Source organism: Archangium violaceum Cb vi76 (assembly GCF_000733295.1).
GTDB lineage: Bacteria > Myxococcota > Myxococcia > Myxococcales > Myxococcaceae > Archangium > Archangium violaceum.
Genome location: NZ_JPMI01000142.1, coordinates 1 through 56,299 on the forward strand (window position 1 = coordinate 1; position 56,299 = coordinate 56,299).

Below are 56,299 nucleotides of genomic sequence, written 5' to 3' on the forward strand. Positions count from 1 at the left end.
CGTTACACGGGCGAGGGAAGACCCTCACCCTGGCCCTCTCCCAAAGGGAGAGGGGACATCACCGTGACACCTGGAGGACCGCGAGGGCCGTCTGGAAGGGCTCCGAGTCGAGCGCCGTGACATCCGGCGGGCGCACCCACGCGGCCAGCGCTCCGAAGGGCGCGTACGCCGCGTCCTCGACGCTCGGGTTGGTGCGCGTGTAGCCGTGCACCTCGTTGACCAGCACCGCGAGCGAGACCACCTCACTCCCCCGCCCCACCGGCACCTCCGCCACGGGCTCCCCGGCCCGCAGGGAGCCTTCGACGGGCCCCCCTACCACCGGCTCCGTCTCGATGGGCACCGGCGTCCGCACCCTCGGCGAGACGAGCAACACCAGGGCCACCAGGGCGGCCGTGACGGCGCCGCTGGCCACCACGCGGCGGCGGTACTGGCGGCGGCGCACCTCGCCCAGAATGGCCTCGCGCGGGATGCGAGCGGGGACCGGAGCGTCCGGCAGACGCAGTGAAGAGGCGGAGGCGTGAAGGCCGGCGAGCGCGCGGCACGCGGCGCACTGCTCCAGGTGGGCCTGGAAACCGGGAGGCCTGGGCAGGCGCTCGTCCACGAGGGCCTCGGCGAAGTCCTGGCAGCTCATGGGGTGTCTCCTTCGAGTTGGAGCGCGTCAGCGGCCTTGAGCTTCCGCAGCGCGCGGTAGAGGTGGATGCGGACGGTGCCCCGGCCAATGTTCATGGCATCGGCGATGGCATCGAGGTCGAGCCCCTCCAGGTAGCGGAGGGAGAAGGCCGTGGCCTGTTGGGCCGGGAGCGTGCGCAGGGCCCGGCCGAAGGCGCGCCAGCGCTCGGCACCGGCGAAGCACTCCTCCGGAGAGGGCTGCGGGGCGGGGCCCAGGTCCAACACCTCGCGCACCACGTTCCACACCCGGCGCCGGCGCAGGTGTCCCATGGCGCGCGACACCAGGATGCGCCGCAACCAAGCCGGGCCCGCCTTCGCGTCCCTCAGCGTGTGGCGCTGCTCGTAGGCATCGGCCAGGGCGGACTGGACCAGGTCCCTCGCCTCCTCCCCGTCCCAGACGAGCCGCCGCGCCAGGCGCAGGAGGGCCGCCTGCTCCCCCTCCACGAGCGCGTCGAAGTCGAGGGGGCTGCCCCTCGCTTCCATCGGCGTCTCGTCCATGACGGCGGTGCCCTTCAAGGTTGGACCTCGTTGCCCGGTTTCCAGAAAGGAGGACGCACGAGGCGCCCGGGCGGCATACCGCTGAATTTTCCCCCTATTTTCCGGCCCCTCCGGGAGAATCCCCCGCGCCATGGCCCCGTACGAGCTCCAACTCATCCCCGCCGCCGAGACCCGCTACCTCCGCCACGTCGTGCTGCGCCCCCACCAGCGGCCCGAGGAGCTCGTCTACCCGGGGGATGAAGCCCCGGACACCGTCCACTTCGGGCTGTACGTGGACGAGGAGCAGCATGGGGTGGCCTCGCTCTACCGCGAGCCCCGGCCGGGTACGAAATCCACCACCGAGTGGCGTCTGCGGGGCATGGCGGTGCTCGCCTCCAACCAGGGCAGGGGCTACGGCGCGGCCCTGCTCCAGGCCTGCATCGATCACGCGGCGCGTCAGGGCGGCACCCGGTTGTGGTGCAACGCGCGCACGACGGCGTCCGGCTTCTACAAACGGCTGGGCTTCGCCGTGGAGGGGGCCGAGTTCGAGCTGCCCGGCATCGGCCCGCACTACCTCATGTGGCGTCCGCTTTGAGCGGAGAAGCAGCTCAGACCGCGGAGGCGCGCAGCAGCCGGCCGGCGAGCTGCGTGTACTGATCGCGCTTCTCGGTGTCGCCCAGGTGCGCCCAGACGTCCGCGAGGCACCTGGCCGCATCCGTCAGCGCCGGGTACAGCTCCAGCGCCATCTCCAACACGTGGCGCGCGTGCCGGTAGCGCGCCTTGCCCGTCAGCCCGATGCCCCGGGTGCGGTGCTTGCCCGACTCCGTCAGCAGCGCCTCGCCCAGGTTGGCGATCTCCACCGCCGTCGCCTCACGCCAGGCCAGCTCGGTGTTGAGCTGCAGGGCCTCGTCCAGCAGGGCCCTCGCCGCCTCCGGCTCGTCCAGCTCCAACTGGCAGATGGCCGCGTTGCGGTAGTGCTCGGCCGTCTCGGGGTCCAGGTCGATGGCGCGCTCGAAACACTTCAGCGCCTCGCGCGGACGGCCCAGGCTCGTGAGCGAGGAGCCCTTCGCGCTCATCGCCAACACGTGGCTGGGATCCTGGGACAGCACGCGGTCGAACACCTTGATCGCGGCCTCGTGGTTGCCGGACATCGAGTGGCTGACGCCCTCGTTGAATGCCGCTAACAGCGTGGACATATGGCCCCTTCTCGCCGGCCCACATGCCGGCCCGAGTTCCCGGTCCTTCAGTGTACAGCCAGGGACCCCGAGCGTGACAGGCCGGGGGGCTCGCCGAGAACCCGGAAACGAGAGGCTTTTCTCCACCTGTGGCCCGGCCCACACCGCTCACGGGCTCCTGGCTTCTCCGGGCGGAAAGCGGATCTTCTGCACGGGCGTACCGCGCGGTGCGTCAGGCCCGAGGCCCCTTCTCCAGCACGAGCGAGGTCTGCGAGAGCGACGGGGGCAGGGGCAACGGCTCACGGCGGGCGCGCTCGGGCTCACGGGCCAGCTCGCGGGCCGATTCCATCAGCGCGTTCAGCTCGAAGGGCTCGTCACTGGTGACGAAGAAGAAGCGCTCGAAGGCGGGGGCGTCGTCCAGCGCGTAGGCGCTCGGCAACGGCACGGTGCCTCCCTTCAGCTCGAGCGGGCCGGTGGGCGACTCCGGGGCATGGAGCGTGACGGAGCCACGGCCATCCACGGACAGCACCGCGCCGTAGGGCCTGCCTCCGGACACATAGCTGAGCTGCAACACGTCCCCCGCCTGCACCCGGGCGGAGTCCGCGAGCGGCTCGGGTGCCCCCGCCGTCTGGCGGTGGATGAGCAGCTTCGGCTCCAGGCCCTTGGTGCGCGTCGTCTCCAGCAACACCGCCTGCTGGGGCCGGGGCTCCTCGGGCAGCTCCCGCTGGGAGACGAACATCAGCAACGCGAGCCCCGCTACCACGGGCATGCCCAGCGCGACGGCCGGCAGCCAGCGGCGCGGAGGCGTGGAGGCGGACGGGGAGCGGGAGGCATCCACGACGCGGCGGCGGCGCTCGATCTCGGCGGCGACCTGGGACGGCGGGAGCTTCGCGAGCGTGGCGCCATCATCGGCCTCCAGCCTCGCGAGCCGCTCGAGTCCACCAGGCTCCGTGGCCAGCCGCGCGCGGGCGGCGGCGAGCTCCTCGGGGGGCAGCTCTCCCAGGGCGATGCGCTCCAACAACCAATCGGGCGTGCGGTGGGACATGTCAGGCGGCCTCCAGTTCCTGCAGGTGGGCGCGCAACGTGCGCAGACGCTTGCGGACCCCCGAGACGGAGAGGCCCACCTCGCGAGCCACCTCCTCGTACGTCATGCCGTCCACCAGGTGCAGCACGGCGATGGTGCGCGTGGACACCTGCTCCCTGCCGAAAAGCCTGTCCAGCACCGCCGCCGCCCCCGTGCGGGCCTCCATGTCCTCCAGCGAGGCGATGCGCACCAACAATTCCTCGTCCGAGTCCGCCGGGCGCCGGCGCTCGGAGCGCAGCCGGTTGAGGCACACGTTCGTCGCCATGCGGTGGAGCAGGCTGGAGGGGGCCGTCTGTCGCAGCGCGTCCTGATGGTCGAGCAGCTGGACGAAGACGTCGTGCATGGCGTCCACCGCCCGCTCCTCGTCGCGCAGGAGGAAGCGGCAGCGCCGGAGCACCATCGGTCCATACCGGCGGTAGCAGGCTTCCACATCGATGGCCAACGTCGTTCCTCCCTGCCTTCCGCACCTCAACACCGGAGCGGGCGCGAACTGTTACCGCGCACCGCATCCGCCGGGTGTGACAGGTGGAGGGGCACTGTAAGTAGGCGGAATCGCGACTGTCAGCTCGAGGCCCCGGCGTCCAGGAGGGCCGAGAAACCCGCGATGAAATCCGGGTAGCGGGGCCGCCAGCCCAGGGCCTTCAGCCGGGCATTGGAGATGGCCCGGTCGCCCTGGAGGGACTCGTGCAGTGAAGCCAGGGGCACCGTGGGTGGAAGGGGCAACCCCAACCGGGCACACAGCCACACGGCCGTCTCGGCCTGGGTCGCCGGACGGTCATCGGCCACACAGTAGGTTGCCCCCGGCTCGCCCCGTTCCAGCACCACACGGATGGCGTCCACCAGGTCGTCCACGTGCACCCGGGAGATGCGGCCTCCACCGCTCTCGGGGATGCGGAGCGTGCCGGCGCGGATGCGCTCGTGCAGGCCCCGGCCGGGACCGTAGATGCCCGCGATGCGCAGGCTGATTCCACCGAGCGGGCGGTACTTCGCTTCCGCTTCGAGGCGGCCCTGGGCCCTGGGGGAGGCGGAGTCGACGGGCGTGTCCTCGTCCACGTGCCCCCGGGCACCGCCGTAGACCCCCGTGGAGGAGAGATAGACGAGACGGGCGGGACCGGTGCGCGCCAGGGATTCGGACAGGGAGGTGTCGAGCCCGGCTTCCGGGGGAATGGAGATCACCACGTGGGCGCCCTTCGATGACGCCACGGCTTCGTCCAACGAGAGGAGCCGGACGCCTTCGCGGGACAGTTCCTCCCGGCGAGCCTCATCGCGCGTCACCGCCCTCACGGGACGTCCCCGCCGGGCCTCCTCGCACGCCAGCCGCGTCAACGTATAGCCACATCCCAGCAGGTAGAGAGGAACCATGTCCGTGCGATGACCGGGTGTCACTCTACACCTCCTCGAGCTGATGGAGCGGCGGTGTCCTAAATCGGATGTTTTTGGGGGCGCGTTCGGGGTGTCACCGTGCCGCTGGCGCATCGCGACGTGGCAGCGTTCGGAGTGATGCTCGCAGATGACACCGCGATCCAGGCCCAGCTCCGAGTCAAGCGGAGGATCTTCTTCGTCTCCGCGTGCATGATCCTGGCGCTTCCCCTCGTGCGTCTCCTGATCACAGGCGCAGTGATCCCCTCGCTGGCGCTCGTGCAGGTGCTCTGGAGTCTGAGCTACGTGCTGCTCGGCGTGTGCATGGGCAAGGGAGTGCTGGCCCCGTGGCTCGCGGGCACCCTGGCCGCGGTGGTGTGCGTTCCCGCGGTCACGGCGATCATCCACATCACCGGCGGACCGGCGAGCCCCTACTTCGTGACGATCGTCTGCGCCCCCCTCATCATCGCGCTGTTCGCCCCGGACTCCCGCTTACCGACGCGGGTGGCCTTCGTGGGCATGCTGGGCGCGGTGGTGGTGTTGAACGTCCTGGCGGGAGTCCCTCCACGAGCCTTCCTGCAGCAAACCTTCGTATTTGGCTGCGTCGGGGCGTTCGGCCTCTACGGCGGGCGCACCTACCGGCGGCTCCGGGACGCGGAGAAGGTGGCACAGGAGCAGCGGCTGAATGCACTGGAGCAACTGGCCGAGAGCGAGCGTCTCCGGCTCCGCGCAGAGCGCGAGCGCGCCGAGGTGGAGCGGTTGGTGCTGGTGGGTCAGCTCGCCTCCGGAGTGGCCCATGAGGTGAACAATCCCCTCGCCTTCGTGAAATCCAACCTGCACTACCTCGAGCGGGAGCTGTTGGACGCGGACGGCGCCGAAAACAAGGCGGAGCTGCGCGAGTTGCTGGACGAGACACGACAGGGCGTCCTGCGCATCCAGCAGATCGTCACGGATCTCCGGCGCTTCGCCCGGGAGGGCCACGCGTCCACGGAGCCCAGCTCGCCGTCGGAAGCCATTGAGGAGGCCCGGCGGCTGGCATCGGTCCGCCTGCGCAGCCTGGGCGAGGTGACGTTGGACATCACGCCGGGACTGCCCGAGGTGAGTCTGGGGCAGCGGCATCTGGTGCAAGTACTGGTGAACCTGCTGCTGAACGCGGCGGATGCGGTGGAGGAAGCGGTGCCTCCACGCAAGGCCCGCATCGCGGTACGAGCCCGGCAGGTGGAGGAGGGCGTGCGGCTGGAGGTAGAAGACAACGGCACGGGAATCCCACTCGAGGCGCTGCCGCGGCTCTTCGAGCCCTTCTTCACCACCAAGCCACCCGGAAAGGGCACCGGGCTGGGGCTGGCGCTCTGCCACGAGTACGTCGGCCGAGCAGGAGGGACACTTACCGCCGAGAACCGGCCCGAGGGCGGCGCGCGCTTCGTGCTCACGCTGAAGGAAGTGGCCGAGACCGCCTCGGCGGCGTGAGCGCCCAGAGACGACCTAACGCAACCGTACCTTCAGATGCTCCTCAGCGGCATTGGGCCGACCCAGGAGAGTGTCGAGCAAGCGTTCCTCGATGGAATCCTGTTCCCAGACAGCCGCCCGCTCGAGACCCACACATTCCTGGGGCTCGGCGGCCCTGCTATTGCCAGCCGTGTCGAAGATCGTGCAGCGACGGAAGTCTCCCACGTCCTGCATGAACCGGACGAGCGGCTGATGCAGGTGCTCCTCGAGTTCTCTCCATCCAATGAGTTCCCACGCATCCACGGCCAGGTGGCGTACAGCCGTCTTGAAGAGCACGGGTCTGGCGCCGAGCCCATCCAGATCAGAATCCGGACTCATTGTTCTGTGTTGATAGAAGGCAACATAGGGGGATTCGAGCAACCTTCCATAGCCGAAGGAACCATCAGCGAGGGCAATTCTCACGAAAGACCCTGGCTTGTGTCTTTGCTTTGGCATTCCTCATTCCCCAGTGTAGGGGTAGAGCTGACCCCATGATTTCGTAGCGGCATCATGAAACAGCCTGCCCAGCGGATTATCTTTCGCCACGCCGCGATTGACGTTCTCGGTTCGATGCGGTTCTCGAGTATCAGACCAGGCACCCCCGAAGGAATCGATCAACTGCTGCTCTCTTCCACGGATCCGCCAGTAAGCGACGTCGCTGTATCTCTTCGCGTAGTCGACCGCAGTCCCTACATCGAACTTGTCCAGCACGGCCGGTAGGAATCCAGGACCTTTGGGTTCATCGGTCTCATCAATGTGATGGTTCGAATCGCGCGCATCCACAGCTTGTTCGGCTTGCGCCTCCAAAGGTTTGTTCAGGTCGATGACCATGCTCGTTCGACCCGAGTAGTACCAGCCGGTCTTCAGGTTGAGCTTCGTATAGGTCGCGTAGAGTCGGCCCCAACCCTTTTTGTCTCTGTCGCTCCCGGCTTCTGAAGTGGATCTTGGAGCGGGGGAGGTATGAGGCTCGGACACTCGATTCACTTCTGGCCGGCGGGCGGGTGTTCCCGGGCGCACCGTGGCCTTGGGCGCATAGCAACCCTGAACCCATCCCTGAAGGTCTCCGAAGTGAGTGCCGTAGAACGTGTCCGCGATGTCGACCGGGGTCCGTACCCCGTCCAGGCCGGCTTTGACGGTCAGGCAGACCAGGACAACGCTGCCCCCTGCCGCCAGCACCGCGCCACCCCTCAGAAGGGCTTTTCCCGTCGCGGCAACGGCCCCTGCGTCCGCCACGGCCGCGGCTCCCTGGGGCACGAGCCGGAGCACGGCACGTGGAATGCCATTCCCCAGGCCCTCCCCTGTAACGCCCTGGAGCGGTCTCGGCGGGGACTGGGCAATGGGAGCCGCTGGCAGCCCCAGCCCGAGCGTGTCCCGGCCAGTGCCGGAACGAACGCCTCGTATCGTGCCGCTACATCCCACGAGGAATACGAAAAGAAGTAGTGCCACCCTGCGTGGCATGAGGGGCCTCCTCGACTCGAAGCTACAGGTAGCTCGAGGGGACCGTCGAGACCGATGGCGGCGAAGTCCAGGTGCTGAGTGCCCGTCCAGCCTCGGCGGCGTGAGCGCCCGTCTGGTACCCGGGTCTGAGTCACCGCTCCGACATCCCCAGCACGTCACGGGAGACCTCGGGCCACAGGGGTGGTACAAGCCCGCTCCATCGTGAGCACCCCTTCCGAGAACATTCCGACTTTCGAACAACTGGGCCTCGGGCCCGCCCTCGTGGAGGCTCTCAGCGGCCTTGGTTACGAGGAGCCCACCCCCATCCAGCGCGCCGCCCTCCCTCCTCTGCTCGAGGGCAAGGATCTGCTCGGCATCGCCGCCACCGGCACCGGCAAGACCGCCGCCTTCTCCCTCCCCCTCCTCCAGAACCTCACCCCCGGCAAGCTCGCGCCGTTCTCCACCTCCGCGCTCGTGCTCGTCCCCACCCGTGAGCTCGCCATGCAGGTGGCCGAGGCCATCCACCGCTACGGCCAGAAGCTCGGCGTCACCGTGCTCCCCCTCTACGGCGGCCAGCCCATCGCGCAGCAGCTGCGCGTGCTCAAGCGCGGCGTGGACGTCATCGTCGCCACCCCCGGCCGCGCGTTGGATCACCTCAAGCGCCAGTCCCTCCTGCTCGACTCCGTGCGCACCGTCGTGCTCGACGAGGCCGACGAGATGCTGGACATGGGCTTCGCCGAGGACCTGGAGGCCATCCTCGAGGCCACCCCCGACGAGCATCAGACCGCCCTCTTCTCCGCCACCCTGCCCCCTCGCATCGCCTCCATCGCCGAGCGCCACCTGCACAAGCCCGTGCACGTGCGCATCGCCAAGGAGAAGATGGCCCCCGGCACCGGGCCCCGCGTGCGCCAGACCGCCTACATCGTCCCGCGCGCCTTCAAGGCCGCCACGCTCGGGCGCGTGCTGGACGTGGAGGCCCCCACCGCCGCCATCGTCTTCTGCCGCACCCGCACCGAGGTGGATGAGCTCACCGTCTCCCTCAACGGCCACGGCTGGCGCGCCCAGGCGCTCCACGGCGGCATGGATCAGGCCCAGCGCGACCGCGTCCTCAAGCAGTTCAAGACGCACGCCGTGGAGCTGCTGATCGCCACCGACGTGGCCGCGCGCGGTCTGGACATCGAGAAGCTCTCCCACGTCGTCAACTACGACGTGCCCAACGCCCCCGAGGCCTATGTCCACCGCATCGGCCGCACCGGCCGTGCCGGGCGCGAGGGCGTCGCCATCACCCTCGCCGAGCCGCGTGAGCACCGGCTGCTGCGCAACATCGAGAAGCTCACCGGCCAGAAGATCGAGATCTCCACCGTGCCCACCGTGGCCGATCTGCGCGCCCGCCGGCTCGAGCTGGTGCGCGCCTCCCTGCGCGAGGCCCTCGTGGCCGGCGATCTCGACTCCTACCGCTCCGTGGTGGAGAGCCTCGGCGCCGAGTTCGATCTGGTGGATGTGGCCGCCGCCGCGGTGAAGCTCATCCACGACGCGCAGAGCGAGGGCCGCGAGGAGGCCGAGGAGGAGATTCCCGTGGTGCCTCCGCCCACCGAGCGGCCCCCCGTCCGGGCAAGAACGCCCGCGCCGCCGCCCGCCCCGGCTTCGGAGAGCGGCCGGGTCCGGGTCCCAAGGGGCCTCGCGGTGACAAGCGGCGCGCGGGTCCTCCCTCCCAGGAGTTCGACATGGCGCGCCTGTTCATCGGCGTGGGACGGCATGCCGGTGTGCGCCCCGCGGACCTCGTGGGCGCCATCGCCGGTGAGGCCGGCGTCGAGGGACGGCGCATCGGCGCCATCGAGATCGGCGACAACTACTCCCTCGTCGAGGTGCCCGAGCCCCTCGCCGATCAGATCGTCGCCGCCCTCCGTCAGGCCACCCTGCGCGGCAAGAAGGTCCAGGTCCGCCGCGATCGGGCCTGACCCGGCAACTCGAGGACCTCTATACCCTCACCCCGTCCCTCTCCCAGAGGGCTCATAGTTACCCAGAATCAGCCAGGGGAGGGGTGAGGCGGTGCAGCAGCAGGCGGTAGGTGGTTTCCGCCTGCTGGAGCATCTCCCAGCCGCGCCAGAGCGTGCGCCAGCCGGGCTCGCCGTCGCCCTTACGACCGATGAAGCCGCCCAGCAGCGCTATGGCGCGCAGCGCTTCATAGGCGTTGGGGGTGGGCGGCAGTTCGGGGCACATGTCGCCGAGCAGTTGGAGTTGCACCTCGGACAGGTGCTCGGAGGCAGGAGGAGGCTCGAGGCGGCGTGCGGCATCGCGTAGCGAGAGCATGCTGAAGGCCAGGATGGTGGCCAGGGCCAGGAAGTTGCTCAGGCGCGTGCCGTGCTGGAGCCGGCGTGCCTCGGTGCCGCAGCCGCTCTTGAAGCCCATGTGCAACTCCTCCACCAGCCAGCGGCCCTCGTAGGCCTCCACCACCTGGAGACACTGCTGCAGCGTCTCGATGGGCTCGCCCGTCACCAGGCACCAGTTGAGAGGCTTCTGCCCCTGTGGCGGCTGGGCTTCACGCGCCAGCACCACGTTGAGCTCCAGGGGCTGGCCGGCACGCCCCCGGTTGAGCGGTGGCCTCACCCGCACGCGACAGGCGCGAATCTCCAGCACGGCCTGGCGCGCCGTCTGGCCGGGACGCCCGGGCACCTGCACCACCTTGTGTCCGAGCACCGGCGCACCGGCCACGGTGTCCAGCAGATACTCGCGCTCCGCGTCCATCCCTTCTTGCCCCGGGGGCGGGGCCAGCAACCGGTTGCGCGTGACTCGGATGACGAAGGAGTCACCCAACGCCTCAATTACCTCCAGCGTCTCGAAGATGTCGCCCTCGGCATCCAGCACGTGCACCACTTGCGGACGCTCCTCGGGCGGCACCTGCTCCAGCACGTCCGACACCCGGTACGCCGCCTCGCCCCAGCGCTGGCTTTCCCTGGGGCGCTTCTTGCGCTGGGCGGCTGTCTCCTTCTTCTTCTTCTTCTTCTTGGGCTTGTCCGGGCGCGCCCACACCATCTGCCCCAGTACGCCCATTACCTCATGCGTCGCCGCATCCACCGCCAACGTCGTGTGCACCCACAGGCCCCGCACCTTGGGCAGTTGGTTGATTCGGCCCGCCCCCTCCACCTCATGCTTGAAGATGAGGTCGGTGGTGTCCTGGATGCACAGCACCTTGCCCCGGGCCTTACACCGCTCTCGCGTCGCGGCGATGTGCCCCTCCAGGATTCCCTCGGGCGTCACTTCCGGGTTGGCGAAGAACCGGTAGGCCCCCTTCAACCCCGCCTCATTCTTGGCGAACTGCCGCGGAAAGCTCGCCGACGCGGCCTTGCTCATGGCCTGTCCTATCCGCAGCAGCCTCTTGTGCCGTGCCTTGTGGCCCAGGTGGGAGCCCGCAAGCTCCCTCTCCAAGATTCCCTCCAACTGCTGCCCACTCTCCATGGTGGCTCAACAGCCTACTTCTCCCGTCCACTCCCCTGCCCTATTCTTTGGGTAAGTATGAGCCCAGAGGGAGAGGGGATGATCCTCAGGGGGGCTTCACGGTGGGCCCTTGCTCCTCGGCTCAGAACTCGGCCGAGGCCCTCGGGTCCACGATGCCGCATTCCTTGATCTTGTAGAGCAGCGCCTTGTAGCTGATGCGCAGCTTGCTCGCCGCCCGGCGCTTGTTCCACGCCGTGCGCTGCAGCATCGCCAGGATCGCCTCCCGCTCCGCCAGCATCGCCGCCCTCTTGCCGATGTCCTTCAGCGACATCTCCCCTTCCGGCACCGTCGGAGGCGGAGGCGGCGGCTGCGGCACGTCGAACGGGTTCGCGTACTTCGGCTGCGCCACCACCTGGTTCACCGGCACCTCCGCCGCGGGCACCGCCCCGCGCGCCGGCATCTCCAGCACCTGCACCGCCCCGCCCGGGCCCGCCGCCGTCACCGTGGCCGGAGACATCGGCACCGGCGTCCGCACCACCGTCGGCGCGGGCGGCTCCACGTCCCCGTCTCCCGCGTACGACGTCGGCAGCGACGGCGCACTCGCCGGCGCACGGCCTCCCGAGCGCAGCTCGTCCAGCACCAGCGTCGCATCCTTCAGCACGCACAGCCGGCGCACCATGTTCTCCAGCTCGCGCACGTTGCCCGGCCACTCGTACTCCGTGAAGGCCCTCAGCACCTCGGGCGGCAGCTCCGCCACCCCGCTCATGAACTGCTTCCCGTACTTCTTCAGGAAGTGGTCCGTCAGCGGCACCACGTCCTCCGGCCGCTCGCGCAGCGCCGGCAACCGGATCGCCACCACGTTCAGACGGTAGAAGAGATCCTCGCGGAAGTTGCCCAGCTCGATCTCCCGCTCGAGATCGCGATTGGTCGCCACCACCACGCGGCTGTCCACCCGGACGCTCTTCTTGCCGCCCACCCGGAAGAACTCCTCGTCCTGCAACACCTGCAGCAGCTTGGCCTGCAGGCGGATCGCCATCTCGCCGATCTCGTCCAGGAAGATGGTGCCCTGGTCCGCCAGCTCGAACTTGCCCGGCTTCTCCGCCGTCGCGCCCGTGAAGGCTCCGCGCTCGTGACCGAAGAGCTCGCTCTCCAGCAGCTCGCCCGGCAGCGCCGCGCAGTTCACCTTGATGAACGGCCGGTTGCGCCGGTTGCTGCGCGCGTGGACCTCGCGGGCAATCACCTCCTTGCCCGTTCCGGACTCGCCCAGCAGCAGCACCGGCACGTCCGTGTCCGCGATGCGCTCCACCAACGCGCGCACCTTGCGCATGGCCGGCGAGTGCGAGATGAGGATCCGCTCCCCGCTCGACTCCTCCCGCGACGCCGCCGCACCCGCCGCCTGGGCCGCCTGGGCCTGGCGCGCCGGCATGCGGCTGCCGAGCGCCCGGCTCATCGCGTCCTCGAGCTCGTCACTGCTGAAGGGCTTGGACAGGTAGTCGCTGGCGCCCATCTTCATGGCGCGCATCGCGTCCTCCGCGCCCGAGAGCGCCGAGAGCACGATGACGGGTGCACCGCCGCCGGAGGCCCGGTAGCGCCGCAGCACCTCCAGGCCACTCATCTCCGGCATCATCACGTCCAGCAGCACCACGTCGAACGAGCCGCCGGAGAGCATCTCCAGCGCCTGGGAGCCACTCGACGCGCAGCGCACCTGGTACCCCGAGCTGCCCAGCAGCTCGCCGAGGAACGTCCTCACCTGCTCCTCGTCGTCCACCACCAGCACCGCGATCCGATCCATCCCCTCGCCTCCCCTCACCCTGTCCATCTCGATTCACTCCGTGGGACGCCCGCTGGGCTCATCCCTCGATCAAACCGTCAGTCCCATTCCGGTGCCGCTCCGGCGCTCCTCGCGAGCCCTGCGCAGCGACTGCAGCGCCTGGGTCAGCAGTTGCACCGGCGACCCCACCACGTCCGGATAGCTCACCGCCCCCAACGCCAACGAGGGACGCAGCACCTTGCCCTCCACCTGCAACCGCGCCAGGGCGAAGCGCTCGCCCACGCGCGCCATCACGTCCGGCACTCCCTCCGCCGGCGTCCCCGGCAGCAGCACCGCGAACTCGTCCTCGCCCACGCGCGCCACCACGTCCGCCTCGCGCACCGTCTGGCCGAACACCACCGAGCAGTACACGAGCAGGCGCTCGGCCAGGCCCCTGCCGGACTCCTTGCGCAGGGTGCGGTAGTCCCCGAGCGCCCCCGCCACCACCGAGAAGCTGCCCCCGAAGCGCTCGATGCGCCGCGTCTCCAGGGCGATGAGCTCCAGCAGGAAGGGCCGGTTGTAGAGCCCGGTGAGCGGATCATGCAGGACCGCCGAGCCCGCGTCCTCGGGCAGCATCGCCCGGCGCACGGCCGCCTTGAGGCGCAGCTGGGCGCGCAGGCGCAGCACCAGCTCCTCGCCCGAGCCACTGCGCGGCACCATGTCCACGCACAGCCCCTTCTCCAGGCAGTGACGCCAGGCCTCCCGGTCCCCCGAGTCCACCAGGTAGAGCATGGGCACCGCGCCCCGGCCCATCTGCCGCAGCCGCCGCGCCACCGACACGGCCGCGTAGTCCGGCGCCTGAGCCGCCAGCACCACCGCGTCCGGCCGGATGGCCTCGAACAGCGGCCCCGCCGCGTCGAAGCGCGTCACTGGCACCACCCGGAAGCCCGCTTCACCCAGCTCCACCCTCGTGCGCTCCAGGTCTCCCGCCCGCGGCTCCACCACCAACACCGTGAGGGGTTGGTCCGCCCTCTTGTGCTTGCTCCTCAACGCCACCGTGTCCCCCGTCCGGCCAGAACCTTTTTCCCCATCGTTCCTCCGGCGTTCTCCCCAGGTTTACAGCCCTTCCCGCCGCCGCCCCTTCGCATCCCCCTGTTTTTCCTGAGGGTGGGAAGGGAGTTACTCCTCATGGCCACCGGAATGAGCAACCGGCGTGCCATTTATCGCCCTCCGGAGACATGCCTCGACCTCGGTCTCCTCCAACCGGAGCTTGAAGGTGTCCCGGCCGTCGATGATGACCACGGGGATGTCGTAGCGGTACGCGGCGAAGGTGGCGGGATCGGCGCGAATGTCCTCCTCCACCAGGTCGAAGGGGATGCGCTCGCGTACCCGCTCCAGGACTTCCTTGGCCTGGTCGCAGAGGCAACAGTTCGGTTTCGAGTAGAGTCGGACAATCATTCGGCAGAAGGATGTGACGTCATGCGCGGTCTGTCAGGTGACTTCTCGACGATGCCCTTGAGGGATCTCGTCGCGTACCTCGGCGGCCGGCGGGCCACGGGCACGTTGCGGGTCATTCGGGCGGGCGTGCGCAAGCTCATCCTCGTACGGGCCGGGCAGGTGATCAGCGCCAGCTCCAACCAGCCGCGCGAGTTCCTCGGCCAGTTCCTCATCAACATGGGGCACCTGAGCGAGGAGCAGTTCAGCATGGCCTTCGCCACCCAGCGCGAGACCCAGGTGCCGCTGGGGAAGATCATCGTGATGACGGGGCTGGTGTCCGAGCCGACGGTGCGCGCCACGCTCTCGCTGAAGTTCCGCGAGACGCTGCTGGACATGTTCCGCTGGGAGGAAGGCGAGTTCTCCTTCGACGCGGGGGCGGTGGCGGAGGTGGAGGGCGTGGACGCGCGGGTGGACCTGACGGAGGTGCGCCGCGAGGGCGACTTCCGCGAGACGGCCTGGCAGTCCATCCGGGCGGCGTTTCCCTCGGGCAACCTGTACCTGACGGTGGACGAGGGCCGGCTGCCGGAGCCGCCCAAGCCGGGCACCCTGGACGCGAAGCTGGTGAAGCGCATCCGCGAGGGGCTGACCATCGACGAGCTGGCCAGGGTGCTGCACGCCTCGGACTTCCTGGTGTACCAGCGCCTGTACGCGCTCTACCGGCTGGAGGCGGTGAAGGTCTCGGCCACGCCGCCGCCGGGACGCCAGCGGCCCACGCCCTCGGAGGAAGACGAGGCGCAGGTGGTGGACGTGGATGTGATCGGCACCGAGTCCCCCACGAGCGAGGTCATCCAGGCGGCGCAGTCCTTCCTGGAGAACGGCAACTTCCGGGACGGAGAGGCGCTCGCGCGCCGGGCGCACGAGATGGCGCCCACGCCGGAGACGGAGGCGCTGCTGCGCTCGGCGGAGGCCGCGCTGGTGGGGATGTTGCGCCGGGAGATGGTGGACAGGCCCCAGGTGCCCTCGCTGGAGATGTCCGCGGCACAGCTCAAGTCGCTGCAGCTGAGCACCCCCGAGCGCTACCTGCTGTCGCGCATCGACGGCAAGCGTGACCTGGGGGCCATCATCTCCATGTCCCCGCTGAAGGAGCTGGAGGCGTTGAAGTACTTCCAGGCCTTCGTGGACGGCGGGCTGGTGAAGCTCACGCCCCGGTGAGACGGGCGCGGCGAAGCTCCGCGCCCCCCTGTGGACGGCCGGACAACACCGTGCGCTCACGTGCGTGGCTCGCGAGACCACAAACGGAATAAACAGGAAGACGCCTCCCTCTTGATAAACAGGACAAACAGGCTGGCCCTGCGATTGCAGAAAGGCCAGGAGACGCTGTTTCACCCCTGTTCATCCCCTGAAGGAGCATCCATGAAGCGCAAGCAGCTGATCGGTTCGCTGGTTCTCGCCTTCGGCCTCGTGAGTGGCCCGGCCCTCGCCGCGGGTGGAGGCATCGAGCCCGTCCCCCCCAACGAGCTGGAGCCCGTCGTCAACAAGGAGGCGGAGATCTACCCGGCCACGCTCGGCCTGGCCTTCCAGGATCCGCGCCCCGAGTCCCAGGAGAAGCCGGATGAGGGCTTCCTCCCGGAGCTGCCCATCCTGGTGGATGGCAAGCTGTACTCGGCCGAGGAGCTCCAGGAGGCCGGGGTGCACATCGGGCACTATGTGCTCGACTCGCGCTCCGCGGAGCTGGACGTCGTCCAGGGCTTCCGCACCTCGGAGGACCTGAAGGTCTACATGGAGAAGACGGGCCAGATGCCCTCGGAGCAGCCCAAGGAGAGGCAGCTCCTCTGCCCTCCCGCGCACTACTGGGAGCACAGCTTCTTCGGCGGCTCGCGGTTCTCCGTGTGGCCGGGCCAGGCCCTCGGCAACCTGGGTGGCTTCTGGAACGATCGCATCTCGTCCGTGTGGAACAGCCCCTGCTCGAGCTGGACGGTCCTCTTCGAGCACTCCAACTTCGGAGGCCATCAGCTGTGGCTCGGCCGCGGCTGGGCCATCCCCCACGTCGGCCTCTTCGGGTGGATCGGCTGGTCCGGCTGGTTCCCGCGCTGGTACAACTGGAATGACCGGGCGTCGTCCTTGATCGTGTTCTGGTAGTCGGCGGGTACCCATTGGCGAGGGCAAGACCAGAGCCCCTCCCAGCCAGGCGAGGAGGGGCTCGCGGATTCCACCGGTCCAATGAGGTGACGAGGAAGCGGACCGCTCGTCCCATGGACCGAGGTGCTCAGATGCGCACGATGGTGCCGTCGAAGAGCGGCACCGTCATGGTGAAGGTCTCGCGGTAGGTGAGCTTCTGCTCCTCGAGGATGCCCAGGGCGATCTGCTCCCCCAGACGCATGGACTCGATGTAGTCGGAGAAGTAGTGCACGCCGGCCCAGTTGCGGCCGATGGCGATGTTGGCGGCCAGCTTGTTGAGCTCGTGCTCGACGGTGAGCGGAGGGCAGTCCTTCACCTCCTCCAAGCGCGAGCCGTCCTCCGCGGGCTCGTAGCAGAAGGGCAGCACGTAGCCATGGTCGAAGTAGGCCTTGAGGATGGTGACGCATGCGCCGGCCACGGTGGCGTGTCCGGCCCCGTACGAGGGGTGCATGGGCGAGCCCTCGGGGAAGGCCATGGGCAACAGGAACGTGTCACCGCTGGCGCTGGCGTCGTGCTTGCGGTCATCCGCCTTGTTCTGCTCCCGGTTGTGCGCGGCGATGACCTCCAGCAGCGAGTGCTTGCCGAGCTTCGCGCCCTGGAAGGTGGGCACGAGCTTCTGGTTGACCACGTTCGCGCGCGAGTCCTTGGTGCGGCACCAGATGTCGATCAGCCCGCCCACGGCCTCGGGGCGCGCACGGCGGTGGACGTTGTACTTCTGGTAGCGCACGGCCTTGAGCGCGCGCGTGGCCACCTCCGTCACGAGGGACAGGATGTGGGGGCCGCCGAACTGGGCGAAGCCCTGCTGCTTGTCCACGTTGTCGGCGGCCTGGAAGGGAATGCCCGGATCGAAAGGGATGCCCATGGCCATCATGAAGAGGCACGCGTTGAGGTAGGCCTCGTAGAGCGCGTCGTAGTGGACCCAGGTGGCCATGTCCCGCGGCGTGGCGATGAAGCGGAAGGCCTCCCCCTGCTTGCCACCCGGCTCGTACTCCTCCAACCCGCGCAGATCCGCGCCATTCTGCACGTCCCACCACGCCTCGAAGGTGGTCAGGTAGTCCTTGCCCGGTCTGGCCACCCGGACCCGCTGATCGATGCGGATGCTTCCGTACTGGATGTAGCCGTCCGTCCGGACGTGAGGCTTGCTGCCCTTGCGGCCCAGGTGCTCGTTGCCCACCAGGAGGAACTGCGACAGGTAGGGCCCCTGCTGCTCGCCAGGGGTAATGCCACGGAAGACCGTCTGCTCCGTGAGGAGCGGGCGGTGCCGGCACCGCTCATTGGCGCCCAGATCCGCGGGCTTCGCCTGGAACCAGTCCAGTGAGTTGAGCAGCTCGATGGCCTGCGCGAGCCGGGCAGTGCCCTTCCCCTCGCGCATCCGGGCGAAGGGAACATCCCGGAGCAGCGCCATGAGGTACAGCTCGGCCATCTCCCCGACCAGCTCCGCACTGTCCAGCCTGGGGTGGGGAGGCATGGTGACGGACTGGGCGTCCGGCCCTTCCAGATCGAACGTGTGCCCCGCGCCAGCGCTCTCCCAGCCGCGCACGTCCGCGCCCGCGTTGTCGTCCTTGCCGAGAGTGCTCTTGGCGCTCCGCGACTTCCAGGAGTCAGGCCGGACACTCGGGTTGAACCCCGGGGGCCCCAGCGGGGTGCGGATGAAATCCTTCGGGTCACCGGACTGGATGCCCTGCACGAACAGATTGAAGGGATCCAGCTGGCCGGGCTCCGTCACGAGGAAGCCCTGCGCATCATGCGGCAGACCCTTGGTGAAGCTGCCCGCGTAGGTGATGCCATTGGTCTTGCTGTCGCGGTAGAGGAACTCGTCCCCATTGTTGGCGTGGATCGGATGCACGCGATTGAAGGCGAGCTCCGCGGCCTCCATGCGCAGCCTGCGAGCGGCGGTACGGCGCGTCTCCGGATGGCTCTCCATTTCTCCCCCTGTTGATGACTGCCTTCACGGAACGTGAAGGCGAGCGCATCCCTCCATGACCCTGAATGCCTTGCAAGCCCGCCAGGGGAGACGGCGGGCGCGAATGATTGCATCCATGGCACTCCCAGACGGTCGCTGTCGCGTGGGTGACACAGTCAGGCAGATGGGAGCTGTCCCCTGCTCTACGCGCGGTGGTGATTCAACAGCGCCTCGCCGCGGCTCAGAACGGGGCGGGCCGCTCGAAGGAGACGGGCCGGCCGGTCTCCGGATGCAGGAACGAGATCGACTCCGCATGCAGGTGCAGGCGGACGTCCTCGTGGCCGTAGAGGCGATCCCCGACGATGGGGGCGCCGAGGCCGAGTGGATGCGCCGCGTGCACGCGCAGCTGGTGGGTCCTGCCGGTGAGCGGGAAGAAGGCCACCCGGGTGCGCGGTCCGCGCCGCTCGAGCACCCGCCACCGCGTCACCGCGGCCCTGCCATGCACCGGGTCGTGGATCTGCCGGGGGCGGTCGTCGAGGTCCACGCGCATGGGGAAGTCGATGGTGCCCTCCTCGCCCTGGACGAGGCCCTCGACCCAGGCCACGTAGCGCTTGTGGATCTCCCGCTGGGCGAACTGCCGCTGAAGGGCCGCGTGCGTGCGTGAGTCGAGCGCCGCGACGAGCAGGCCCGAGGTGTCCAGATCGAGCCGGTGCACGAGCAGCGGGCCCGTCGCGTGCGGATAGCGGGCCCGGAGCCGGGCGAGCACCGAGTCCGTCACCGAGGTGTCCTTCGCGGGCACGGAGAGCAGGCCCTCGGGTTTGTCGACCACGACGATCCAGGCGTCCTCGAAGACGACGGACAGGTCTCCGGTCACGACGGAGGGGGGTGCGAAGAGCCTCGGGGAGTCGACGCGCAGGCCCTCCAGCATGAAGGGAAGCAGGGGCGCGCACTTGTCGCGGCAGGCGGCGTAGAACGCACCGGCGGCGCGTCCCCCCGAGGAGGGCGGAGTGCCCCACCAGAACTCGGCGAGCGCCAGCGGGCGCAGGCCGTGGGCGAAGGCATGGGCGAGGAGCTTCGGAGCGGCGCAATCGGCGGCCCCCGAGGGCGGCTCTCCCGGCGCGTACAGGGCCCGGAGTGGACGGCGTTCGCCCCGGGCATTGGACACCCCATAGGTGTCATGCAGCCGCTTCATGAGCGCGCGGCAGACGATCCACCGCAGGCGCTCGAGGGCGCGCAGACGCCGCTCCAGCCGCGCCAACCTGGGCGCGATGGCCTGGCGCTCGGCCTCCTGGGCCGCATCCATCCGGCGCTTCTCCGCCTTGTCGCCCCGGCTCTCCTGGTCGAGCGCATGGAGGGCCGCGCGCGTCTCCTCCGCCGTAAGCGCGTTCGAGGACTCCAGCTCGGCCCGCCGCGTGTGGCGCCGCCGCTTGCGCTCCTCGTGCCTGGCGCGCAACTCCGTGCGTTCCGCGGCGTGACGTGCCTCCTGCGCATCATGGGCGGCCCGGAGCCCGGTGAGCTCCGGCGAGGTCCGCATCGCCTCGGCACGGGCGAGCAACGCCTTCACCACGGCCTCGCCCGCGGGCTCCACGTGCTCGCGAGCCTCTCGGTCGAAGAGCGGTGGGACGAAACCGGGAACCGCCCATCGCCCGGCGAGCATGCCGGAGAAGGACCGGAGGAACCCGATGCGTCCATCGGGGGCCCGCACGACCAGCACGCCGAACATCTTGCCGCCCTCGGGACCATCGAGCAGCGCGGCCGGAATCCCCGGGGCGACGAAGCCCGCCCGGAACTCCGCCTGCAACAGCTCCGCGGCCCGGCGCGCCAGGGCGTGGGGACCGAGCTCGTCGAAGGGGCTCGGGAAGGACCCGGCGATGGCGTCAGGGGCGGGCTGCGGCTCGAAAGGTGTGACCCACGTCTCCACGGTTCTCCCGTAGCACGAACAATGGACGGTTGGAGAGCGGTTGCCCGCTGCCGGAGCGGCGGAGCACCCGCTTCCACGGCCGGGGCACTCGGGTCACTCGGAAGGCAGTTGCCGCGCGAGGCGCTCGATTCCGGCCCGGATCATCCGGGCATAGCCGTCATCCCCCAGGGCCTCCACCGAGTCCCTCGCTCGCGCCACGTGCTCCCGAGCGCGCGCGAGGTCCCCCACCTTGCGGTAGTCCTCGGCGAGGTTGAGGTGCAGCGAGGGATAGAATCCCTTCACCGACAGCGTCTCGTGATACGAGCGCGCCCGCTCCTCGGGAACCAGGTCCGCGGCCTCGAGCGCGCGCAGATCCCAGGCCAGCTCCTCGTGTGGGTCGTCTTGCAGATCGGCCATGTAGTGCGAGAGCAAGCACCGGTGGAAGGGATCGCCGTCGGGAGACAGCTCCTTCCAGATCTCCGCGAACATCCGACGAGCCTCCTCACGCTCACCGCGCTGGCCGCGCTCGATGGCCTCGGTGATCCCGCGCATGACCTCGTCCTGCCCTGACATGACGCCTCCCGGGGAAGCTGTCCGGCTCAACGGCCCACGGCCCACACGGGCCGGTCGCCTGTGATAGGAGGCCTACCGGACTACCCTGCTTCCCACGGAATACGTATGCGCCTGAGCCCTTCGAGAACAACGACTTTCCTGCTGCTGACGAGCCTCTGGGCCTGCCGCCCCACGGAGCCGGCGCCCACCGAGGAGTCGCTGGCGTGCCCGGTGCCCGAGAACGGCGCGGAGCTGCCCGCGTGTCCCCGACTCTGCGATGACTCGGAGCTGAGCACGTCGCCCCAACCCGGCCAGGATCCATCGCGCGACATCCGCTCCCTGGCGCTGAGCGTGAATCTCGAATCGCTGGGCGCCACGGCTCGCGTGCAGGTGGCGGACGCCGAGAGCGGGGCCCTGTCCTTGAAGGTCGGCAACCTGCAGGTCACCGGCGTGCGCAGCCGCTGCGGCGCGCTGAACTACACGGTGGAGGATGGGCAGTTGGACATCGGCGTGCCCGAGTGGGCGAGCCACGTCCTCATCGACTACACCCTCGGCCAGTCGCCGGACTTCGACGGGTACCTGCCCAGCGGGACCACCTTCCTGTGGCCGTCCTTCTGCTCCAACCTCTTCCCCTGCCACCCGCAGTTGGAAGACGGCGTGAAGTTCTCGCTCGAGCTGAGCAACGTGCCCGCGGGAAAGACGGCGGTGTACCCCACGCGCATCCCGGGCGACGCTCCGGCCTACATGCTGGCCTGGGCGGTGGGTGAGTACACCGAGAAGCCGCTGGGCAGCACCAGCGCGGGGACCCAGGTGTCCGTCTGGTACCTGCCGGGTGAGGAGGCGGCGGCCACCGAGGGCACGCTGCACCTGAAGGACGCGGTGGACTTCTTCGAGAAGAAGTACGGCGCCTACACCTTCGGCAACAAGGTGGGCTCGGTGTCGGCCAACTGGGGCGAGGGAGCCTATGGAGGAATGGAGCACCACCCGTACTGGCACGTGGCCACGGACGCCATGAAAGACAAGCTGGTGCACCATCACGAGGCGGCCCACGGCTGGTACGGCAATGGCGTGCGCATCCAGTGCTGGGAGGACTTCGTCCTGTCCGAGGGCACCGCCGAGTACCTCACGGCCCGCGCGGTGCGCGCCACCGAGGGCGTGGAGGCCGAGGCGCAGGTGTGGGCCGGCTGGAAGGGAGTGTTGGAGCGGGCGGTGGCGCGCCGCGACACGGAGGCGCTGCCGGATGCCACGTGCAACGAGATCGACATCCTCAACCATCCGCTCTGGTCCAACATCCCCTACAAGAAGGGGGCCTTCTTCTACCGCGCGCTGGAGAAGGAGATTGGCGCCGACGCGATGGACCGCGTGCTGGCCGGCTTCTACCAGCGCCACGTGGGCGGCACGGCGCGCATGCAGCAACTGCTGGACCTCGTGAAGGCCGAGACGGGCTACGATCCCAAGCCGCTCGCCGACACCTGGCTGCGCGGCCTGGGAGTGCCGGCCGAGGTTCCGTAGCGCCCAGGGGCAGAGGGAGCGCGCCCCCTCAGGGCCGCGTCATCGCCGACTTGCTGCCCGGCTCGGCGGGGGTTCCGGCCACCGGCTCGGAGGACAGTTCCTCCTCGGACTCCTCCTCCGCGGGAGCCTGCTCCCGCGGCTCCTCGTCCTTCGCGGGAGCCACGAGCGAACCCGGAGGCAGGCGCGCCAGCCCCAGGCGCATGGCCTCACGGCCGAGCCACGTGGCCCGGATGTGCCAGATGGGCTCGTTGACGATGACCGCCGCCACCGCCACCTTTGGATTGTCCCTGGGCGCGAAGCCCACGAACCACGAGTAGTCGCGGAAGGGATTGCGGTCCGCCAGCGTGCCCGTCTTGCCCACCGCGCCCGGCACGCCCATGCCCCGCTCGCGGAAGATGCGGCGCGCCGTGCCCTTCGTCACCGTCGCCTCCATCAGCGTCGCCAGGTCACGCGCCACCTCGGGCGACAGCACCTGCTCGGCGGGCTTGTCGGCCTGGGCCTCCGCGCCGGTATCGAAGAGGACGGGGTCCTTCCACACGCCCCCATTGGCCGCCACGGACGCCAGCAGCGCGCCATGCAGCGGCGAGAGGTACACGTCCCCGAAGCCCGCCCCTGTCTGGGCGAGGCGGAACTCGTCCTCCTCCGGCACGGCGGCGAGCGACACGTCCGTGGGCACCGGGAAGGACAGCTCCCGGTTGAAGTGGAAGCGGGCCGCCGCGTGCTTGAGCGCCTTGGGCGACAGGTAGCGCTGCGTCAGCTTGGCGAAGATGACGTTGGCGCTCCTGCCCATGGCCTCGGCCAGCGAGTGGCACTGGCCATCCCGCTCGCTGTCCCGCAGCAGCTTCTCGGAGAGCCGCCGCTTACCGCCGTGGAAGCACGTCTCGGCATCGGGCGTCACCCCGGCCTCCAGCAGCGCGGCGCCGGTGACGATCTTGAAGATGCTGGCCGCGGGGAACACCGCGCGCGTGGCCAGTCCACGCAACCCCGGCTGGGCCCGCGAGTGCTCGGCCATGGCCAGCACGCGGCCCGTGGAGGGCTCCAGCACCACCACCGCTCCATAGGGCACGCGGTACTGCGAGAGGATGCCGGTGAGCTGCGACTGGAGGACCGGGTCGATGGTCAGCGGCACGTTGCCCTGGGGCCCCGGCACCACCAGGCGCCCCTGCGCGTCCTTCTTCGCCCGAGCGAGCACGTCCTGCTTGGCCGTCAGCGAGCGCAGGCGGGTGATGGGCGGATCCGACTCCCGCGAGGGCACCGGCACGGGCGGGGCGAGTCCCAGAAACTCCTCGCTCCCGGTGCCATCCGTGGCCCCGGCGATGCCCGCGTCCGCCAGCCCGGCATCCGGGGAGGCGGCCTCGGCGACGGGCGCACTCCCCTCCTCCATCGGACGTCCATCGTCCGCGCCAATGAGCAGAAGGAACAGGGGGAGGAGCAGCGTGGCGGGGAGGGCCCGGGAGAGCATCATGCAGAACCGTGGCGCGAGTGGGGGGTGGGCATGGTACCCGCCCCTGTCGAGACGTCCATTCCGCTGTGAGCGTTCCCCTGGAGAGCGAGAATCCTGGCGAGCCCTTCCTGGGCCCGATAGGGTCCACCTGCCTTGAACGTCTTGAATGAGACTGCAGTGGTTTGGAGTGCCGAGTGCCGCCGCACCCTGCGCAGTGGCCGGGTGCTGGCGCTGCTGGCACTCTACAGCCTGTTCTCCCTGCTGGTGCTGCTGGTGGTGGGTGGCATCACCCGGGCGCTGCGTGAGCAGTTGGACATGCAGATCGCCCAGGCCGGCGCGGACGCGTCGGCGGCCAGCCAGGTGACGGAGGAGTTCCGCAAGGGCTTCCTCGGGTTCCTGGTGGGAGGCGATCAAGCGGTGATGGAGGCCCTGGCGCATGTGCCGCTGGTGGTGGTGGTGGTCTTCAAGGCCACCCTCTTCTTCCTGCCGCTCTACGTGGCGATCATGGGCTTCGATCAGGTGAGCGGCGAGGTGGGCCCGCGCTCCATCCGCTACCTCACCGTGCGGGCCCGGCGCCTGTCGCTGCTGCTGGGCAGGTTCCTGTCCCAGGCCACGGTGCTGCTGGGGCTGGTGCTCATCATCGACGCCGGCATCTTCGTCTACGCCTGGCTCACCACACCGGAGTTCACCCTCGGGTCCTTCGCGTTCAACCTGCTGAAGTTCTGGCTGGCGGCGGTGGTGTTCTCGCTCTCGTACCTGGCGCTCACCACGCTGTGCTCCAGCCTGTTCCGCGCGCCGGCGCTGAGCCTCATCGTCAACATCTTCGTGCTCTTCGGCTTCTGGCTGGTGAACCTGATCGGCGGCTTCGCCGCGAAGGACAGCCCGGTGGCGTACGTGCGCTACCTCTCGCCGTCCCACTACGCCAATGGCCTGCTGCACCCCGGGCTGGCCGAGTTCGCGGTGAGCGGCATGGCCTACGTCGTCTTCACGCTGCTGTTCCTCGGCGGCGCCATCGTCATCCTGCGGGAGAGGGACCTGTGAGCGAGCGCGCCATCGAGATCGTCGAGGTCACCCGGCGTTTCGGCCCCAAGGTGGCGGTGGATGGGGTGAGCATGACCGTCAACCGGGGCGAGGTGTACGGGCTCATCGGCCCCAACGGTGCGGGGAAGACGACCACCTTCTCCATGATGTGCGGCTACCTGCGGCCCAGCAGCGGCACCCTGCGGGTGATGGGGGTGGACCCCCGCGTGGATGGCTCCCTCAAGGGGAAGATCGGCGTGCTGCCCCAGGACGCCATCCTGCCCGGAGGCTGGAAGGTGGGCCCCCTGCTCACGTACTGGGGGCGGTTGGGCGGCGTGGCCAATCCCGAGCAGGAGGCGCGCACGTGTCTGGAGCGGGTGGGCCTCATCGAGGCGTGGGACGTGGAGACGCACGCGCTGTCCCACGGCATGGCCAAGCGCACGGCCCTGGCGCAGGCCCTGATGGGCAGTCCGCCACTGGTGCTGCTCGACGAGCCCACCGCCGGGTTGGATCCGCGCATCGCCAACCAGGTGCGCCAGGTCATCCGCGAGCTGAAGGACCAGCACACCACGGTGGTGGTCTCCAGCCACAACCTCCAGGAGCTGGAGCAGTTGTGCGACGCGGCGGCCATCCTCGACCGGGGCAAGCTGGCGCAGGCCGGCACCATGACCGAGCTCACCGGCCAGTCCGCCGAGTTCCGCGTCCAGGTGGCCCGTGGCACCGTCATCATCCCGGAGCTCGAGGCCCTGCCCGGCGTCACCTCGGCGCGCATGGAGGGCGAGACGCTGCTCCACGTCCGCTTCGACGGCCAGGCCCACCAGCCCGAGGAGGTCATCAGCCGCGTCGTGGGCCACCTGCTCCAGACCGGGGTGCTCATCCTGGGCGTCTCCCGGGGCCGCCGGCTGGAGGAGCGGGTGCTTCAGCTCACGTAGCGGGCAGGGGCGGAAAGAAATCCCCCGGAAAATCCGGGGTGAAACTCCGGGGCGGTTCAGGTCACCAGCGTCCGATGGTGCCCCGCCTCCTCTCACGCCCCTCCGTCCGCCTTGCGGACCCAGGCCACCCAGGCCGCCCCGCGCCTTTCCAGGCCGAGCAGGGCGTGGCCGGTGGCCTCGCACCACGCGGGCAGATCGGCCTGCACCCCGGGGTCGGTCGCCACGAGCTCCACCAGCGTCCCCGGGGCGAGCCGGCGGATGGCCTTCGCGATCTCCAGGAGTGGGAACGGGACGAGTAAGTCCCCGAGGCGTCCACGCGCACGTCCGGCTGCATGGGCCCAGTGTAGGCCTGGAGCACGGAACCGCCGGAGGAATTTTCACCGAAAACCCTTGTGTTTCCGGGGCCCTGGGTGGGGTCTTCACCCAGTCCGAGCAGGCCTGCCCGCCTTGCGTGCTCGGAACGGGCTCTGTTATCTACCCGCGCCCTGCTGACTTGATAAAGCCCGGGATCGTAGTCGGACCTGACGACGTACTCTAGGAGCAGAACAGACTCATGAAACCCAATGTGATCGTGGCCCTGCTGGTGGGCCTGGTGCTGGGATTCGCCGGTGGCCGCGCCATCAACGGCGGCTCCACGGCTTCCGCCGCTGCCAACAAGCCCACGGCGGCCGCTGCCGCCAACGCGCCCCGCCAGAATGCCCGGCAGGTCGACCCCACCGTCTTCAAGGTTCCCATCGACGGCTCGCCCGTGAAGGGCAGCGCGGACGCGCTCGTCACGCTCGTCGAGTTCTCCGACTACCAGTGCCCCTTCTGCTCCCGCGCCGACGCGACGGTGAAGCAGCTCCAGAAGGACTACGGCAACAAGCTGCGCGTGGTCATGAAGCAGAACCCGCTCTCCTTCCACCCGCGCGCCAAGCCCGCCGCGGTGGCCGCCATGGCCGCTGGTGAGCAGGGCAAGTACTGGGAGTACCACGAGAAGCTCTTCGCCAACGCGAAGGCGCTCGAGGACGCGGACCTGGAGAAGTACGCCGGGGAGATCGGCCTGAACGTCGCCCGCTGGAAGACGGACCTGGCCAAGCCCGAGTTCTCCGCCATCATCGACCGGGATCAGGCCCTCGCCGGCAAGCTCGGCGCCAACGGCACCCCGGCCTTCTTCATCAACGGCCGCTTCCTCTCCGGCGCCCAGCCCATCGACAACTTCAAGGCGCTGATCGACGAGGAGCTCGGCAAGGCCGAGGCCCTGACGCGCTCGGGCACCCCCGCCAGCCAGGTGTACGCCGCCATCATCGCCAAGGGCGTGGAGTCCGCGCCCAGCAAGGCCCCGCAGGAGCAGCAGGCTCCGGCGCAGGCCTACCGCAAGGTGGACGTGCCCGCCGATTCCCCCTCCTTCGGCCCCAAGGACGCCAAGGTCACCATCGTCGAGTGGTCCGACTTCGAGTGCCCCTTCTGCAGCCGCGTCGGCCCGACGCTCAAGCAGATCAAGGAGTCCTACCCCAAGGACGTGCGCGTGGTGTTCCGTCACCAGCCGCTGTCCTTCCACCCGAACGCCAAGGGCGCCGCCGAGGCCTCCATGGCCGCCCATGAGCAGGGCAAGTTCTGGGAGTACCACGACAAGCTGTTCCAGAATCAGAAGGCCCTGGATCGCGCCAACCTCGAGAAGTACGCCCAGGAGCTGGGTCTGAACATGAGCCAGTTCAAGGCCGCGCTCGACTCCGGCAAGTTCCGCGCGAAGGTGGAGGCCGATGCCTCCGCCGGTGCCGCGGTGGGCGCCAATGGCACCCCGACGTTCTTCATCAACGGCCGTGAGTTCGTGGGCGCCCAGCCCTTCGACAACTTCAAGCGGATCATCGAGGACGAGAAGGCCCGCGCCGACAAGCTGCTGGCCGCTGGCACCAGGCCCGCGGACCTGTACGCGAAGGCGGTCGAGGAGGGCGTGAAGTCCAACGGCTCCGCTCCCCAGGCTCAGGCCCCGGCCGAGCCGCCCGTGCAGAACATCGAGGTGGGCAACGCCCCCGTGCGTGGCCCGAAGAACGCCCCGGTCACCATCGTGGCCTACTCCGACTTCGAGTGCCCCTTCTGCAGCCGCGTGCTGCCCACGCTCAATCGGATCGAGGACGAGTACAAGGGCAAGGTCCGCGTGGCCTTCAAGAACCAGCCGCTGCCCTTCCACGCGAACGCCAAGCCGGCCGCCGCCGCCGCGCTGGCCGCCAACGAGCAGGGCAAGTTCTGGGAGTACCACGACAAGCTGTTCGCCAATCAGCGCGCCCTGGATCGCGCCTCGCTCGAGAAGTACGCGCAGGAGCTGGGTCTGAACATGGGCCAGTTCAAGGCCGCGCTCGACTCGGGTAAGTACGACGCCCAGGTCACCACGGACATGAACGAGGCCACCCGCGTGGGCGTCAACGGCACCCCCACCTTCTTCATCAATGGCCGCTCGGTCGTCGGCGCGCAGCCCTTCGAGGCCTTCAAGCGCGTCATCGACGAGGAGCTGTCGAAGAAGAAGGGCACCGTCGCGGCGGACCAGAAGTAATCCCCGCCTCCGGTGAATGAAAAAGGCCGTCGGACCGCAATGGGTCCGGCGGCCTTTCTCTTTGCGGGCTCCCTCGCGGGCGCTCCCTCTCCCTCTGGGAGAGGGCCGGGGTGAGGGTCTTCCCCTCCCCCACCGTGCACTCAGGACACCGCGATGGCGTCGATCTCCACCTTGGAGCCGCGGGGCAGCGCGGCCACCTGCACGGTGGCGCGAGCCGGGGGCGCTCCGGTGAAGTAGCGGCCGTAGACCTCGTTCACCTTGGCGAAGTCGCCCAGGTCCGTGAGGAAGATGGTGCAGCGCACCACGTGCGAGAAGTCCAGGCCCGCCGCCTTCAGCACCGCCCCCAGGTTCCTCATCACCTGCTCGGACTGGTCGATGACATCCCCCTCCACCATCTGCATCGTCTTGGGATCCAGGGGGATCTGCCCGGACAGGAAGGTCATCTTCCCGGAGTCCACCTGCACGGCCTGCGAATAGGGGCCAATCGCCTTGGGCGCGTCGTCGGAGTGCACAATCTTGCGAGCCATGAGTTCACCTCGGATACGAGGCGGCCAGGAGCGGCCGCGCGTCCGCGGCGGCTCTAGCATCTGCCCGGCGCACGGCCAACCCCTTGGAGGGGTGGGACGCAGGGTGGAGAACGGTGACAGGCACCCTCACCCCGACCCTCTCCCGAGAGGAGAGGGAGAGGAGTGACGCGGCACCTCAGATGCGCTCGACGGAGAAGACGCCCGGCAGACGCTCGATGGTGCGCATCAGATCGGTGAGCTGCTTGAGGTCCGAGATGATGACCTCGAAGGTGTTCACCGCCCGGTCATCCCCCGTGGCCCGGCAGTTGGCCTGGGAGATGTTCACGCCCTTCTTCGAGAAGGTGTTGGAGATATCCGCCAGGAGGCCCGTCCGGTCCGCCGTCAGGACGCGCAGGGTGACGGGGCGCTTGAAGTCGCCCCGCACGTCCCAGGACACGTCCACGCGGCGCTCGGGATCCGTCGCCAGCGCCTTGTCGCAGCCCAGCGTGTGCACCGTCACGCCCCGGCCCCGGGTAATGAAGCCCGCGATGGGATCTCCCGGAACCGGGTTGCAACACCGGCCGAAACGCACCAGCACGTCGTCCACGCCGCCAATCTGGACTCCGCTGCTGTTCTGCTTCCCCACCAGCTTCTTGGCGAAGTCGGTGACCCTCGACAGCCCCGGCAGCATGCTGCTGCTACCGCCGCTGCTCTGCGCCTGGGTCTCCGCCGAGGTGGGCTTGCCATCACCCGAGCTGGCCGCCAGCTTCTCCGGCGGCACCACGCGGACGATCACCTGGTTGGGCACCACCTTGCCGTAGCCCAGGGCCACCAGCAGATCGTCCTCCACCCGGAAGCCGAGCTCCTCGCAGGTCTTCTTCAGCGCGCCGGTCTTCAGCAGCTTGTTGAAGTTGAGCTGGTAGCGCTTGAGCTCCCGCTCCAGCAGCTCGCGCCCCAGCTGCAGGCTCTTCTCGCGCTGCTGCTGCTTGATGAAGGCGCGGATGCGCTGCTGGGCCCGGCTCGTCTTGACGAAGGTGAGCCAGTCCTTGGACGGGTGCGCCTGGGGGCTGGTGAGCACCTCCACCGTGTCCCCGTTCTTCAGCTTGTAGCGCAGCGGGACGATCTTCCCGTTCACCTTGGCGCCCACGCACCGCCCACCCACGTCCGAGTGGATGGCGTAGGCGAAATCCACCGGCGTCGCCCCGCGCGGCAGGCTCTTCACGTCCCCCTTCGGGGTGAAGACGAAGACCTCGTCGGTGAAGAGGTCCACCTTCACCGTCTCCAGGAACTCCTTCGGATCCTTGAGGTCCTGCTGCCACTCCATGAGCTGGCGCAGCCAGGCGAACTTCTCGTCGTCCTTGCTGACGGTGAGCGCCTTGCCCTCCTTGTACGCCCAGTGCGCCGCGATGCCCTCCTCGGCCACCTTGTGCATGTCCGGGGTACGGATCTGCACTTCAATCCGCTCGCCCAGCGGCCCCACCACCGTCGTGTGCAACGACTGGTACATGTTGGGCTTGGGGATGGCGATGAAGTCCTTGAAGCGTCCCGGCACCGGCTTCCACAGCTGGTGCACCAGGCCCAGCGCCTCGTAGCAGCTGGGCACCGCGGGCATGAGGATGCGGAAGGCGATGATGTCGTGGATCTGCTCGAACTCGATCCCCTGCGACTTCATCTTCTTGTAGATGCTGTAGACGTGCTTGAAGCGGCCGCTCACGTCGCCCTTCAGGCCACGCTCCTCCAGCTTGCCCTGGATGAGGTCGCTGACGTCCTCGATGTACTTCTCCCGCTCCTTCTTGCGCTTGTTGAGCTTGTCCTGCAGCGCGAGGAAGTCCTGGGGCTTCACGTAGCGGAAGGACAGGTCCTCCAGCTCGGTCTTGATCCAGCTGATGCCCAGGCGGTTGGCCAGCGGCGCGTAGATGTCCAGGGTCTCCTGGGCGATGCGGCGCTGCTTCTCCTCGGCCATGTGATCCAGCGTCCGCATGTTGTGGGTGCGGTCCGCCAGCTTCACGAGGATGACGCGGATGTCCTGCGCCATCGCGATGATCATCTTGCGGAAGTTCTCCGCCTGCTTCTCCTCCTGGGAGAGCGTGGCCGAGGCCGAGAACTTGGACAGCTTGGTCACCCCGTCCACCAACTGGGCGACCTCTGGGCCAAAGAGCTCCGTGAGCTCCTCGGAGGTGGCGAGCGTGTCCTCGATGGTGTCGTGGAGCAGGCCCGTGACGATGGAGGCCTCATCCAACTTCAGCTCCGCCAGGAGGCCAGCGACCTCGAGGGGGTGGATGAGATAAGGCTCTCCCGACTTGCGTAGTTGGCCCTGATGAACCTTGGCCGAGTAGACGTACGCCTTCTTGATGATGTCCAGATCGGGGTCCGGATGATAGGAGGCAACCCGCTGGAGGATGTCGTTGAGGCGAATCATCGAATCGTCAGCAATGCTAACTGCCGCCCCCAGGGGGGGCAACGTCACAACCTCGGGATTCGCGCGGGGCTCGCTTTCGTTGACCCGGCGTTACAGCCACTCCTAGAGTCGATCTGCCCATGTCACAGCTCCTGCTGTCCGCCCTTGCCGTGGTCTGCCCGAACTGTGACGGCTACAACCCCCCTCGCGCCGAGGTCTGCGCGAGTTGCGGCACCTCGCTGAGCGAGGCGCCGGCCACGGCGAAGCCGCCACCTTCGAGGACCCCGCCCGCCTCCGCCGCGGGCAAGCCTGGCTCCGGTACGTCCCGGGTGCCCCCAGGGCTCGGCCGTTCGCCCGAGTCCCCGCCCGGTCTCCGTCCGGCCTCCTCCCGGACCCCACCCCCCGTGGCGTCGGCGGGGGGGCATCCCCCTGGCCACCCGCGCCGCGCCCGGCGTGGCCGCGCCCCGCTCCCCGGCGGCGCCCCTGACACGCCCCGCCGCGCCCCCCTCGGCGCCTCCCGTGGCCGCGCCCAAGCCGGCCGCCGCGCCCGCCTCGGGAGCCCGTCCCGTCCCCGCCGCCTCCCGCTTCGGGCTGGCCGTGGTCGCGGGAGCCACCCGGGGCCAGCGCTTCAAGCTGCCCGTCACCGGCTGCACCGTGGGCCGGACGCGCGGGGCCATCCTCTTCGCGGAAGACGTCTTCGTCTCCCCCCAGCACGCCACCTTCCTCATCAAGGACAACGTGCTGCATGTGCGCGATGAGTCCAGCGCCTCGGGCGTCTACGTCACCATCCCCGGTGCCGAGACGATCGCGCCCATGTCCTTCTTCAGTGCGGGCCAGCGCCTCTTCCGGTTCCTCGGCAAGCTCGAGGCCCCGCCACCCCTCGCCGGGCGCCCTACCGTCTACGGAGCCCCCGTCCCTCCCGGACAGGGGGTGTACGGCGTCGAGGAAGTCCTGGTGGGTGGCCGCAGCGGCCGCACGGTGGTGACGTCCGCGCCGCTGCTCACCATCGGCCAGGCCAACTGCGACTTCACCTACCCGCAGGAAGACGGAATGGCCGGCCGGCACTGCGAGCTGAGCTTCACGCCCGCCGGTGCCCAGTTGCGCGACCTCTCTGGAGGCCTCGGCACCTTCGTGCGCATCGCCGCGTCGGTGGATCGGCCGCTGCGCCCCGGGGATCGCGTGCGCCTGGGCCAGCACATCGTCCAGGTGGAGTTGATGGGCTGAGACCCGGACCGGGGGCTACCGGCTCCCGGCCGCCGAGGCCAGCTGCGGCTCCTTGAGCAGCAGGGTGGCACGAGCCTGGGAAGCCGGCATGTCGCGCAGGTGGCGCTTCCACCAGGCGCGCGCCTCGTCGTGCTTCTCGAGCGCCCAGTACATCTCACCCACAATCAGCGACAGCTCCGGAGACGGAGCCGCGGCGAAGGCGGCCGAGTACTCGGTGGCGGCCGCCTCGATGTTGCCGTTCTTGTAGGCGGCATCACCGGCCACCCGCCGCCGCTGCGCCTCCCGGGGGTTGCGCTTGTCGTTCGGAATGTCCTGCTCGTACAGCGGCGCGCTCGGAGCGGGCACGTAGGCTCCGGACTCCTGTCCCGGGATGGGGGCGTTCTTCGGCGGGACGAAGGGCTGCTCCTGCGACTGGTTCTGCCAGTTCGTGTACATCCACCAGGCCACCAGGCCGATCGTCACCAGCGCCAGGGTGAGGACGAAGGCCTTGAGGAAGCCGAAGCCGCCGCCCGCTTCGGGGATGGTGGCGACGAGGGCCTCCGTCTTGTCGTGCATGATCGCCGAGTTGACGGTGGGCGCTGGCGAGCGCTCCACGAGAGAACGCTCGGTGGTGGCACGCTCGAGCGGGGGCCGCTCCGGGGGGAAACGATCGGTCGCGGACCGCACGGCGGCGAGGGGCGCCGGGTGGGGCCGCTCGCGCTCCGGCGCGGGCCGGCTCGGCGGGGCGAGCTGCGTGCGCTCCGCCGAGGCCCGGGCCAGCGCGGCACCGGGCGGCATCCGCTCGGACACGGGCTGCATGCGCTCGGGCATGGCGCGGACGGTGGCATCGGACTCACCGCCCCAACCCGGGTCGGTGACCTCCGTGCTCACCCCGGAGGGAGGCGGCGTGGCCCTGCGCGGCAGGGGCGCGAGCACGCCCTGGGCGGCACCGCTGCGGCGGACGGCCGGCGAGGCATTGGAGCGGCGCTCGCGCTCCTTCTCCACGGCGAGCAGCTCGGCCTTGAAGACCTCGGCGTCCTGGGGCCGGTCATCCGGGCTCTTCGAGAGGGCCCGCATGATGAGCCGCTCCATGGCGGGCGACACGCGGATGTCCGAGCGCTTGCGCGACGGCGGAAGCGGCTCCTCGGTGAGGTGCTTGGTGGCGTAGCCCACGGCCGAGTCGGACTCGAAGGGCAGCCGGCCGGTGAGGAGCTGGTAGAGGATGACGCCCACGGCGTACAGGTCCGAGCGGTGATCCAACGTGCCGCCGCGGGCCTGCTCGGGGGACATGTACTCGGGGGTGCCGCAGACGAAGCCGGTGCGCGTGAGGGCGGGCCCCTCCCCTTCGGAGTCCTGGATCTTCGCGATGCCGAAGTCGAGCACCTTCACGAAGTCCGGCTCGTTGCGGCGCTGCTCCACCATGATGTTCTCGGGCTTGAGATCCCGGTGGATGACGCCGGCGTTGTGCGCGTCGTAGAGGGCGGAGAGCACCTGGCTGACGATGCGGACGATGCGCTGCTCGGGGAGCGGACCGTCCTTGCTGAGCACGGTGTGCAGGTCCTGCCCCGGGACGAACTCCATCGCGATGAAGAGCGCGCCGTCCTCGGCGATGCCGAAGTCGAGGATGCTGATGGAGTTGGGGTGGTTGAGGCGGCTGGCGGCCTTGGCCTCGCGCTTGAAGCGGGCGACGGTGCGGTCATCGCCCAGGAGCGTGTGGCGCAGCACCTTGAGCACCACGAGCTTGTCGAGGGCTACCTGGCGGGCGCGGTACACCTTGCCCATGCCGCCCTCTCCGATGAGGGCTTCCACCTGGTACTTCTGGGCGATGGTGCGCCCGATGTACTCCTCCGGCTCCCCACGCGAGAGGGGGGAGTCGCAGGAGGGGCAATACTTCGAGGCGTCACCGGCGTCAGCGCCGCAGCTGGGGCAATGCAAGGGGGGTATCCCGGAATGCAGGAATCGGGTGTTGGCCCCCGAACTTCCCACGAGCATCGGGTCGCCCGCAAGGTGGACGGGCAATGTTCAGCGCCCGAGCAACCCCCGGCGGGGCTTGATATGTACCTCTGCCCGCCATGGCCTCCTACTGCCCCCGTTGCGACGCCGAGAACCCCGATAACGCCTCCACCTGCCATGCCTGTGGCTCGCCCATGCGCTCGGGCACCATGGTGATGGCCGCGCCGAAGCTGGCGGCCAGGCCCCAGGTGGCCCTCCGGGTGGTCCGGGCGGATGGCGGCCCCGAGTCGGTGGTGCGGATGACGGGGGACACCCTCACCTGCGGCCCCCAGGGGGACCTGGCGTTGACGGATGACCCCTTCATCATGCCCGAGCAGGCACGCTTCTTCTTCTCGGGGGGCCGGCTGGCGGTGGAGGACGTGGGAGGCGCCAATGGCGTCTTCGTGCGCCTGCGCCAGGAGCGCGAGCTGCCGGTGGGCGGAGAGCTGCGCCTGGGACGGCAGCGGCTGGTGCTCGAGCCCATCCCCGCGGCGGCGGTGGGTCCGGGTGGCGCCCACATCTGGGGCTCGGTGGATCCGGGCTACCGGCTGCGGCTGGTGCAGATTCTGGAAGGGGGGCTGCGCGGGGCGGCCTTCCCGCTGAAGGAAGGCGACAACCAGCTGGGGCGCGAGCAGGGGGAGATCACCTTCCCCACGGACGGCTTCGTCTCGGGGCGTCACGCGCTGCTGAGTGTGAAGCAGGACCGTCTGCGGGTGCGGGACGTGGGTTCGTCCAACGGCACGTTCATCCGGCTGACGGGTCCGGTGTTCGTGGACAACGGGGACCACTTCCTCATCGGCCGCCAGCTGCTCCGGGTGGAGATCCAACTGGCGGCCTGACGAGCGGCAGGAGCGCTTTCACGCGGGCCCGTGCGTGAGGGGGCGCCCCTGCGCTGCCACGGCCTCAGCCGTAGGACTTCTCCTTCTTCTCCTGCTCCTCCTTGCAGCGGATGCAGAGCGTGGTCACGGGCCGCGCCTCCAGCCGCTTGGGGGAGATCTCTTCCTCGCACCGCTCGCAGATGCCGAAGGTGCCGTCCTCGATGCGGCCCAGGGCGCGCTCGATCTTCTGCAGCAGGAACTTCTCCCGGTCGCGCAGGCGGAACACCATCGACTGAGCGTACTCGGAGGAGGCCTGGTCGATCTCGTCGGGGAGATCATCGGTATCGAAGCTGGCTTCCTCCACCAGCGTCTTCTTGGCGCTCTCCAGCAGGCTCGTCTTGCTGTCCTCGAGCATCTTCTTGTAACGCTTGAGATCTTTCTGGTTCACAGCCTTAGGCTCCCGTGCTGCGGGGAAATGGGCCCAACACCCCGTAAAAAAGGGCCGGAAAGCTTTATTCACGTGCGGTCCGGTGTCAAGGAGACCCGGATTCACCTCATGAAAACAGGCGGCGAGGTCGTACCCAATGAGCGATGCCTCGAAATTCGACCGGGAGTTCCTGCGAGCTGCCCTCTCGCTCGCTGGGAAGGGGGACGTGGACCACTTCCTCTACATCAGCGACGTGCCCATCCCGCCCGAGGACCTGCGCCGGCAGCTCGCGAAGCGCAAGCTCGTCTACGCGGTGACCTCTCCGCGGATCGCCGAGGAGTTGTTGGCCACTAAACAGAAGGCGCTGGTGATACCGGCCTACGACTACTCGCGTACCGAGCGGGTGAAGGTAGCGCTCGTGTCCGCGCTCTCCCAGGGAGCCTTCAAGGAGGGGGACCTGGTGCTGTGCATGACGGGCAAGTTGGGGCGCTCGCCGGACACGTTGATGCAGATGCGCATCGGGGGCTCGCTGGACGACCGGCTGACGATCGAGGGCGTGAAGCTGGGGGACGAGTTCAACTCGCAGGTGGTGGACGCGCTCATCCAGTTGGCGCTGCAGGTGGGCCAGGAGGGCTTCGAGGGCCATCCCATCGGGACGATCATCACGATCGGGGACCACACGAGCGTGATGGAGAAGAGCCGGCAGATGACGATCAACCCGTTCCAGGGTCTGTCGGAGGCCGAGCGCAACGTGTTGGATCCGAAGATCCGCGAGGCCATCAAGAACTTCTCGGTGCTGGACGGCTCGTTCGTGATTCGAGAGGACGGGGTGGTGCTGGCGGCGGGGCGCTACCTGTCGGCCTCGGACGAGATGGTGAAGATTCCGCTGGGGCTGGGAGCCAGGCACGCGGCGGCGGCGAGCATCACCTCGACGACGAAGTGCATCGCGCTGGTGGTGAGCCAGACGTCGGGAGCGGTGAGGCTCTTCAAGGGCGGCAACATCGTGCTGGAACTGCACCAGACGGCGCGGCGCACGTAACCCGAGCGTCACCACCCGAGCGTCACCACCCGAGCGTCACCACCCGAGCGTCACCACCCGCGCGTCACCACCCGCGCGTCATCACCCGCGCGTCACCACCCGCGCGTCATCACCCGTGCGTCATCCCCTCTCCCCCTGGGAGAGGGACGGGGTGAGGGTGTCCGGCTCCCGGGTTATGCCCCACCGGGACCCCGAGGCTCCGCGCTCAAGCCACGGAGATCCGCGCAAGCGCTTCCCGCATCCGTTCGGGCATGGACACGGCCTTCCGGGACTGACGGTCCACGAACACGTGCACGAAGTACCCGTGGGCGGCGGCCTGCTCCTCGCCCTCCTTGAAGATGCCGATGCCGTAGGTCACGGAGCGGTTCCCGAGCTTGTCCACGCGCAGGCCCGCGCGCAGGCGGTCGGGGTACGCGAGCGGGGCCTTGTAGGAGCACCGGGACTCCACGACGAGTCCGATGATGGGGCTGCTGACGATGTCCAGGCCGCCCTCGTGGATGAGGTAGTGGTTCGCGACGGTGTCGAAGTAGCTGTAGTACGTGACGTTGTTGATGTGACCGTAGGCGTCGTTGTCCATCCAGCGGGTGGTGATGGGGAGGAAGTAGCGGTAGCGGTCTGAGGTCTCGACGTCGGACATGGCGGTTGCCCCTGCTTCGGTTACCAGTAGCGCAGCGCCTGGCGGAACAGGTCGGTGAGGACGGGCTTCGTCATCTCGCGGGGAGCATTCTGGAGCAGGCGCTGCTGCGGGTAGGCCCCTTCCGTGAGGGCGGCCAGGTCCGCGTCGGAGTAGCCCACCCCACCGAGGCCATTGGGAATGCCCACGGCGCGCATGATCTGGATGAGCTTGCCCGCGAGCACCTCGCCAGCGTCACCGGGCGTGGCGCCGCGCACGTCCGCGCCCAGCAACCGCGCGGCCTCCAGGTGGCGCTCGGGGCTGACCTCGGCGGTGTAGCGGAACACGGCCGGGGCATTGACGATGACGGCCATGCCATGCGGAACCAGGGGCTCGCCGTCCGGGTAGCCCGAGGGCCGGAAGTCGCGCACCAGTCCGGCCACGGCGTAGGCCATGCCGTGCGGCGCGTGCACCCCGGCGTTCCCGAAGGCGATGCCGGCCAGCGTGGAGGCCCACATCAACTGCTCACGGGCCTCATGGTCCCGCGCATCCTTCACCCCACGCTCGAGGTACAGGCCCATCAGGCGCAGCGCCTCGCGGCAGCCGAGATCGCTCCACGGATTGGAGCCCTGGCTCATGGGCCGCAGGCTCGGCCGGGGCGGAGCGGGACGGCGCACGTACGGCCGCGCGGTATAGGACTCCAGCGCATGGGACAGCACGTCGAGCCCGCTGGCGGCGACCACCTCACCGGGCAGGGTCTCGGTGCAGTCCGGATCGATGAGCGCCTCGGTGGGCCGAAGCGCGGGCGAGGCGATGCCGGTCTTCGCGGCCATCGAGAGCAGGTCGAAGATGGTGATGCCGGTGACCTCGCTGCCCGTGCCCGAGGTGGTGGGACAGGCGATGTGCGGCTTGAGGGGGCCGGGCACCGGGCGCCCATCTCCCACGGGCGCGTTGACGTAGGCCAGGAAGTCGGCGGGGTGCGTGGCGTAGAGGTTGGCCGCCTTGCACGTGTCGATGACCGAGCCACCCCCCAGGGAGATGTAGCCATCCGGCCGGACCTCCGCGGCGAACCGCGCCGCCTCCAGGAACGAGCGGTCGGTGGGCTCGACGTGGACATCCGTGTAGACGGCGACGTCCAGCCCGGCGGCGAGCAGCGACTGGCGCACCTTCTCGAAGTGGGGCAACCGGGCCAGCCGCTCGTCCGAGAACAGCAGCACGCGCTTCATCCCGAGCGCCCTCGCCCGGTCGCCCACCTCGGCCAGGCAGCCGCGGCCGAAGGTGATGCGTGAGGTGTCCACGGTGAAGGCGCTGTCGCAGCCCTCGCCTACGGGGTGATAGTGGCAGCAGCCCATACGTCCCTCCTGGGGGGTCAACCCGGCTTCACGGCCTCGCCACGCTCCTCGCGGTAGATGTCCGCGAGCGCGTGGGCCCGCTCCACCTCGTCCCGCGCGGCGTCCACCGCGAGCACCTTCTCGAAGCGCTCCACCTGCTCCTGCAGGGCCGTGGAGACGAGCCCGCCCACCGCGAGCCGGGCGGAGGCACTCTCGCGCTCGATGCGGAGCTCGGCCACCCGATTGCCGAGATCCGCGGCGGCCTCCAGCAGCAGCTTGCCGTCCTGCTCGGCTCGGACGAGCGACTCGCGCGTGGTGTTCAGCAGGGACTCGGCCTGCGAGCGGTCCCGCTCGAGCGTCGCGGAGATCTTCCCATCCCCCTGCTCGTCCGCCAGGGCCTTCCGCTTCGCGAGCTCGTCCAGGCGCTTGACGTAACGCGCCTCGGAGCGGGCGAGATCACCCCGGAGCGCCAGCAGCGTGGCGGCGGACTTGCGGATTTCGGCGCCCTGGCGCTCCAGGTCCTCGATGAGCTGATCGAAGGCCGCGAGCGGATCCGTGGGCCGCTGTGGCTTCTTGGGCGTCTTCTTCTTGCGCAACCAGTCGAAGAACATGACTGGCAGCAGCCTACTCGAACGGGCGGCAGAGGAGGCGGACACGTGCGAGGCGCTCGTGCACCTCTGAACCTCCCGTGGCGAGCGCGGCGAGATAGCGGGCCGGGGGAATCTGGTACACCCCGAGCAGGTGCTGCAGGAGGAAGAGGCCCTCGGTGGGACGGCGATCCGCGGGGGCGAGCGCGGCGGCCTCCACGATGGCCTCGAGGATGTCGGCCACGCGGGCGAGCACCTCGGGGCCGGGGGTCTCCGCCACCTTCTGCCCGGAGAGCCGCTCGGCCTCCGGGAAGAGCGCGTCGAACGAGGCCTCGGAGGCCACGGGCGTGGAGGGAAGCGTGCGTCCCGCGGCGAGGGCCTCCAGGGCCTGGAGGTGGGGCGCGAGGGCCTCGACGGCCTCCGGGGTGACGGGCACGTCCTGCGGCAGGAGGGTGCGCCAGGGGCTGTCGAACTCGGTGCGCGCCCACTGGATCTCCTGGTCGGAGAGGTGGTGGTAGAAGGCGCGGCCGCCCCGGGTCCGTTGCTCCATCACGAGCGACTTGAGGTCCGGGTTCTCCTCGCCGAGCGAGATGAAGCTGAGCGAGATGTCCAGCGCGTCCATGGGAGCGCGGGTGCGGCGGATGAGCTCCAGGTCGACGCGGTCCTCGCCGTCGGTGATGAGCACCACCGTGGCGCGGGCGAGGTACGGATCCCTCCCCTGCGCGGAACGGATGGACTCGAAGGCGGACATGAGGGCGAGGGAGATGTCCGTCTGGCCCTCGGCGGGCGAGTCCCGGAAGAGCTTCTCGATCTGCCGGGTGGCCTCGCGGGCGGTGTCCACGCGGGCCAGCTCGGTGGGGATGTCGTTGAAGAAGGAGAAGTAGAGCGGATCGAACGGCTCGCCCTTGCGGGCCTTCACGCGGAGGTTGTTGAGCTCGGCGATGATGATGGCGTCGCGGAAGCGGGCCCGGGCGCCGTGCATGGAGCCCGAGGCGTCACACACGTACACGCGCACGGCGGTGCGCTTCATCTTCTTGGGCTGGGGAGGCGGCTCGTCCTCCAGGTAGGCGCGCACCGTCTGGCTGTGGCCGGCCAGGTCGTACAGCACCATGCGAGGGTCCGAGATGACGAAGTTGTGCACCTCGTGCAGGCCACCCGTGCGCTCGAACGTCATGTTCTGGGTGGGGTACGGCACCCGCCGGGGCACGGGGCGCACCTTGCGGGTGTTCATCTCGACGATTTCCTCGGTGAGCGCGTCCTCCACGTCGAAGTAGCGGCCGCAGCCCGACGCCAGCTCGAAGGCGGAGAGCTGCTCGGGCTCCAGGGAGAAGGCCAGGTCCGCGAGCAGCTCATCCGCGGTGGAAGCCTTGGGGGGCTCGCGCAGGCCGTTGGGGCCCTCGTGCGCGGGGGGCTTCTCGCCGAACCAGCGCGTCAGGTCATCCCGCTCGGCGGACTCCAGCATGGCCCGCAGGGGCTGCCGGTTGGGCATCAGGGGCGCGAGTGCCGCGCGGGCCGCCTCCGCCAACGGGGCGTCGTTCGCCTCCAGCGCGCGCTCGTAGAGGCCCCGGAGCGAGCGCCACGCCATCTGGGGATCCCTGCTCGCGGTGCGCCGCACCTCCTGCACCAACGCATCCAGGGAGCGCGCCGCTGGCTGCTCCCGGACCCGCTCACGTGCCTGGGACACCTCACTGCGCAGGGCCACGCCCCGGTCGCGATCGTGCTCCATGCCGATGCGCAGGAGGATCTCGTGGGCCATGTCCAGGTCACGCCGCTTCTGGACCAGATCATCCACGTTGGAGCGCGCCCGCTGCGCGAGGAACTCGGCCACGGCCATGCGGGCCGTGCTCGGCGCCACCCGGTCGTTCCAGACGGGACCTGGCCGCGCGAAGATCTCGAAGGTGCCCTCCTCGGTGGGCGGAGGCGTGGGGGACATGAAGAGATCCGCCACCCGCAGCACCCGCGTGAGCCGGACGAAGCCGCGCTCCAGCGCCGTGCGCGCCCCCGGAGGCGGCCGGCCCACCCGGAACATCTTCTCCACCGCGTCGAGCGTCCGCTCGAACTCCTCCAGGGTCTCCTGGGCCCGGGTCTTCAGGCCCGTGGCCAGATCACCCACCCTGCCCTTGCGCACGCCCAGCTCGAGCAGCAGGCGCGCATCCGCGAGGGTGTGCACCCCCACCCGCTCCATCGCCCGATCCAGCGCCGTCAGGGTGGGCAGGGACAGGTCCACCTCGGCCGGGGCGGTGAGCCCGAGCCACCAACCCCGCAAGCCCTCGGCCTGGGACGGCGCTCCCTGGAGCGCGTCCAACCGGAGCCGCAGGCGTGAGAGCCGCGAGCCGAGCACGCGTCAGCACCTCCTCACAGCGAGGCCCGCATCTCCAGCAGTTCCTTGCTGAAGCGGGTGAAGTCGTCGTCGATGCCGCGCCGCACGTTGTCCAGCTTGCGCGCGCTCTCGCCCAGCTCGCCGGAGACGGCGATCAGCACGTCGAGCATGCCCTTGATGCGCACCAGCTCGCCCTCCTTGAGCGCGAGCAGCGGGAAGCGGCTCTTCACCAGGCGATCGAAGATCTGATCCGCCTGGGGGCGGCGCTGGACGGTCTTGGGGGCCGGCAGCTCGGTGAGGAGCTGGGTGAGCCAGCTGCGCAGGTACTTGAGGCGCGTCTGCACGAAGGCCAGCTCCACCCGGGCCACCGCGTCGCGGATCTCGTTGGACAGGAAGGACGTGGCGGAGGCGGGCCGCGCGAAGGCGAGCTGCCCGTCCAGCCCGAGCAGCGAGGCGTACTCGCCATCCCGGATCTGCGTGGAGAAGTCGCCCCGGTAGAAGTTGTAGGCCTCGCCGCTGACGGCGGCATGGGGGGCCGGCGGAGGGCTCGCCACCTCGCGGCCGATGTTCCGCACGTACTCGCGCAGACGCCCCTCGAGGATCTCCCTGCACTCGGCGAGGACGGGTTCGGGGGCCAGGCCCTCGCGCCGCAGGTTCTCCGCCACCGTCTGCACCGTGCGCGAGAACTGATCGATGCGCTCGAAGGGCGTGGTGGTCAGCACGTCCCTGGCGTAGGCCGAGCCGATCGGCTGCAGCAGCTCCTGCTTGAGGCCACGCTGGGCGGGGTCCAGCTTGCACAGGGCCTGCTCGAGCTGGGACAGCAGGCGCGAATCCGCCGCGAGGGCATCGAGCGGATCCCTCCGGCCGCGCGTCCCCGGGTAGGCATTCGTCGCGCGCTGGCGCAGGGCGACCACGGCCCGGCCGCGTGCCTCGGCCTCCGCGGCCCGCAGCCGAGCCACCACGCTCGAGCTGCCCTCGGCGAGCAGCGCCAGGAGCTCGCCCACCCGGCCCAGCTCGTCGGAGACGTTGTCCGTGAAGCCACCGAGCGTATCCAGCTTCACCGCCTCGTCGAAGGCGAGGCTCTCGGCGTTGAGCGCGATCAGCTCGAGCGACTGCAGGAGGAAGCGGGACACCGCGTCACTCAGCGCGGGCAGCCGCTGGCGCAGCTCCGGCACCTGGTGGCACAGCTCCACCGTCTCCGAGAGCGCGGTGAACATGGCCGTCCCCGCCCGGGCCTCGGCGCCCTCGATGGGGCCACGCGTCATGCGCTGCTCCACCACCGACAGCAGTCCCCGCGCGGCCCCCAGCAGGGCCACCCGGTTGTCCGGATGGCGCGGGCCCGGGACGAGCTTGGCGCGCAGGCGCTGCGCCGTGGTGGTGACGATGCCCGGCTGGAAGTTGCGCGCGAGCGCCTCCACCGCCTTGAGCTCGTCGGCCGCGCCGAGCGAGGCCGCCTCGCGATCCACGCCCGTGCCCAGCTCCGCCTTCACCTTGGCCAGCGCCGCGTCGAAGGCCTTCTGCTCGATGCGGACGATCTCCAGCTGCGCGCGCTCGCGAGGATCCACCGCCACCTTGAGGAGCGCCTCGACCTCCTCCGCCTGGGGCCCGCCGAGCAGGAAGAACCAGCGCAGGGCGTCCAGGTCCTCCACGGTGGCCTCGAGCGGCCGGTCCGGACGGCGGTAGAGCTGATCCCTCACCACCGCGGCCTTGAGGGCCCACAGCGCCTTCACCACCGAGCGCTGGGAGAAGTACTTGGTGGGCACGTAGTCGGGCAGCTTGGACACCTGGGCCGTGAGCGCGCGCTCCAGCTCGTCGGTGAGCAGCTCGATGGCCTCGAGCAGGTGGCTGCCCACCGTCACCTGCTCCACCGCCGCCTGGAGCACGTCCAGTTGCTGCAGGGTGAGGGAGGCGCGCAGGTCCGGCCGGATGCCATGGGCGAAGCGGTGCAGCATGGCCGCGCGGCTGGGACGCCGGGCGAAGGACTTGGGCACGAAGGAGATGAAGCTGAGCCGGTCCGCGAAGGCCAGCAGCAGCTCCGGCGAGCGCGCCAGCACCTCCGAGAGGTAGCGGTTGCTCGTCATGATGGCGCATTCGATCCGTCCGCTCGTCACCCGGCGCCCGTGCTTGAGCTCGCGCTCGTGCAGGACGTTGAGGATGGAGCGCAGGAGCATGTCGCGCCCGTCGAACACCTCGTCGAGGAAGGCGTGGGTGGCACCCAGCATGCCGTCCTCGGTGATGAACTCGGTGCGGCCCGTCTCGGTGAGCACCTTGAAGTCCACCGGGCCAATGAGGTCCGTCTGCACCGTGGACTCGGCGATCTGCTTGGCGAAGAGCGAGGGCTGCCCCGTCTTCTCGTCGAGGATGCGGCCAAGCACCGCCGAGGCGATGGCGCTCTTGGCCGTTCCCGGAGGTCCGACGACGAGCACGTGCTCCCGGCACAGCAGCGCCAGCTCGATCTGGGTGAAGAGCGTCTCACGCTCGAGGTAGGCCTCGCGCAGTTCCTGGAAGAAGTGACGGAAGGCCTGCGCGGCCTGGGGAGGGACGGGCGTGGGCGGGTGGATCACGGGAGGCGCATCGTAGCCCCCAGCCCACCCCCTTTAGAAGGGCTCGGCCACCCCTACTTGAAGTGCACGGCGCACGCACCGTCCGGGCAGGTCCGCCCCGCGATGCGGAAGCGGTAGCGGGCGATGAGCCCATACAGCCAGTCCGCGAGCTGCCTCAGCCCCGGCACGTAGTAGACGAAGAGCAGCTTGCCGGCCGGCCTGCGCCCCAGCGCCTGCACCACGGCCTCTGCGCCCTCGAAGATCCGCCCGTCCCCCTGGATGAGCTGGATCCCCTTCTCGCACCGATCGAGCGGAATGCCGGGGTACTCCGCCAGGACGCCCTCCTCCCGGAACGAGCGCAGTTGCGTACCGTGGCCGCCCAACAACCGCTGGAACTGCTTCGCGGCCCCGATGCACAGGCGGCAGTGCCCGTCGTACAGGATGACGTCATGTCCCGGGGGCGTCGTCGTCAGCGCGTTCATGGGGCTCCTCGCGTGGGCTCCATTCATATCGGGTGGAGCCCACTCGGCGCGAATGAAACAGAAGGGCCGGATACTCCCTGTTGGGAGCACCGGCCCTTCCGCGGGGTTCGACCCCAGGTCCCTGATACCCTCACCCCGACCCTCTCCCGGGGGGAGAGGGAGGGCTTCGTGAGGGCGGCTCGCCAGAGGCGGCCTTACGACTGGCGGAACTCGGCGTCCACCACGTCGTCCTTCGGCTTGGCCGAGCTGCCCGGAGCCGCGCCCGGCGCACCCGCGTCGGCTCCCGGAGGCGGAGCCTCAGCGCCCGGCGCGCCACCCGTGGCCTTGTACATCTCCTCGGCCACCTTGTAGCTGGCCTGCTGCAGGCCATCCAACGCGGTCTTGATGGCGTCCTTGTCCTGGCCCTCACGCACCTCGTTGAGCGCCTTGAGCGCCGACTCGAGCGTCGCCACCGCGTCCGGAGACAGCTTCTCGCGGTTCTCCTTGATCATCTTCTCCGCGTTGTACGCCTGGGACTCGGCCTGGTTCTTCACCTCCACCAGCTCACGCCGGGCCTTGTCCGCGGCCTCGTTCTCCTTGGCCGCGTTGACCATCTTCTCCACTTCCTCCTTCGCCAGACCGGACGAGTGGGTGATGGTGACCTTCTGCTCCTTGCCCGTCGCCTTGTCCTTGGCGTTGACGTTCAGGATGCCGTTGGCGTCGATGTCCAGCGTCACCTCGATCTGCGGCACGCCGCGCGGCGCCGGGGGCAGGCCCGTCAGGTGGAAGCGGCCGAGGCTCCGGTTGTCACCGGCCATCTCGCGCTCGCCCTGCAGGATGTGGATCTCCACCTGCGTCTGACCATCCGCCGCCGTGGAGAACGTCTCCGACTTGCGCGTGGGGATGGTGGTGTTGCGCTCGATGAGCTTGGTCATCACGCCGCCCAGCGTCTCCACGCCCAGCGACAGCGGGGTGACGTCCAGCAGCAGGATGTCCTTCACCTCGCCCGCGAGCACGCCGGCCTGCACCGCCGCGCCCACCGCCACCACCTCGTCCGGGTTCACCGAGCGGTTCGGCTCCTTGCCGAACAGCCGCTTCACCGCCTCCTGCACCTTCGGGATGCGCGTGGAGCCACCCACGAGGACCACCTCGTTGAGGTCCTTGAGGTCCACGCCCGAGTCCTTCAGGCACTTGCGGCACGGCTCCAGCGAGCGCTCGACGAGGTTGTCGATCATCGCCTCGAACTTGGCCCGCGTCAGGCGCACGTTGAGGTGCTTGGGACCGGTGGCGTCCGCCGTGAGGAACGGCAGGTTGATCTCCGTCTCCATCGTGCTGGACAGCTCGATCTTCGCCTTCTCCGCCGCCTCCTTCAGGCGCTGGAGGACCATCTTGTCCTTGGAGACGTCGATGCCGTTGTCCCGCTTGAACTCGGCGATCAGCCAGTCCATCAGCGTGTGGTCGATGTTGTCGCCGCCCAGGTGCGTGTCACCGTTGGTGGCGAGCACCTCGACCACGTTCTCGCCCACCTCCAGGATGGAGATGTCGAACGTGCCGCCGCCGAAGTCGTAGACGGCGATCTTCTCGTCCTTCTTCTTGTCCAGGCCGTACGCGAGCGCCGCCGCCGTCGGCTCGTTCACGATGCGCCGCACGGTGAGGCCGGCGATCTCACCGGCGTCCTTGGTGGCCTGGCGCTGGGCGTCGTTGAAGTACGCCGGGACGGTGATGACCGCCTCCGTCACCTTCTCGCCCAGATAGTTCTCCGCGGCGCGCTTGAGCTTGAGCAGCACCTGCGCGGAAATCTCCGGCGCGCTGTACTGCTTGCCATCGAGCTCCACGCGCGCGTCGCCGTGCGGACCCCGCACCACCTTGTAGGGGACGAGCTTCGCCTCCTCGGTGGTCTCCTCGTACCGCCGGCCCATGAAGCGCTTGATGGAGTAGATGGTGCGCTCGGGGTTGGTGATGGCCTGACGCTTGGCCACCTGCCCCACCAGCCGCTCCCCATCCTTCGCGAACGCGACGACCGAGGGCGTGGTGCGGGCGCCTTCCTCGTTGGTGAGAACCTTGGGCTCGCGACCCTCCATGATCGCCACCACGCTGTTGGTGGTGCCCAGGTCGATGCCGATAATCTTGCCCACGGTGTGTAACCTCCCGAAATGACTGCTGAAAATATCGAGAAACCGTCGATTGCTTCCGATGTGTGACCAACGTAACCACCCACCCCGGGGTGTCAAACCGCGTCAAGATGCGTCACGTGCTCGCCACCGGCCCGCCACGGTGCGTAACGCGCTCTCCACCTCCGCCACCCGCGCGTGGCAACCCGCCAGGCATCCGATCAGTAGCTGACGCGCCAACCCCCCGGAACCATTGAGACAGGGGGGAGATAACGCCTCGCGTCAGCCCTTGGCTGAAAATGTGCACTGAGGCAGCCCGACGCCCCAACCCCCCTCTGGAGGCAGCCTCATGCTGGTACAGCCACTTCGGTCCGTGGATACGCGCCAGAATCCGTCCGTCGCCGGAGCCCCCGCACACAAGGTCGCGGTGCTGCTCAACGCCAACGCCCGCCGGGTGGACGCACAGTTGGTGAAGTCCCTCTCACACGTGGTGCCGGAGCAGGATCTCTTCCTGTCGCGCTCGGAGCTGGACTGCCGCCGCATCGTCCAGACGGTGCTGGAGCGCAACTACCCCATGGTGTTCACGGGTGGCGGTGACGGGACGTTCCAGGGTTTCGTGAGCGAGGTGTTCCGCCAGCTGGAGCCGCGGGGCCGCTTCGCCGGCAAGCGCGCGCCGCGTTTCGGCGTGCTGAAGCTGGGCACGGGCAACGGACTGGCCACGTACGTGAATGCCGGCGCTGGCGCGGACGGCATCCTGCAGGACGTGGTGCGCGCGCGCGCGGGCGAGGTCCCCAGCCACCGGCGGATGGATCTGCTGATGGTGGAGGGCATGCGCACGCCGTTCGCGGGCATGGGCGTGGATGGGAAGCTGCTCAACGACTTCCTCTGGGTGAAGGACAACCTGGGCCGCGGCGGGCTGCTCAAGAAGATGCTGTCGGGCCCGGGCGGCTACTTCTCGGCGGTGGCGCTGAAGACGGTGCCGCACTACCTGTCCAACCCGACGTGGGTGGAGTGCGAGATCATCAACGGCCAGGCCGGAGAGGCGTACCGGGTGGGGCCGCAGGGCAACCCGGTGGGCGCGCCCATCGCCCCAGGGCAGCGCATCTTCCAGGGCAAGCTGATGATGGCGGCGGCGGCGACGATGCCCTTCTACGGGTACGGCTTCCGGATGTTCCCGTTCGCGGGCGAGCGCCGGGGGATGATGCACCTGCGCCTGGGTCAGCTGCACGCCACGAGCGTGCTGGCGAACCTGCCGAAGCTGTGGGCGGGCCGCTGGTTCCCCGAGGGCATCCACGACTTCTACGCCCAGGACGTGCACATCCGCTTCGCCCGGCCCATGCCCTTCCACGTGGGTGGCGACGCGGCGGGCTACCGCGACGACGTGAAGCTGAGCGTGGCACCCGAGACGGTGGAGCTGCTGGACTTCCACGGCGCGGTGCACTGAGCGAGCACCCCGCCCTCCCCTCTTCCTCCCTCTCCCTCTGGGAGAGGGCCGGGGTGAGGGTCAGCCGGCCCGGCCCGACTACCCGCGATCGCGCGCGGCCGGAGGCTTCTCTCCCGGCTCGCGGCGGCGGCCCACGGCGAACGCGTAGCTCGCGGTGGCCTTGCCGTTCTCCCGGTGCAGGGCGATCTCCTCGCGCAGCCAGGTGGCCTGCTCGGCCGGGGCCTTGGCGAGGTGGGGCTCCAGCTCCTTGTAGAGGGTGTCCAGCTCGGCGTCCTGGAGGGACTCGACGGACTCGGGCTCGAAGCCGGCCAGGGCCAGGTGCTGGAGCAGCTCGCGGGGCAGCAGCAACGAAGCCCCCAGGCGGCGCTCCCAGAAGTCGAGCACGGCGCGGGGCGTCACGCGGCCCACCCGGACCGGATAGGTGAGGCCCAACCGGCCATTGTGGGCCAGCAGGGGCCGGAAGGTGCCCATCGCATCCGCCAGCGCCAGGAAGATCCGGCCCTGACAGAGGATGGCGTCGAACTCGCCCTCCCGGAAGGCGGGCTTGCGCAGATCCACGCGCCGCACCTCGACCCGGCCGTCCAGCCCGAGCGAGCGCACCCGGTCTCGCATGTGGATGAGGAGCGTCTCGTCCGCGTCCGCCGCCACCACCGAGCAGCCGAACTCCTGGGCCAGGACCACGCTGGCCAGGCCGGAGGGACCACAGCCGAGCTCGAGCACCCGCCCCCCCTCTTCCAATTGCGCCACCTTCGCGAAGCGGCGGGTCGCGATCTCGGAGCTGAAGGGGCGCCGAGCGTCACCAGGGAAGTAGAGCGGGAAGGGCTCAGCCGGGCTCATGAGGAGCCCCTTCTACACCGGTGGCCGGGAATCGCCAATTCCCCCCGCCTGTCCGGGCGGGGGCCGCCCTCAAAGGTAGTAGACGACCCGCTGCTCCTGCTGCTCCTGCCGCAGCCGGGCATAGATGGCGCGGCGGTGCTCCTCGGACAGCAGGTACACCGACACGCTCACCGACACGTACTTGCCCTTGCTGCTGGGCTGCTCGTGGATGGAATCCGGGGAGATCTCCGAGCCCATGAGCGTCCGGAAGAGCTCGCGCACATACGCGGCGAACCCCGCCGGCCCCGCCGCCTCCTGCCGCCCCATGACCTTGAAGGTGTAGACGGTGGGGTACTCGATGAGCGGCTTCTTCTCCTCGCCGTCACCCTGCGTGCCCTGGGGGGCACCATCTGCCGTACCGTCTGCCTTCATGACTGCTTCCTCGTGCGGCGCAGGGGGCTAGAGGAGGTTGGCCGCGAGCTCGGCCAGGGCGCTGCGCTCGCCCTTGGCCATGGTGATGTGGCCCGCGATCTTCTCATTCTTGAACCGGTTGACCACGTGAACGAGTCCGTTGTTGGTCGCGTCCACGTAGGGGTTGTCTATCTGGAACGGGTCCCCGGTGAGAATGATTTTCGTGTTGTCGCCCACGCGGGTGATGATCGTCTTCACCTCGTGGGGGGTGAGGTTCTGCGCCTCGTCGATGATGATGTACTGGTTGGGGATGGAGCGCCCGCGGATGTAGGTGAGCGCCTCGATCTCCATCAGCCCCAGGTCGATGAGCTCGTGGTAGCCCCGGCCCGCCTTCTTGTCGGCGCGGCTCAGGTTCATCAGGAACTCCACGTTGTCGAAGATGGGCTGCATCCAGGGGTTCATCTTCTCTTCCAGGCTGCCCGGCAGGTACCCGATGTCCCGGCCGAGCGGGAACACGGGCCGGCTGACGAGCAGCTTCTGGTACACCCCCTCCTCCGTCACCTTGTGGAGCCCCGCGGCGATGGCCAGCAGCGTCTTGCCCGTGCCCGCCTTGCCCACGATGGTGACGAGCTTGATCTCGTCGTTCATGACGAGGTCCAGGGCGAAGCTCTGCTCCATGTTGCGCGGGCGGATGCCCCAGACGCCCTCGGACTTCATGCCGCGCAGCAGCGGCACCACCCGCCCCCGGGACGCGTTGAAGCGGCCCATGGCCGTGTGGGACGGGTTCGTCTCGTCCTTGAGCAGGATGAACTGGTGCGGCGAGAGCGACTCCTGCCCGGAGATCTCCACCTCGGCGCCGGGCTTGTACATCTGGTCCACCATCTCGCGAGGGACCAGGCGCTCGGTGAAGCCCGTGTAGAGCTCGGTGATCTCCACCCGCTCGGCGTCGTAGTCCTCGGCGATGAGGCCCAGGGCGTCCGCGCGGATGCGCAGGTTGGTGTCCTTGGTGATGAAGACGGCCGGCGACTGCGGCTCGCGCTCCATCAAGTCGATGGCCACCGAGAGGATGCGGTTGTCCATCAGGTTGCTGTCCGCCATGGAGAGCGGCAGATCCCTGTCGGTGAAGCACACCCGCAGCACGCCCCCGTGCGGCAGGCGCACCCCGTCCTTGAGCGAGCCCTCCTCCCGGAAGGAGTCCAGGTAGCGCGCCACCAGACGCGCATTCCGCCCCAGCTCGGAGAGATCGCGCTTGAACTGATCGATCTCCTCGATGACGTAGATGGGGATGATGACGTTGTGTTCCTTGAAGCTGTAGATGGAGCGGGGGTCGTGGAGAAGGACGTTGGTGTCGAGGATGAAGTTCTTTCGCATCGTGTGGAGCGCGACCTCGTAGGGGGTGCGACCGCTGGAACCGACCGTGCGACGGGACTCCGACTGACGGACCGCTTCTGCGCCTGACTACCAACCGAATATTAGGCCGGGCCTCCGACGCGGGAAGCGGCCCTGGCCCATTTGCGGCCTACCTTGGGTGTAACGCACACGCTAACAGCGGGGTTCCCGCCCCGCTCATGGATCCCCGGATCAGTGGACACCCGCTCCCCCTGCTCCCTGGAGGGTCCCAGTGTCCTCGGGCGAACACCCCTACAGGTAGCGGATCTGCACGATGGTGTATTCGATTTCCCCACGAGGGCGGATCACCGCGACGGTGTCGCCGACCTTCTTGCGCAGCAGGGCCTTGGCGATGGGTGATTCCACGCTGATGCGGCCCCCGGCGGTGTCGATCTCATCCGAGCCGACGATCTGATAGGTCACCCGGGCCTCGTCCTCGTCCTCGAGCGTCACGGTGGCGCCGAAGTAGACGCGGCTGGTGTCCGGCTGCTCGGACGGGGTGACGATGGTGGCGGTGTCCAGGCGCTTCTGGAGGAAACGGATGCGCCGGTCGATCTCCCGCAGGCGCTTCTTGCCGTAGATGTACTCGGCGTTCTCGGAGCGGTCGCCCTGGGCGGCGGCGGCGGACACCTCGGCGGTGACCTTGGGACGCTCCTCGTTGAGCAGGCGCAGCAGCTCCTTGTGCATGCGCTCGGCCCCAGAGCGGGTGAGGTAGCGCCGGTGGACCCCACCCTCCAGTTGCAGCGAGTCGTTCTCCTCGGGGGCTTCCTCGGAATTCCGGACGTCTCGGGACATGGACTCTGTATAGCGCCTCCAGGGGGAGGCGGAAGGAGGCGCGGGGGCGGGCCGTTGAAGGGTGACTGTCAGGTGACGAGGGGAACGATCGCCAGTAGAAGTCTGAAGCGAGTGCTGGTAGAGAGCCCCTCCCAGACGCCGGAGACCCAGGAATCTGGCGTCTGATCAAAAAAGAATAGTGCGAGTCGCTAGCTCAGCTGGTAGAGCACCGGCCTTTTAAGCCGAGGGTCGGGGGTTCGATTCCCCCGCGACTCACAGAGGTCCCCGTCGTCTAGAGGCCCAGGACGCTGGCCTTTCAAGCCGGTAACACGGGTTCGAATCCCGTCGGGGACACACAAAGCCGAGGCCGGAAGCCGCTGAGCGATCAGGGGTTTCCGGCCTTGGTGTTTTCAGGCTCGTCCGATGGTCCGCGGCCTATGCGCTCCCCTCGAGTATGCGCTGATGGGGTTTGAAGGCGTCGTGGACGTGGTCCATGAAGGCACGAATCCGCCTGTTGTTGCGAAGCTCGGGCAACGTCAGCACCCAGAGATCGCGCGCCTCTTCGGAGTGGCGCGCTCCCACGCGCACCAGCCCTGGATCGGCATCGCCGTCGAAGCACGCCAGGAAGGTGACGCCCATGCCGGCGGAGAGCGCGTGCCGACGGACCGCGAAGTCGTCGGAACGCAGCGACACCCTGGCGCCCGGCGCGTTCCGGGCCAGCCAGTCATCGAGCCAACGCCCATCGGAGCGCTCGTCCGAATGCAGCCACGGAAAATCCGCGAGGGTGGCACCAGGGCCCATCCGCTCGACGAGTGAACGCGCGGCGTAGGCCTCGAACTGCATTCGACCGACGCGGCGGCCCACCAGGCCCTCCGCCGGATTGTTGTGCGGACGCAGCGCCACATCGGCCTCGCGGCGAATGAGCGACACCTGCTCATTCCAGCCGCGCCGCGGTCTCGGCCAGCTCGTCGCCGACGGCCGTGGCCGCGAAGCCGTCTTCGGTGCGGTCGAAGAGCCGGGTACCGCTCACGCAACTGCTTGAGGCCTGGCGCGTCGAGGCATGCCCCAACGGCCGCGAGCTGCGCTCGAGGTGCTCGGGCCGGGCATGCGGGTGCTGTGCCCGCAAGGCCCGGGCCCCCAACACAGGCGTGTTCCGTGCACGAGCCTCTGCTTGGGAGCCGGTGAGGTCCCCTCCATACCGAGTCTCGTTCTGTGGCTTGAGTCCCTCGTTTCGAATCCTTTGACACCGTCCCCGGAGATGGATGGCTTCTCTGTGCGTCTCTTGCTTTCGGGCAAGATACACCCGCGTACGGGTTTCACCGTAGGCCTGGCTGCGAGAGTGGGCACGCTGGCCGCGGCATCTCCGCCCGCCGCCTCCACTCACTCGAGGGTTCTGAGGGGTGGCGGAGCCGTCCATCCAAGGAGGCTCTGGAACACCATGGAGGGGCTTTCGGCCCCCCGGGTCCTGGCTTCACCCAGAGTCTGTGTCTGGGCATGACGATTCGCTCCGTCGCCCCCTCGCCCTACAAGCAATTGTCTCTTTCTGAATACTTTGGTAGGAGTGGCGGCCGGGGATTTGGGGGAGGGGGGAAACGCCTGTCATGACAATGGCTTTTTCTATCAACCGCTGGGTCGCGTGGGCTCCTGGCCTCACCGAGCAAGACGCCTGGACGAGGTGGTTCTCGGAGCCCCATTCCCTTCCGGCCGAGGGCACCCCTCCGCTGTCCGAGATGCCGGCGATGATGCGCCGCCGGGTGGAGCGCCTGGGCCGGTTCGCGCTACAGGCAGCGTACGGATGCCAGGGGGATTCCCCGAGCGTCCCCGTCATCTTCGCCTCGCGCTTCGGAGACATCAGCCGCTCGGTGGACCTGTTGCGCCAGTTGGCGCACTCCGTCCCGCTCTCACCCACGTCCTTCAGCCTGTCGGTGCACAACGCGATTGGCGCGCTCTACTCCATCGCCCGGGGGGACACCTCCGCCTATACCGCCATCGCGGCGGGCGAGGAGACGGTCGAGGCCGCCTTCACCGAAGCGAGCGCTCTGCTCGCGGATGGCGCCAGGGACGTCCTGGTGGTGATCTACGACGAGCCGCTCCCCGGGCCCCTCGGGCACGCCTCCGGACAGATGGACTTCCCGCGCGCGTGGGCCTGTTGGCTGCGCGCCGGGGACGAGGCTCCGGGCTACAGCCTGACCTGTCACCCTGCCGAGGACACGCGGGATGCCCCTTCCTCGGATGGGCTGCCGGAGGATCTCACCGTGCTGCGATTCCTGGTCTCCAGCGAGGCCCGGCTCGACCACAAGGTCGGCACTCGATGCTGGCGGTGGCAGCGCCATGCTTGAGACGCTCGAGCGCGGGTGGCGCATCCTGGCGACCGGTATCTCCTTCACCACCTTCGGGCTGGGAGGGCTCGGGCTGCGGCTGCTCTACTTCCCGCTGTTGCAACTCCTCGTCCGGGATCAGGCGAGGCAGACGCGGCTGGCGCGCCTCGCGGTGCACCACTCTTTCAGGTTCTTCATCGAGTGGATGCGCGTCCTCGGGGTGCTGCGCTACCGCATCGAGGGCGTGGAGAAGCTGGCCCGGCCCGGCCTGCTCATCCTCGCCAACCACCCGACGCTGATCGACGTCGTCTTCCTCATCTCCCTGGTGCCCAACGCGGATTGCGTGGTGAAGGCGAGCCTGGCGCACAATCCCTTCACCCGCGGGCCGGTCCGGGCGACCGGCTATCTGTGCAACGACTCCGGCCCCGCGCTCATCCAGGACTGCATCGCCTCCGTGAAGGCGGGCAACAACCTGATCATCTTCCCGGAGGGCACCCGCACCCGGGTCAACAGCCCGATGCAACTGCAACGCGGCGCCGCCAACATCGCGGTGCGCGGCCCGTGCGACATCACCCCGGTCACCATCCGGTGTGAACCGCTCGGTCTCAGCAAGGGGACGCCGTGGTGGAGGGTGCCGCCGAAACGGATGAACTTCACCATCCAGGTACACGACGACATCCCCGTTGCACCACAGCGTGGAGAGGCCGGCGGCGAGGCGCGAGCGGCCCGGCAACTCACGGCGCAGCTGCACGACTATTTCTCCAGGGAAGGGCAGGGCCATGCTGCAGCTTGAACAGGAAATCAAGAAACTGGTCATCGAGACGCTTCACCTCGAGGACATCACTCCTGACGACATCGATCCGGCCGCGCCGCTGTTCGTCGAGGGACTCGGGCTCGACTCGATCGACGCCCTCGAGCTGGGCCTGGCGCTGCAGAAGTCCTATGGCGTGTCCCTCGCGAACGACTCGAAGGAAAACCGCCGCCATTTCGCCAGCGTGAGGGCACTCGCGGATTTCGTGAGCGCCCATCGCAAGGCCTGAACTCATCAGAAAAGCATTGGGAGTCACCATGACCAAGAATCAATTGTTCGAGCGGCTGAGCGCGATCCTGCAGGAGACCTTCGACATCGAGCCGGCGCGGATCACCCCCGAGGCCCGGCTTCATGACGACCTGGACATCGACAGCATCGATGCGATCGATCTGCTCGTGCAGCTCAAGCCGGTGGCCGGCAAGCGCGTGCCTCCGGAGGTCTTCAAGTCGGTGCGTACGCTGCAGGACGTGGTCGATGCCCTGCACGGGCTCCTCGACGAGTCCGCCGCGGCGTGAAGTTCCTTCGTCCGGCCCTGCTCGGCCTGCTGAGCCTCGCGTACCCGCCCCTGGTCTACCTGGGACTGGGCCACTTCGAGCCTCGCTGGATGGCCCTGCCACTGGCGGGAATGGCCGTGGTGCGCGCGGTGGCGACGCGCGAGCGTGTCTGGCTGGCCGCGGCCGTGGGCGCCCTCGCGCTCGCGGCCTCCAGCATGCTGGGCAACCATGCCCTGCCGTTGAAGCTCTACCCGGTCCTGGTGAACACGATCCTGCTCGCCGTCTTCGCCACCAGCCTCGCCTATCCCCCCAGCGTCATCGAGCGCCTGGCACGCCTGCGCGAGCCCGAGCTCCCCGCTTCGGGGGTGATCTACACCCGCCGGGTGACGCAGGTGTGGTGCGGGTTCTTCGTGCTCAACGGAGGCATCGCGCTCTTCACGGCGATTGGGGCCAGTGATGAGACCTGGGCGCTGTACAACGGGCTCATCTCGTACGTGCTGATGGGCGTGCTCTTCGCCGTGGAGTGGGTGGTGAGGCAACAGGTGAGGGCAAGGCGCGTCCATGGCTGAGCTCATCGGGCTCGAGCAGCTCATGAGCCGGGGGCGGCTCCCCGGGCATCCAGTCGCCCTCCGCGAGGGCGGGGCCGTGGGCTTCGCGACCCTCGTGGCGCGGGCAGCGGGCTGGCGCGCGGCCTTCGAGCGCCACGGTGGCCGGCGCCAGGCACTCTACTTCGACGACACCTTCGAGTTCTCCGCCGCCCTGCTCGGCGCATGGCATGCGGGCGTGTGCGTCTACCTCCCCGCCGACGCCCAGCCCGCGACGCTGGCGAGGCTGCGCGACGAGGTGGATGGTTTCGCCGGGAAGATTCCAGCGGAGTACGCACCGCTGTCGCCCAGCGAGGGGCGCGAGGGGGGATGGACGCCGCTCTCCCCGGAGGCACGCGCCCTGGTGGTCTACACCTCGGGCTCCAGCGGCGAGCCCACCGCCATTCCCAAGCGCCTCCGCCAGCTGACGCATGAGGTGGCGACGCTGGCGGCCCTGTTCGAGGAGCGGCTCGGCGAGGCCCGCGTCGTCTCCACCGTCTCGCACCAGCACATCTACGGACTGCTCTTCCGGGTACTCTGGCCACTGACGGCGGGCCGGCCCTTCGCGGCCCACGGCCTCACCTACCCCGAGGACATCGTGGCCGCGCTGCGACAGGGCCCCGCCGGGCT

At 69.1% G+C, this 56,299-nt stretch carries 53 protein-coding genes, 2 tRNA genes and 1 pseudogene (1 of these 56 cut by a window edge); 22 read left to right on the forward strand and 34 right to left on the reverse strand.

The window, feature by feature from the left end; genetic code table 11:
- Positions 1-58: 58 nt before the first annotated feature.
- Complete coding sequence (locus Q664_RS20970) at positions 59-631, reverse strand: hypothetical protein (protein WP_043398396.1); 573 nt, start codon at positions 629-631, stop codon at positions 59-61.
- Positions 628-1,185, reverse strand: coding sequence for an RNA polymerase sigma factor (locus Q664_RS20975; RefSeq protein WP_043398398.1), 558 nt, complete (start codon positions 1,183-1,185; stop codon positions 628-630). The genes Q664_RS20970 and Q664_RS20975 overlap by 4 nt, the downstream gene beginning before the upstream one ends.
- A 112-nt stretch (positions 1,186-1,297) precedes the next feature.
- Between Q664_RS20975 and Q664_RS20980 the strand changes: the two genes are divergently transcribed.
- Positions 1,298-1,741, forward strand: a complete 444-nt coding sequence (locus Q664_RS20980) for a GNAT family N-acetyltransferase (protein ID WP_043398401.1) — start codon at positions 1,298-1,300, stop codon at positions 1,739-1,741.
- A 13-nt stretch (positions 1,742-1,754) separates the two neighbouring features.
- Here the strand turns inward: Q664_RS20980 and Q664_RS20985 are convergent, their stop codons facing one another.
- The 4 genes from Q664_RS20985 to Q664_RS21000 all read right to left on the reverse strand — a co-directional run bounded on the left by Q664_RS20985 (position 1,755) and on the right by Q664_RS21000 (position 4,791).
- The gene (locus tag Q664_RS20985) at positions 1,755-2,342 is read right to left on the reverse strand and encodes a tetratricopeptide repeat protein (protein WP_043398404.1); all 588 of its coding nucleotides are present in this window, start codon (positions 2,340-2,342) and stop codon (positions 1,755-1,757) included.
- 211 nt (positions 2,343-2,553) lie between these two features.
- Positions 2,554-3,366: a hypothetical protein gene (locus Q664_RS20990; protein WP_043398407.1), complete on the reverse strand. Its 813-nt coding sequence runs from the start codon at positions 3,364-3,366 to the stop codon at positions 2,554-2,556.
- Between the two features lies 1 nt (position 3,367).
- Positions 3,368-3,847, reverse strand: coding sequence for an RNA polymerase sigma factor (locus tag Q664_RS20995; RefSeq protein WP_043398410.1), 480 nt, complete (start codon positions 3,845-3,847; stop codon positions 3,368-3,370).
- 119 nt (positions 3,848-3,966) lie between these two features.
- Positions 3,967-4,791 carry an NAD-dependent epimerase/dehydratase family protein gene (locus Q664_RS21000; protein ID WP_235216795.1) on the reverse strand — a complete coding sequence of 275 codons (825 nt, stop codon included), beginning with the start codon at positions 4,789-4,791 and terminating at the stop codon, positions 3,967-3,969.
- A 114-nt stretch (positions 4,792-4,905) separates the two neighbouring features.
- On the opposite strand from Q664_RS21000, the gene Q664_RS21005 reads away from it, so the two are divergent.
- Entirely contained in the window at positions 4,906-6,231 is a 1,326-nt protein-coding gene (locus Q664_RS21005; protein ID WP_043398415.1) for a sensor histidine kinase, read from the forward strand.
- A gap of 15 nt (positions 6,232-6,246) precedes the next feature.
- On the opposite strand, the gene Q664_RS21010 is transcribed toward Q664_RS21005, so the two are convergent.
- Both Q664_RS21010 and Q664_RS57885 read right to left on the reverse strand, forming a co-directional pair.
- Positions 6,247-6,705 carry an Imm26 family immunity protein gene (locus Q664_RS21010; protein WP_043398419.1) on the reverse strand — a complete coding sequence of 153 codons (459 nt, stop codon included), beginning with the start codon at positions 6,703-6,705 and terminating at the stop codon, positions 6,247-6,249.
- Positions 6,706-6,708: 3 nt separating this feature from the next.
- Entirely contained in the window at positions 6,709-7,482 is a 774-nt protein-coding gene (locus Q664_RS57885; RefSeq protein WP_152622246.1) for a hypothetical protein, read from the reverse strand.
- A gap of 486 nt (positions 7,483-7,968) precedes the next feature.
- Here Q664_RS57885 and Q664_RS61060 point away from each other — a divergent pair.
- Positions 7,969-9,165, forward strand: a pseudogene (locus Q664_RS61060) (DEAD/DEAH box helicase); the annotation flags it as partial.
- Positions 9,166-9,410: 245 nt separating this feature from the next.
- Positions 9,411-9,644 carry a DbpA RNA binding domain-containing protein gene (locus Q664_RS61065; protein ID WP_235216807.1) on the forward strand — a complete coding sequence of 78 codons (234 nt, stop codon included), beginning with the start codon at positions 9,411-9,413 and terminating at the stop codon, positions 9,642-9,644.
- A gap of 58 nt (positions 9,645-9,702) precedes the next feature.
- On the opposite strand, the gene Q664_RS21020 is transcribed toward Q664_RS61065, so the two are convergent.
- The 4 genes from Q664_RS21020 to Q664_RS21035 all read right to left on the reverse strand — a co-directional run bounded on the left by Q664_RS21020 (position 9,703) and on the right by Q664_RS21035 (position 14,329).
- A complete protein-coding gene (locus Q664_RS21020; protein ID WP_160174464.1) occupies positions 9,703-11,112 on the reverse strand; it encodes an IS4 family transposase in 1,410 nt (469 codons plus the stop codon).
- 151 nt (positions 11,113-11,263) lie between these two features.
- A complete protein-coding gene (locus tag Q664_RS21025) occupies positions 11,264-12,913 on the reverse strand; it encodes a sigma-54-dependent transcriptional regulator (RefSeq protein WP_043398426.1) in 1,650 nt (549 codons plus the stop codon).
- 69 nt (positions 12,914-12,982) lie between these two features.
- The gene (locus Q664_RS21030; RefSeq protein WP_152622247.1) at positions 12,983-13,921 is read right to left on the reverse strand and encodes a GGDEF domain-containing protein; all 939 of its coding nucleotides are present in this window, start codon (positions 13,919-13,921) and stop codon (positions 12,983-12,985) included.
- Between the two features lie 129 nt (positions 13,922-14,050).
- Complete coding sequence (locus Q664_RS21035; RefSeq protein ID WP_043398432.1) at positions 14,051-14,329, reverse strand: glutaredoxin family protein; 279 nt, start codon at positions 14,327-14,329, stop codon at positions 14,051-14,053.
- 21 nt (positions 14,330-14,350) lie between these two features.
- Here Q664_RS21035 and Q664_RS21040 point away from each other — a divergent pair, with 21 nt between their 5' ends.
- Complete coding sequence (locus Q664_RS21040) at positions 14,351-15,520, forward strand: DUF4388 domain-containing protein (protein ID WP_043398436.1); 1,170 nt, start codon at positions 14,351-14,353, stop codon at positions 15,518-15,520.
- A gap of 201 nt (positions 15,521-15,721) precedes the next feature.
- A complete protein-coding gene (locus Q664_RS62215; protein ID WP_043398439.1) occupies positions 15,722-16,447 on the forward strand; it encodes a peptidase inhibitor family I36 protein in 726 nt (241 codons plus the stop codon).
- Positions 16,448-16,574: 127 nt separating this feature from the next.
- On the opposite strand, the gene Q664_RS61075 is transcribed toward Q664_RS62215, so the two are convergent.
- The 3 genes from Q664_RS61075 to Q664_RS21060 form a co-directional block, all read right to left on the reverse strand.
- On the reverse strand, positions 16,575-18,410 hold the full coding sequence (locus Q664_RS61075; RefSeq protein WP_043398441.1) for a vanadium-dependent haloperoxidase: 1,836 nt from the start codon (positions 18,408-18,410) through the stop codon (positions 16,575-16,577).
- A 220-nt stretch (positions 18,411-18,630) separates the two neighbouring features.
- Positions 18,631-20,310, reverse strand: coding sequence for an RluA family pseudouridine synthase (locus tag Q664_RS21055; protein WP_043398443.1), 1,680 nt, complete (start codon positions 20,308-20,310; stop codon positions 18,631-18,633).
- A gap of 93 nt (positions 20,311-20,403) precedes the next feature.
- On the reverse strand, positions 20,404-20,862 hold the full coding sequence (locus Q664_RS21060; protein ID WP_043398445.1) for a hypothetical protein: 459 nt from the start codon (positions 20,860-20,862) through the stop codon (positions 20,404-20,406).
- Positions 20,863-20,967: 105 nt separating this feature from the next.
- Here Q664_RS21060 and Q664_RS21065 point away from each other — a divergent pair, with 105 nt between their 5' ends.
- The gene (locus Q664_RS21065; protein WP_043398448.1) at positions 20,968-22,353 is read left to right on the forward strand and encodes a M1 family metallopeptidase; all 1,386 of its coding nucleotides are present in this window, start codon (positions 20,968-20,970) and stop codon (positions 22,351-22,353) included.
- A 28-nt stretch (positions 22,354-22,381) separates the two neighbouring features.
- Here the strand turns inward: Q664_RS21065 and Q664_RS21070 are convergent, their stop codons facing one another.
- Positions 22,382-23,818: a penicillin-binding transpeptidase domain-containing protein gene (locus Q664_RS21070; RefSeq protein ID WP_043398451.1), complete on the reverse strand. Its 1,437-nt coding sequence runs from the start codon at positions 23,816-23,818 to the stop codon at positions 22,382-22,384.
- Positions 23,819-23,974: 156 nt separating this feature from the next.
- Between Q664_RS21070 and Q664_RS21075 the strand changes: the two genes are divergently transcribed.
- A complete protein-coding gene (locus Q664_RS21075) occupies positions 23,975-24,838 on the forward strand; it encodes an ABC transporter permease (RefSeq protein ID WP_235216797.1) in 864 nt (287 codons plus the stop codon).
- The gene (locus tag Q664_RS21080) at positions 24,835-25,749 is read left to right on the forward strand and encodes an ABC transporter ATP-binding protein (RefSeq protein WP_043398457.1); all 915 of its coding nucleotides are present in this window, start codon (positions 24,835-24,837) and stop codon (positions 25,747-25,749) included. The genes Q664_RS21075 and Q664_RS21080 overlap by 4 nt, the downstream gene beginning before the upstream one ends.
- A 92-nt stretch (positions 25,750-25,841) precedes the next feature.
- Here the strand turns inward: Q664_RS21080 and Q664_RS61080 are convergent, their stop codons facing one another.
- Positions 25,842-25,982, reverse strand: coding sequence for a sulfurtransferase TusA family protein (locus Q664_RS61080; protein ID WP_235216798.1), 141 nt, complete (start codon positions 25,980-25,982; stop codon positions 25,842-25,844).
- A gap of 320 nt (positions 25,983-26,302) precedes the next feature.
- On the opposite strand from Q664_RS61080, the gene Q664_RS21090 reads away from it, so the two are divergent.
- Positions 26,303-28,279, forward strand: coding sequence for a DsbA family protein (locus tag Q664_RS21090; protein WP_043398460.1), 1,977 nt, complete (start codon positions 26,303-26,305; stop codon positions 28,277-28,279).
- 140 nt (positions 28,280-28,419) lie between these two features.
- On the opposite strand, the gene Q664_RS21095 is transcribed toward Q664_RS21090, so the two are convergent.
- Both Q664_RS21095 and Q664_RS21100 read right to left on the reverse strand, forming a co-directional pair.
- The gene (locus tag Q664_RS21095; RefSeq protein ID WP_043398462.1) at positions 28,420-28,806 is read right to left on the reverse strand and encodes a RidA family protein; all 387 of its coding nucleotides are present in this window, start codon (positions 28,804-28,806) and stop codon (positions 28,420-28,422) included.
- A gap of 175 nt (positions 28,807-28,981) precedes the next feature.
- Complete coding sequence (locus tag Q664_RS21100) at positions 28,982-31,204, reverse strand: RelA/SpoT family protein (RefSeq protein WP_043398465.1); 2,223 nt, start codon at positions 31,202-31,204, stop codon at positions 28,982-28,984.
- Between the two features lie 432 nt (positions 31,205-31,636).
- Here Q664_RS21100 and Q664_RS21105 point away from each other — a divergent pair, with 432 nt between their 5' ends.
- The gene (locus Q664_RS21105; protein WP_235216799.1) at positions 31,637-32,407 is read left to right on the forward strand and encodes an FHA domain-containing protein; all 771 of its coding nucleotides are present in this window, start codon (positions 31,637-31,639) and stop codon (positions 32,405-32,407) included.
- Positions 32,408-32,422: 15 nt separating this feature from the next.
- Here Q664_RS21105 and Q664_RS21110 read toward each other — a convergent pair whose 3' ends face one another.
- Positions 32,423-34,321, reverse strand: coding sequence for a serine/threonine-protein kinase (locus Q664_RS21110; RefSeq protein WP_063934728.1), 1,899 nt, complete (start codon positions 34,319-34,321; stop codon positions 32,423-32,425).
- 128 nt (positions 34,322-34,449) lie between these two features.
- Here Q664_RS21110 and Q664_RS21115 point away from each other — a divergent pair, with 128 nt between their 5' ends.
- Complete coding sequence (locus tag Q664_RS21115) at positions 34,450-35,217, forward strand: FHA domain-containing protein (RefSeq protein ID WP_200883742.1); 768 nt, start codon at positions 34,450-34,452, stop codon at positions 35,215-35,217.
- 64 nt (positions 35,218-35,281) lie between these two features.
- Here Q664_RS21115 and Q664_RS21120 read toward each other — a convergent pair whose 3' ends face one another.
- Complete coding sequence (locus Q664_RS21120) at positions 35,282-35,644, reverse strand: TraR/DksA family transcriptional regulator (protein WP_043398472.1); 363 nt, start codon at positions 35,642-35,644, stop codon at positions 35,282-35,284.
- A 136-nt stretch (positions 35,645-35,780) separates the two neighbouring features.
- Here Q664_RS21120 and Q664_RS21125 point away from each other — a divergent pair, with 136 nt between their 5' ends.
- Positions 35,781-36,662, forward strand: coding sequence for a DNA integrity scanning protein DisA nucleotide-binding domain protein (locus tag Q664_RS21125; protein ID WP_043398475.1), 882 nt, complete (start codon positions 35,781-35,783; stop codon positions 36,660-36,662).
- 205 nt (positions 36,663-36,867) lie between these two features.
- On the opposite strand, the gene Q664_RS21130 is transcribed toward Q664_RS21125, so the two are convergent.
- The 7 genes from Q664_RS21130 to dnaK all read right to left on the reverse strand — a co-directional run bounded on the left by Q664_RS21130 (position 36,868) and on the right by dnaK (position 46,652).
- Positions 36,868-37,299 carry an acyl-CoA thioesterase gene (locus Q664_RS21130; RefSeq protein ID WP_043398476.1) on the reverse strand — a complete coding sequence of 144 codons (432 nt, stop codon included), beginning with the start codon at positions 37,297-37,299 and terminating at the stop codon, positions 36,868-36,870.
- A gap of 20 nt (positions 37,300-37,319) precedes the next feature.
- Positions 37,320-38,627, reverse strand: a complete 1,308-nt coding sequence (locus Q664_RS21135) for a hydroxyacid-oxoacid transhydrogenase (protein WP_043398477.1) — start codon at positions 38,625-38,627, stop codon at positions 37,320-37,322.
- Positions 38,628-38,644: 17 nt separating this feature from the next.
- Complete coding sequence (locus tag Q664_RS21140; protein WP_043398479.1) at positions 38,645-39,217, reverse strand: PspA/IM30 family protein; 573 nt, start codon at positions 39,215-39,217, stop codon at positions 38,645-38,647.
- A gap of 13 nt (positions 39,218-39,230) precedes the next feature.
- On the reverse strand, positions 39,231-41,534 hold the full coding sequence (locus Q664_RS21145; RefSeq protein ID WP_043398481.1) for a vWA domain-containing protein: 2,304 nt from the start codon (positions 41,532-41,534) through the stop codon (positions 39,231-39,233).
- 14 nt (positions 41,535-41,548) lie between these two features.
- The gene (locus Q664_RS21150) at positions 41,549-44,077 is read right to left on the reverse strand and encodes an AAA family ATPase (protein WP_084610190.1); all 2,529 of its coding nucleotides are present in this window, start codon (positions 44,075-44,077) and stop codon (positions 41,549-41,551) included.
- Between the two features lie 53 nt (positions 44,078-44,130).
- On the reverse strand, positions 44,131-44,538 hold the full coding sequence (locus Q664_RS21155; protein WP_043398483.1) for a thiol-disulfide oxidoreductase DCC family protein: 408 nt from the start codon (positions 44,536-44,538) through the stop codon (positions 44,131-44,133).
- Positions 44,539-44,732: 194 nt separating this feature from the next.
- Complete coding sequence (gene dnaK, locus Q664_RS21160) at positions 44,733-46,652, reverse strand: molecular chaperone DnaK (RefSeq protein ID WP_043398487.1); 1,920 nt, start codon at positions 46,650-46,652, stop codon at positions 44,733-44,735.
- 325 nt (positions 46,653-46,977) lie between these two features.
- Between dnaK and Q664_RS21165 the strand changes: the two genes are divergently transcribed.
- Entirely contained in the window at positions 46,978-48,072 is a 1,095-nt protein-coding gene (locus tag Q664_RS21165; RefSeq protein WP_043398489.1) for a diacylglycerol/lipid kinase family protein, read from the forward strand.
- Positions 48,073-48,150: 78 nt separating this feature from the next.
- Here Q664_RS21165 and Q664_RS21170 read toward each other — a convergent pair whose 3' ends face one another.
- From Q664_RS21170 to greB, 4 genes are all read right to left on the reverse strand, one after another.
- Entirely contained in the window at positions 48,151-48,909 is a 759-nt protein-coding gene (locus Q664_RS21170; protein WP_043398492.1) for an SAM-dependent methyltransferase, read from the reverse strand.
- A 69-nt stretch (positions 48,910-48,978) separates the two neighbouring features.
- Positions 48,979-49,320 carry an HP0495 family protein gene (locus Q664_RS21175; protein WP_043398493.1) on the reverse strand — a complete coding sequence of 114 codons (342 nt, stop codon included), beginning with the start codon at positions 49,318-49,320 and terminating at the stop codon, positions 48,979-48,981.
- A gap of 27 nt (positions 49,321-49,347) precedes the next feature.
- A complete protein-coding gene (locus tag Q664_RS21180) occupies positions 49,348-50,670 on the reverse strand; it encodes a PhoH family protein (protein ID WP_043398497.1) in 1,323 nt (440 codons plus the stop codon).
- A 270-nt stretch (positions 50,671-50,940) separates the two neighbouring features.
- Positions 50,941-51,483, reverse strand: coding sequence for a transcription elongation factor GreB (gene greB, locus Q664_RS21185; protein ID WP_043398500.1), 543 nt, complete (start codon positions 51,481-51,483; stop codon positions 50,941-50,943).
- Positions 51,484-51,665: 182 nt separating this feature from the next.
- On the opposite strand from greB, the gene Q664_RS21190 reads away from it, so the two are divergent.
- Both Q664_RS21190 and Q664_RS21195 read left to right on the forward strand, forming a co-directional pair.
- A tRNA-Lys gene (locus Q664_RS21190) sits at positions 51,666-51,738 on the forward strand.
- Positions 51,739-51,743: 5 nt separating this feature from the next.
- Positions 51,744-51,816: transfer RNA gene (locus Q664_RS21195), tRNA-Glu, on the forward strand.
- A gap of 81 nt (positions 51,817-51,897) precedes the next feature.
- Here Q664_RS21195 and Q664_RS21200 read toward each other — a convergent pair.
- Positions 51,898-52,392 (reverse strand): LysR substrate-binding domain-containing protein, encoded by a 495-nt coding sequence (locus tag Q664_RS21200; protein WP_052518457.1) that lies wholly within the window; start codon positions 52,390-52,392, stop codon positions 51,898-51,900.
- Between the two features lie 4 nt (positions 52,393-52,396).
- Positions 52,397-52,588 (reverse strand): hypothetical protein, encoded by a 192-nt coding sequence (locus Q664_RS61085; protein ID WP_235216800.1) that lies wholly within the window; start codon positions 52,586-52,588, stop codon positions 52,397-52,399.
- 475 nt (positions 52,589-53,063) lie between these two features.
- Here Q664_RS61085 and Q664_RS21210 point away from each other — a divergent pair, with 475 nt between their 5' ends.
- The 6 genes in view from Q664_RS21210 to Q664_RS21235 are tightly spaced (at most 28 nt apart) and all read left to right on the forward strand, a layout consistent with a single transcriptional unit that may run on beyond the window.
- Entirely contained in the window at positions 53,064-53,801 is a 738-nt protein-coding gene (locus Q664_RS21210; protein WP_235216801.1) for a beta-ketoacyl synthase chain length factor, read from the forward strand.
- Positions 53,794-54,573 (forward strand): lysophospholipid acyltransferase family protein, encoded by a 780-nt coding sequence (locus Q664_RS21215; protein ID WP_043398506.1) that lies wholly within the window; start codon positions 53,794-53,796, stop codon positions 54,571-54,573. The genes Q664_RS21210 and Q664_RS21215 overlap by 8 nt, the downstream gene beginning before the upstream one ends.
- Complete coding sequence (locus Q664_RS21220) at positions 54,560-54,820, forward strand: phosphopantetheine-binding protein (RefSeq protein ID WP_043398510.1); 261 nt, start codon at positions 54,560-54,562, stop codon at positions 54,818-54,820. Before Q664_RS21215 ends, Q664_RS21220 begins: the two co-directional genes overlap by 14 nt.
- Before the next feature lie 28 nt (positions 54,821-54,848).
- Entirely contained in the window at positions 54,849-55,106 is a 258-nt protein-coding gene (locus Q664_RS21225; protein WP_043398513.1) for an acyl carrier protein, read from the forward strand.
- The gene (locus Q664_RS21230) at positions 55,103-55,654 is read left to right on the forward strand and encodes a COG4648 family protein (RefSeq protein WP_043398518.1); all 552 of its coding nucleotides are present in this window, start codon (positions 55,103-55,105) and stop codon (positions 55,652-55,654) included. Before Q664_RS21225 ends, Q664_RS21230 begins: the two co-directional genes overlap by 4 nt.
- Positions 55,647-56,299, forward strand: partial view of an ApeI family dehydratase gene (locus Q664_RS21235; protein WP_043398522.1) — the 5' end (the start) only. 1,048 nt of this gene lie beyond the right edge of the window; 653 of the gene's 1,701 nt are visible here — the first part of the coding sequence; the start codon lies at positions 55,647-55,649; its stop codon lies off the right edge, out of view. Before Q664_RS21230 ends, Q664_RS21235 begins: the two co-directional genes overlap by 8 nt.

Excerpts from the sequence above, each read along its gene's own strand:
- Q664_RS21210 (WP_235216801.1), top strand. The coding sequence starts at position 53,064 with ATGACAATGGCTTTTTCTATCAACCGCTGGGTCGCGTGGGCTCCTGGC.
- Q664_RS21025 (WP_043398426.1), bottom strand. The coding sequence starts at position 12,913 with ATGGATCGGATCGCGGTGCTGGTGGTGGACGACGAGGAGCAGGTGAGG.
- Q664_RS61075 (WP_043398441.1), bottom strand. The coding sequence starts at position 18,410 with ATGGAGAGCCATCCGGAGACGCGCCGTACCGCCGCTCGCAGGCTGCGC.
- Q664_RS20985 (WP_043398404.1), bottom strand. The coding sequence starts at position 2,342 with ATGTCCACGCTGTTAGCGGCATTCAACGAGGGCGTCAGCCACTCGATG.
- Q664_RS20990 (WP_043398407.1), bottom strand. The coding sequence starts at position 3,366 with ATGTCCCACCGCACGCCCGATTGGTTGTTGGAGCGCATCGCCCTGGGA.
- Q664_RS21100 (WP_043398465.1), bottom strand. The coding sequence starts at position 31,204 with ATGATTCGCCTCAACGACATCCTCCAGCGGGTTGCCTCCTATCATCCG.
- Q664_RS21125 (WP_043398475.1), top strand. The coding sequence starts at position 35,781 with ATGAGCGATGCCTCGAAATTCGACCGGGAGTTCCTGCGAGCTGCCCTC.
- Q664_RS21005 (WP_043398415.1), top strand. The coding sequence starts at position 4,906 with ATGCTCGCAGATGACACCGCGATCCAGGCCCAGCTCCGAGTCAAGCGG.
- Q664_RS21060 (WP_043398445.1), bottom strand. The coding sequence starts at position 20,862 with ATGTCAGGGCAGGACGAGGTCATGCGCGGGATCACCGAGGCCATCGAG.
- Q664_RS61065 (WP_235216807.1), top strand. The coding sequence starts at position 9,411 with ATGGCGCGCCTGTTCATCGGCGTGGGACGGCATGCCGGTGTGCGCCCC.
- Q664_RS21040 (WP_043398436.1), top strand. The coding sequence starts at position 14,351 with ATGCGCGGTCTGTCAGGTGACTTCTCGACGATGCCCTTGAGGGATCTC.
- Q664_RS21165 (WP_043398489.1), top strand. The coding sequence starts at position 46,978 with ATGCTGGTACAGCCACTTCGGTCCGTGGATACGCGCCAGAATCCGTCC.
- Q664_RS21090 (WP_043398460.1), top strand. The coding sequence starts at position 26,303 with ATGAAACCCAATGTGATCGTGGCCCTGCTGGTGGGCCTGGTGCTGGGA.
- Q664_RS21140 (WP_043398479.1), bottom strand. The coding sequence starts at position 39,217 with ATGTTCTTCGACTGGTTGCGCAAGAAGAAGACGCCCAAGAAGCCACAG.
- Q664_RS21170 (WP_043398492.1), bottom strand. The coding sequence starts at position 48,909 with ATGAGCCCGGCTGAGCCCTTCCCGCTCTACTTCCCTGGTGACGCTCGG.
- Q664_RS21130 (WP_043398476.1), bottom strand. The coding sequence starts at position 37,299 with ATGTCCGACGTCGAGACCTCAGACCGCTACCGCTACTTCCTCCCCATC.
- Q664_RS21095 (WP_043398462.1), bottom strand. The coding sequence starts at position 28,806 with ATGGCTCGCAAGATTGTGCACTCCGACGACGCGCCCAAGGCGATTGGC.
- Q664_RS62215 (WP_043398439.1), top strand. The coding sequence starts at position 15,722 with ATGAAGCGCAAGCAGCTGATCGGTTCGCTGGTTCTCGCCTTCGGCCTC.
- Q664_RS20970 (WP_043398396.1), bottom strand. The coding sequence starts at position 631 with ATGAGCTGCCAGGACTTCGCCGAGGCCCTCGTGGACGAGCGCCTGCCC.
- Q664_RS21010 (WP_043398419.1), bottom strand. The coding sequence starts at position 6,705 with ATGCCAAAGCAAAGACACAAGCCAGGGTCTTTCGTGAGAATTGCCCTC.
- Q664_RS21070 (WP_043398451.1), bottom strand. The coding sequence starts at position 23,818 with ATGATGCTCTCCCGGGCCCTCCCCGCCACGCTGCTCCTCCCCCTGTTC.
- Q664_RS21225 (WP_043398513.1), top strand. The coding sequence starts at position 54,849 with ATGACCAAGAATCAATTGTTCGAGCGGCTGAGCGCGATCCTGCAGGAG.
- Q664_RS21220 (WP_043398510.1), top strand. The coding sequence starts at position 54,560 with ATGCTGCAGCTTGAACAGGAAATCAAGAAACTGGTCATCGAGACGCTT.
- Q664_RS21215 (WP_043398506.1), top strand. The coding sequence starts at position 53,794 with ATGCTTGAGACGCTCGAGCGCGGGTGGCGCATCCTGGCGACCGGTATC.
- Q664_RS21180 (WP_043398497.1), bottom strand. The coding sequence starts at position 50,670 with ATGCGAAAGAACTTCATCCTCGACACCAACGTCCTTCTCCACGACCCC.
- Q664_RS21035 (WP_043398432.1), bottom strand. The coding sequence starts at position 14,329 with ATGATTGTCCGACTCTACTCGAAACCGAACTGTTGCCTCTGCGACCAG.
- Q664_RS21065 (WP_043398448.1), top strand. The coding sequence starts at position 20,968 with ATGCGCCTGAGCCCTTCGAGAACAACGACTTTCCTGCTGCTGACGAGC.
- Q664_RS21155 (WP_043398483.1), bottom strand. The coding sequence starts at position 44,538 with ATGAACGCGCTGACGACGACGCCCCCGGGACATGACGTCATCCTGTAC.
- greB (WP_043398500.1), bottom strand. The coding sequence starts at position 51,483 with ATGTCCCGAGACGTCCGGAATTCCGAGGAAGCCCCCGAGGAGAACGAC.
- Q664_RS21135 (WP_043398477.1), bottom strand. The coding sequence starts at position 38,627 with ATGGGCTGCTGCCACTATCACCCCGTAGGCGAGGGCTGCGACAGCGCC.
- Q664_RS20980 (WP_043398401.1), top strand. The coding sequence starts at position 1,298 with ATGGCCCCGTACGAGCTCCAACTCATCCCCGCCGCCGAGACCCGCTAC.
- Q664_RS21175 (WP_043398493.1), bottom strand. The coding sequence starts at position 49,320 with ATGAAGGCAGACGGTACGGCAGATGGTGCCCCCCAGGGCACGCAGGGT.